The organism is Streptococcus sp. AM43-2AT (genome assembly GCF_003603405.1).
In the GTDB taxonomy this organism is placed as follows: domain Bacteria; phylum Bacillota; class Bacilli; order Lactobacillales; family Streptococcaceae; genus Streptococcus; species Streptococcus ilei.
In genome coordinates, this window is sequence record NZ_QTND01000001.1 from 747,854 (window position 1) to 805,524 (window position 57,671).

Annotated in this window: 52 protein-coding genes, 1 pseudogene and 1 riboswitch (1 of these 54 cut by a window edge); of the genes and pseudogenes, 9 read left to right on the forward strand and 44 right to left on the reverse strand. The window is 41.5% G+C overall.

Translation table 11 applies throughout. The features are described 5' to 3' along the window. From DW930_RS03675 to DW930_RS03705, 6 genes are all read right to left on the reverse strand, one after another. Positions 1–187 carry the 5' end (the start) of a hypothetical protein gene (locus tag DW930_RS03675; RefSeq protein WP_123159351.1) on the reverse strand. The gene continues 368 nt to the left of window position 1, outside the view, so the window shows 187 of its 555 coding nt (coding positions 1–187); its start codon is at positions 185–187; its stop codon lies off the left edge, out of view. Positions 188–347: 160 nt separating this feature from the next. Then, positions 348–899, reverse strand: coding sequence for a hypothetical protein (locus DW930_RS03680; RefSeq protein WP_123159352.1), 552 nt, complete (start codon positions 897–899; stop codon positions 348–350). A 364-nt stretch (positions 900–1,263) separates the two neighbouring features. Next, positions 1,264–2,553 carry a DUF1958 domain-containing protein gene (locus DW930_RS03690; RefSeq protein ID WP_123159353.1) on the reverse strand — a complete coding sequence of 430 codons (1,290 nt, stop codon included), beginning with the start codon at positions 2,551–2,553 and terminating at the stop codon, positions 1,264–1,266. An 80-nt stretch (positions 2,554–2,633) separates the two neighbouring features. Next, positions 2,634–3,797: an MFS transporter gene (locus DW930_RS03695; RefSeq protein WP_123159354.1), complete on the reverse strand. Its 1,164-nt coding sequence runs from the start codon at positions 3,795–3,797 to the stop codon at positions 2,634–2,636. A gap of 72 nt (positions 3,798–3,869) precedes the next feature. Beyond that, positions 3,870–5,204: a DUF1958 domain-containing protein gene (locus DW930_RS03700; protein ID WP_123159355.1), complete on the reverse strand. Its 1,335-nt coding sequence runs from the start codon at positions 5,202–5,204 to the stop codon at positions 3,870–3,872. A gap of 107 nt (positions 5,205–5,311) precedes the next feature. Then, on the reverse strand, positions 5,312–6,013 hold the full coding sequence (locus tag DW930_RS03705; RefSeq protein ID WP_123159356.1) for a glucosamine-6-phosphate deaminase: 702 nt from the start codon (positions 6,011–6,013) through the stop codon (positions 5,312–5,314). Between the two features lie 203 nt (positions 6,014–6,216). On the opposite strand from DW930_RS03705, the gene queA reads away from it, so the two are divergent. Next, positions 6,217–7,245: a tRNA preQ1(34) S-adenosylmethionine ribosyltransferase-isomerase QueA gene (queA, locus tag DW930_RS03710; protein WP_023022701.1), complete on the forward strand. Its 1,029-nt coding sequence runs from the start codon at positions 6,217–6,219 to the stop codon at positions 7,243–7,245. 12 nt (positions 7,246–7,257) lie between these two features. Then, on the forward strand, positions 7,258–7,728 hold the full coding sequence (locus DW930_RS03715; RefSeq protein WP_006596653.1) for an arginine repressor: 471 nt from the start codon (positions 7,258–7,260) through the stop codon (positions 7,726–7,728). A 53-nt stretch (positions 7,729–7,781) separates the two neighbouring features. On the opposite strand, the gene DW930_RS03720 is transcribed toward DW930_RS03715, so the two are convergent. From DW930_RS03720 to DW930_RS03790, 15 genes are all read right to left on the reverse strand, one after another. After that, positions 7,782–9,133, reverse strand: a protein-coding gene (locus tag DW930_RS03720) for an IS3 family transposase (protein WP_123159464.1) whose coding sequence is annotated in 2 segments (ribosomal slippage) — positions 7,782–8,692 and positions 8,692–9,133 — 1,353 coding nt in all. Because the reading frame shifts where the segments join, the coding sequence is not laid out codon by codon here. A gap of 86 nt (positions 9,134–9,219) precedes the next feature. Then, positions 9,220–10,560, reverse strand: a complete 1,341-nt coding sequence (locus DW930_RS03725; protein ID WP_117744031.1) for a dipeptidase — start codon at positions 10,558–10,560, stop codon at positions 9,220–9,222. Between the two features lie 17 nt (positions 10,561–10,577). Further along, positions 10,578–12,089: a YfcC family protein gene (locus tag DW930_RS03730; protein ID WP_117744030.1), complete on the reverse strand. Its 1,512-nt coding sequence runs from the start codon at positions 12,087–12,089 to the stop codon at positions 10,578–10,580. A gap of 203 nt (positions 12,090–12,292) precedes the next feature. Continuing rightward, positions 12,293–13,237 carry a carbamate kinase gene (gene arcC / locus DW930_RS03735; RefSeq protein WP_006596656.1) on the reverse strand — a complete coding sequence of 315 codons (945 nt, stop codon included), beginning with the start codon at positions 13,235–13,237 and terminating at the stop codon, positions 12,293–12,295. A gap of 85 nt (positions 13,238–13,322) precedes the next feature. Then, complete coding sequence (gene argF / locus DW930_RS03740; protein ID WP_006596657.1) at positions 13,323–14,339, reverse strand: ornithine carbamoyltransferase; 1,017 nt, start codon at positions 14,337–14,339, stop codon at positions 13,323–13,325. Between the two features lie 95 nt (positions 14,340–14,434). Then, on the reverse strand, positions 14,435–15,664 hold the full coding sequence (gene arcA / locus DW930_RS03745; RefSeq protein ID WP_049514063.1) for an arginine deiminase: 1,230 nt from the start codon (positions 15,662–15,664) through the stop codon (positions 14,435–14,437). Between the two features lie 266 nt (positions 15,665–15,930). Further along, complete coding sequence (locus tag DW930_RS03750) at positions 15,931–16,617, reverse strand: Crp/Fnr family transcriptional regulator (RefSeq protein WP_042361014.1); 687 nt, start codon at positions 16,615–16,617, stop codon at positions 15,931–15,933. A gap of 143 nt (positions 16,618–16,760) precedes the next feature. Next, positions 16,761–17,813 (reverse strand): serine hydrolase, encoded by a 1,053-nt coding sequence (locus DW930_RS03755; RefSeq protein WP_123159357.1) that lies wholly within the window; start codon positions 17,811–17,813, stop codon positions 16,761–16,763. Between the two features lie 142 nt (positions 17,814–17,955). Next, on the reverse strand, positions 17,956–19,428 hold the full coding sequence (locus DW930_RS03760) for a helicase HerA-like domain-containing protein (protein ID WP_023022682.1): 1,473 nt from the start codon (positions 19,426–19,428) through the stop codon (positions 17,956–17,958). 254 nt (positions 19,429–19,682) lie between these two features. After that, positions 19,683–20,288 carry a superoxide dismutase SodA gene (sodA, locus tag DW930_RS03765; protein ID WP_120702182.1) on the reverse strand — a complete coding sequence of 202 codons (606 nt, stop codon included), beginning with the start codon at positions 20,286–20,288 and terminating at the stop codon, positions 19,683–19,685. 71 nt (positions 20,289–20,359) lie between these two features. Beyond that, complete coding sequence (gene holA, locus DW930_RS03770) at positions 20,360–21,397, reverse strand: DNA polymerase III subunit delta (RefSeq protein ID WP_123159358.1); 1,038 nt, start codon at positions 21,395–21,397, stop codon at positions 20,360–20,362. After that, positions 21,375–22,040, reverse strand: a complete 666-nt coding sequence (locus tag DW930_RS03775; RefSeq protein WP_117744025.1) for a DUF805 domain-containing protein — start codon at positions 22,038–22,040, stop codon at positions 21,375–21,377. Before DW930_RS03775 ends, holA begins: the two co-directional genes overlap by 23 nt. 62 nt (positions 22,041–22,102) lie before the next feature. Beyond that, positions 22,103–24,343 (reverse strand): DNA internalization-related competence protein ComEC/Rec2, encoded by a 2,241-nt coding sequence (locus DW930_RS03780; RefSeq protein WP_123159359.1) that lies wholly within the window; start codon positions 24,341–24,343, stop codon positions 22,103–22,105. Further along, on the reverse strand, positions 24,327–25,004 hold the full coding sequence (locus tag DW930_RS03785; RefSeq protein ID WP_023026596.1) for a helix-hairpin-helix domain-containing protein: 678 nt from the start codon (positions 25,002–25,004) through the stop codon (positions 24,327–24,329). The genes DW930_RS03780 and DW930_RS03785 overlap by 17 nt, the downstream gene beginning before the upstream one ends. Positions 25,005–25,106: 102 nt before the next feature. Next, a complete protein-coding gene (locus DW930_RS03790) occupies positions 25,107–25,850 on the reverse strand; it encodes a 1-acyl-sn-glycerol-3-phosphate acyltransferase (RefSeq protein ID WP_023022671.1) in 744 nt (247 codons plus the stop codon). Positions 25,851–25,987: 137 nt separating this feature from the next. On the opposite strand from DW930_RS03790, the gene DW930_RS03795 reads away from it, so the two are divergent. The 3 genes from DW930_RS03795 (at position 25,988) to DW930_RS03805 (ending at position 29,444) form a co-directional block, all read left to right on the forward strand. Then, a complete protein-coding gene (locus DW930_RS03795) occupies positions 25,988–28,327 on the forward strand; it encodes a cation-translocating P-type ATPase (protein WP_123159360.1) in 2,340 nt (779 codons plus the stop codon). A 99-nt stretch (positions 28,328–28,426) separates the two neighbouring features. Continuing rightward, complete coding sequence (locus DW930_RS03800; protein WP_123159361.1) at positions 28,427–29,173, forward strand: tRNA1(Val) (adenine(37)-N6)-methyltransferase; 747 nt, start codon at positions 28,427–28,429, stop codon at positions 29,171–29,173. After that, the gene (locus DW930_RS03805; protein WP_023022665.1) at positions 29,163–29,444 is read left to right on the forward strand and encodes a GIY-YIG nuclease family protein; all 282 of its coding nucleotides are present in this window, start codon (positions 29,163–29,165) and stop codon (positions 29,442–29,444) included. The genes DW930_RS03800 and DW930_RS03805 overlap by 11 nt, the downstream gene beginning before the upstream one ends. Before the next feature lie 216 nt (positions 29,445–29,660). Here the strand turns inward: DW930_RS03805 and DW930_RS03810 are convergent, their stop codons facing one another. The 13 genes from DW930_RS03810 to DW930_RS03870 all read right to left on the reverse strand — a co-directional run bounded on the left by DW930_RS03810 (position 29,661) and on the right by DW930_RS03870 (position 41,811). Further along, entirely contained in the window at positions 29,661–30,299 is a 639-nt protein-coding gene (locus DW930_RS03810) for a GNAT family N-acetyltransferase (protein WP_123159362.1), read from the reverse strand. Positions 30,300–30,550: 251 nt separating this feature from the next. Then, positions 30,551–31,531, reverse strand: coding sequence for a tagatose-bisphosphate aldolase (lacD, locus tag DW930_RS03815; RefSeq protein ID WP_123159363.1), 981 nt, complete (start codon positions 31,529–31,531; stop codon positions 30,551–30,553). A 1-nt stretch (position 31,532) separates the two neighbouring features. Continuing rightward, entirely contained in the window at positions 31,533–32,462 is a 930-nt protein-coding gene (locus tag DW930_RS03820; protein WP_123159364.1) for a tagatose-6-phosphate kinase, read from the reverse strand. A gap of 11 nt (positions 32,463–32,473) precedes the next feature. Further along, a complete protein-coding gene (gene lacB / locus DW930_RS03825; protein ID WP_023026585.1) occupies positions 32,474–32,989 on the reverse strand; it encodes a galactose-6-phosphate isomerase subunit LacB in 516 nt (171 codons plus the stop codon). 16 nt (positions 32,990–33,005) lie between these two features. Further along, a complete protein-coding gene (lacA, locus tag DW930_RS03830; RefSeq protein WP_023026584.1) occupies positions 33,006–33,431 on the reverse strand; it encodes a galactose-6-phosphate isomerase subunit LacA in 426 nt (141 codons plus the stop codon). Between the two features lie 69 nt (positions 33,432–33,500). Continuing rightward, entirely contained in the window at positions 33,501–34,385 is an 885-nt protein-coding gene (locus DW930_RS03835) for an aldose 1-epimerase family protein (RefSeq protein ID WP_123159365.1), read from the reverse strand. Positions 34,386–34,488: 103 nt separating this feature from the next. Next, positions 34,489–35,964, reverse strand: coding sequence for a PTS galactitol transporter subunit IIC (locus tag DW930_RS03840; RefSeq protein ID WP_048715587.1), 1,476 nt, complete (start codon positions 35,962–35,964; stop codon positions 34,489–34,491). 96 nt (positions 35,965–36,060) lie between these two features. Further along, the gene (locus DW930_RS03845; protein ID WP_006596935.1) at positions 36,061–36,366 is read right to left on the reverse strand and encodes a PTS sugar transporter subunit IIB; all 306 of its coding nucleotides are present in this window, start codon (positions 36,364–36,366) and stop codon (positions 36,061–36,063) included. A gap of 39 nt (positions 36,367–36,405) precedes the next feature. After that, entirely contained in the window at positions 36,406–36,882 is a 477-nt protein-coding gene (locus DW930_RS03850) for a PTS sugar transporter subunit IIA (RefSeq protein WP_123159366.1), read from the reverse strand. A 207-nt stretch (positions 36,883–37,089) separates the two neighbouring features. Then, positions 37,090–37,836: a DeoR/GlpR family DNA-binding transcription regulator gene (locus tag DW930_RS03855; RefSeq protein ID WP_123159367.1), complete on the reverse strand. Its 747-nt coding sequence runs from the start codon at positions 37,834–37,836 to the stop codon at positions 37,090–37,092. A 325-nt stretch (positions 37,837–38,161) separates the two neighbouring features. Beyond that, positions 38,162–39,736 (reverse strand): DEAD/DEAH box helicase, encoded by a 1,575-nt coding sequence (locus tag DW930_RS03860; RefSeq protein ID WP_123159368.1) that lies wholly within the window; start codon positions 39,734–39,736, stop codon positions 38,162–38,164. 701 nt (positions 39,737–40,437) lie between these two features. After that, positions 40,438–41,346, reverse strand: a complete 909-nt coding sequence (locus tag DW930_RS03865) for a magnesium transporter CorA family protein (RefSeq protein WP_123159369.1) — start codon at positions 41,344–41,346, stop codon at positions 40,438–40,440. A gap of 84 nt (positions 41,347–41,430) precedes the next feature. After that, on the reverse strand, positions 41,431–41,811 hold the full coding sequence (locus tag DW930_RS03870; RefSeq protein WP_006596927.1) for a PH domain-containing protein: 381 nt from the start codon (positions 41,809–41,811) through the stop codon (positions 41,431–41,433). A 101-nt stretch (positions 41,812–41,912) separates the two neighbouring features. Beyond that, positions 41,913–42,037: riboswitch (TPP riboswitch) on the forward strand. Positions 42,038–42,118: 81 nt separating this feature from the next. On the opposite strand from DW930_RS03870, the gene thiT reads away from it, so the two are divergent. Then, a complete protein-coding gene (gene thiT, locus DW930_RS03875; protein WP_123159370.1) occupies positions 42,119–42,694 on the forward strand; it encodes an energy-coupled thiamine transporter ThiT in 576 nt (191 codons plus the stop codon). Between the two features lie 580 nt (positions 42,695–43,274). Here the strand turns inward: thiT and DW930_RS03880 are convergent. The 10 genes from DW930_RS03880 to pbp2b all read right to left on the reverse strand — a co-directional run bounded on the left by DW930_RS03880 (position 43,275) and on the right by pbp2b (position 55,375). Further along, positions 43,275–44,819, reverse strand: a complete 1,545-nt coding sequence (locus DW930_RS03880; RefSeq protein ID WP_123159371.1) for a peptide chain release factor 3 — start codon at positions 44,817–44,819, stop codon at positions 43,275–43,277. Positions 44,820–45,021: 202 nt separating this feature from the next. Next, the gene (locus tag DW930_RS03885) at positions 45,022–46,947 is read right to left on the reverse strand and encodes a DUF2207 domain-containing protein (RefSeq protein WP_123159372.1); all 1,926 of its coding nucleotides are present in this window, start codon (positions 46,945–46,947) and stop codon (positions 45,022–45,024) included. 60 nt (positions 46,948–47,007) lie between these two features. Next, a complete protein-coding gene (locus DW930_RS03890; RefSeq protein WP_023026563.1) occupies positions 47,008–47,688 on the reverse strand; it encodes a TIGR02206 family membrane protein in 681 nt (226 codons plus the stop codon). Positions 47,689–47,700: 12 nt separating this feature from the next. Continuing rightward, positions 47,701–48,390, reverse strand: coding sequence for a YwaF family protein (locus DW930_RS03895; protein WP_123159373.1), 690 nt, complete (start codon positions 48,388–48,390; stop codon positions 47,701–47,703). Positions 48,391–48,418: 28 nt separating this feature from the next. Next, positions 48,419–49,120: a YwaF family protein gene (locus DW930_RS03900; RefSeq protein ID WP_123159374.1), complete on the reverse strand. Its 702-nt coding sequence runs from the start codon at positions 49,118–49,120 to the stop codon at positions 48,419–48,421. 30 nt (positions 49,121–49,150) lie between these two features. Beyond that, on the reverse strand, positions 49,151–49,762 hold the full coding sequence (locus tag DW930_RS03905; RefSeq protein WP_023022628.1) for an NUDIX hydrolase: 612 nt from the start codon (positions 49,760–49,762) through the stop codon (positions 49,151–49,153). Beyond that, the gene (murF, locus tag DW930_RS03910; protein WP_123159375.1) at positions 49,752–51,122 is read right to left on the reverse strand and encodes a UDP-N-acetylmuramoyl-tripeptide--D-alanyl-D-alanine ligase; all 1,371 of its coding nucleotides are present in this window, start codon (positions 51,120–51,122) and stop codon (positions 49,752–49,754) included. The genes DW930_RS03905 and murF overlap by 11 nt, the downstream gene beginning before the upstream one ends. An 88-nt stretch (positions 51,123–51,210) precedes the next feature. Continuing rightward, a complete protein-coding gene (locus tag DW930_RS03915) occupies positions 51,211–52,257 on the reverse strand; it encodes a D-alanine--D-alanine ligase (protein ID WP_123159376.1) in 1,047 nt (348 codons plus the stop codon). A gap of 429 nt (positions 52,258–52,686) precedes the next feature. After that, entirely contained in the window at positions 52,687–53,283 is a 597-nt protein-coding gene (recR, locus tag DW930_RS03920; protein WP_006596694.1) for a recombination mediator RecR, read from the reverse strand. Positions 53,284–53,293: 10 nt separating this feature from the next. Continuing rightward, entirely contained in the window at positions 53,294–55,375 is a 2,082-nt protein-coding gene (pbp2b, locus tag DW930_RS03925; protein ID WP_123159377.1) for a penicillin-binding protein PBP2B, read from the reverse strand. Between the two features lie 316 nt (positions 55,376–55,691). Here pbp2b and DW930_RS03930 point away from each other — a divergent pair, with 316 nt between their 5' ends. The 3 genes and pseudogenes from DW930_RS03930 to DW930_RS10570 all read left to right on the forward strand — a co-directional run. Next, on the forward strand, positions 55,692–56,519 hold the full coding sequence (locus DW930_RS03930) for an exodeoxyribonuclease III (protein WP_123159378.1): 828 nt from the start codon (positions 55,692–55,694) through the stop codon (positions 56,517–56,519). Positions 56,520–56,530: 11 nt separating this feature from the next. After that, complete coding sequence (locus tag DW930_RS03935) at positions 56,531–56,917, forward strand: VOC family protein (RefSeq protein WP_123159379.1); 387 nt, start codon at positions 56,531–56,533, stop codon at positions 56,915–56,917. A gap of 169 nt (positions 56,918–57,086) precedes the next feature. Beyond that, positions 57,087–57,266 (forward strand): annotated as a pseudogene (locus DW930_RS10570) (helix-turn-helix transcriptional regulator); the annotation flags it as partial. Positions 57,267–57,671: the final 405 nt, after the last annotated feature.

A 57,671-nucleotide genomic window follows, 5' to 3' on the forward strand; every position in this document is an offset into this window, starting at 1 on the left:
TATACAAAACAAAAGGAGACTCTGAGGATCCTTTCAAGCTGGTCACTTTCTTGCCCTGAGAAGCGCTAGAAGACTGGGTTGTTTTCTGAACTGACTTTTCACTGGACAAGGTCCCTTCTTGATTCGAGCAGGCTACTAGCCCAAGCGCTCCCAATAAAGCAGTCATTGATAATAGTCTTTTTTTCATTCAATCTCTCCTTTTTATCATTCCACTACCATTCTAGCATCAAGCCAGGTTGCCGTCAATTCATACCTGTCCCTTGATTCTTTAAAAAAAGACCAGAGATCAGTCTATCTCCGGTCTATCGATTTAGCTTTTGACAAAAAGTCCAATGCTACCAATCTATTTATTCATCTGAATCGCTATCTTCATCGTCTGAGTCTTGGTCAACTGGTGACTCTGATGAGTCTTTGGCAGAGTCGCGAGCATCCTTCAACTGTTCAATAAAGGTTTCACGAAACTCTTTTGGAACTTCCGCATTATCATCCCCATAACGCTCAACAGCTTTATTGAAGGCTTCCTTAGTTTGTGCAAGAGTCTCCTTAAGCGTATCTGCTACTTGAGCAAATGACTCTTTGGCACTTTCAGGAAGAGATTCCATCGATTCAGTCATCAGGCGATTGGATTCATCCACGATTTTTGCGAAGCACTTTTTAAAATCACCAACTGTTTTTAATTTTTCAAGCTCTTCGTCTGATGGGAAGATATCATTTGTTGTTTGAGAGCTAGTATTAGAAGAAGTCTTTTCTGCCTTTGATGAGCTGGAAGATTTGCTTGTTACCTTTTCTGTCTTCTCAGTAGATGAAGAAGCTTCGGTTTTTACTTCTTGCTTACCTGAACAAGCCGCAAGCGAAGCAACTGCCAATAAAGCGGTAGTAGATAAAATCAATTTTTTCATTTGATAACTCCTTTAATATTGATTCGAGTCCATTTTACCATCAAATAATTTTACCGTCAAATCAATTACTAGTTCATAATAGTTTGTGAAATAATATCCGAATATGGAGGCCCCCACTGCTCTAGCACTACTTCTCTCCTACCTAAAACTGGTTGTTCAGTTGTTTCACTACAAGAAAAAGGCTGGGACAAAAGTCCTAGCCTCTCAATTGTCTTCGGATTGTCGAGCAAGACGCAGTGACGCAGTGGTTGAGTGGGCTCTACTACGCTGATTTCATCAGCTTTTACAGCCCTACTCAACTGTGCGGAGGTGGGACGACGAAATCGAATTCTAACGAATGACCGATTTCTGTCCCACTCTCTTTTTATTTTCTCTTATATCTTATGTTAAAGAAAATTCTTAGGAAAATGAAGGGAAGGAAGCAAAAAAGCCACATTGGATCCCAGCCTTTTTGACGCGTGCTAGTGGACTTCTGATGGGACGCCTGTACTGCGCTTACAGCCTGTGTTTGCTGAATAGACGGAGAAACAGTTTGCAAGCCATTTGCAATTTGTAGCTGGCCATTTTGAACACTGACCTCTGGATTGGTCCCTCTTTTCACCGTAGCATAGAAAGGTTTTTCTAAGTGATAGGTTTGCCCCTGAATGGTGTGATCCCCCGCCGGCAGCACCTCTTTGTATTCATAATCCTGATAGAGTCTTTCAATCAGGGCATTTCCAATGACGTGGCGCAGACTCTCCGCTATTTCCACATCGTAATGGCCAACTCCCATAATCACTTGAACAAATCGCTGGTTCCCACGGTTAACCGTCAAGGTGTAATTATAATCTGCAGTCGGACTAGATCCAGTCTTCAGACCATCCGCTCCCTTTAGAGAATACCTTCCACCTTCTAAGGAATAATTATAATTCTCATGCGTTTCTTCATAATCTGTACCTTTGAAGAGGGTAATCTTGGCATTTTTGGTGTAGTTAAGGATTTCAGGGAACTCATTGACCATGTGATAGGCCAAAATAGCCATATCTCTCGCTGTTGTTTGGTTAATGGCATTTTGATCATAGCGTGTCGGATTATAGTAGCCATCCAAGACTGCAGTTGGGGCACCATTAGGATTGTTCCACTTGGTATTGGTCATTCCAATTTCCTGGGCCCGCTGGTTCATCAAATCTAAGAATTTATCCGGATCTCCTCCAGACACCTTGTTGGCAATCATGATGGTAGCGGCACTTGAAGAAGGAACAAAAATCATATTTAGGAGGGTCGATACCTTGTATTTAGCACCCGCCACAATCGGACTATTGCTCAACTTCTGATTTTGAGAAATGATCACATCTGTATCTGTGGCGGTAATTAGGGTGTCATAATCCAGTTGCCCTTCTTGAATAGCTCTCAGAAGAACATAGACAGACATCAATTTAGCCATACTACCGGAGTCACGAGGTGCATCAATATTATCTCCATAAACAATCGCTCCTGTGTGAGCATCAACGACAATATCTGCCTTGGGACGGAAAAATTCATCCACCGATGTCCCTGATTTTTCTGTGATCGACATGATATCTTCTTGTTGGTAAAGATCATCCGCCTTTACTAGCAGTGGGGAACATAGGCAAGCAAGGGAAAGTGTCGCAAATAAGGCACGTTTAATCTTCATTCTCTCTCATTTCTTTCATCATCATCGTTCTCCATTATAGCATAAGTCCCCCTATTCAGAAACACTATTTCCTAATCTTTTTACTCCTTCATACTCCCAAAGAGACCCGGAGATTTTCCTTTTGGCATCTTTAAAAAGATACTGAGAAGAAGGACGAGGATCAGGACAAGCGCCAAGAAGTAACTCATCATTGAAAATCCTCCGTGATCCACAAAGAAAGCCGCTATCGGTTGCAATAAAATGGTACCAAGGTAGCGAACTCCCTGCATGAGAGCCATGGCTAAGACTAGATCTTTCTTATCCACCTGTTGGGAGATAAAACGTAAAGAGACCATGATCAACACCATCCCCGTCGTATGTTTGGCCAAAAGAGTGACTAGCACTTTTAAGAAGACAGGACTCGGAAGAGCATAGATGAAATACTGGAGTAGGAGAATCCCTATAGGAAGCAAAATTAGTAGACGCAAGGGCCAATGGTCCATAAAACGGTCCGAGAAAAAGATAAGAGGCGCTTCAACAACGACAGATATAGCCACAACCGTAGATGCGATTTGGACAGGGAGCCCACTATCCATCAAGAGAGCTGGAATATAGGTATGGCCAATATTGCCCACACCTGACACAATCCCCATCAAAAGTAAGAAAAAGAGATAGGGACCATTGTGGAGCAAAGGACGGATCGATACAGCTTCTTTCTGTACCCGATTGGTCTTGTCGATACGAATAGCTCCTAAGGTGAAGAAACTAAGAAGGAGTGTTACCAAAACACAATAGTAAACAGACTGGGGGCTAAGATGAGCATAGAGCCAACCAGCTAGCTGCGCTCCAGCCGCATATCCTAGAGTTCCCCAAACGCGAATTTTTCCAAAAGCATAGGGACTCTGGGTAGCAAAAACTTCCATCATAGGTGCCGTTCCATTTAGACACAGTAAAACCAAGCCATAAAAAATCGTCAACCAAAAGTAGTTAGGGGCCCAGATAAAACCACCCACCCCTGCCATGAGGACGACCAAGCTCAAAGTGGTGATTTTAACAATGCCAAATCGTTCATTGATATAACCAAATAAGGGCTGGGCAAGCATGGATAAGAAAAAGGCAGTTGATACCAAATTAGAGACCTGACTGGCTGAATACTGCCGGCCTATAAGATAGACAGAGATTAAAGTCGTAAAGAGAGCAGTCGACATGAAGTAAAAACTATATAAAAATAAATAAGCAAGATAGGAATTTCGAAATGCTTTCATAAGTTTCCTTTCAATTTTAAACAGAAGAGGCAATGACAAAACCCAACTGGATTTCAGTTGAGTTTTGATCATTTATTTTTTGTAGCGATTCTGAGCCTTGAGCGCACGTTTTTTGCGATGGGCCCTTTCTACATACAGAATCATAGCAAGTATACCAATTGGAACCAGAATAACCAGACTTTCAAGCGGGAAGCGGATGGATTTCTTTGTAGATGGTGCCACAGTACTTTGGGTATCTGATTGATCCACTGCTCCTTCTTTTACTGGAAGTCCATCAGAAATCTTTTCTGATAGGGTCATCAAGCCTGAATCCGCCTCTACCTGTCCATCTTTGACAACTAGTTTTGGATCCTCTTCTCCCTTTTTCACCGTAGCATAGAACGGTTGATCTAGCGTGTAGGTCTTTCCATCAATAGTCTGTACACCCTTGTCCAATAACTTTTTATAACTATAATCTGCAAAAGCTTTTTCGATCAAGGCATTGCCAAATGGATGTCGATAGTATTCACCATCCTGGTCAGACCAATCACCAACTCCCATTACGACGGAGATAATTCGTTGGTCCCCTCGTTTAGCGGTTGCGATGTAGTTAAAGGCACCACGAGGACTCGAACCTGTCTTCAGACCATCTACTCCTTCAAGAGCATATCTAGCTCCTGGCAAAGAATAGTTGTAGGTATCAAAGGTTTCCTCATAAGGAGTTCCTTGTTTAACGGTCACCTTAGCCTGATTGGTGTAGCTAAGGATATCGGGATATTCTTTCACGAAATGATAGACGAGAATAGCCAAGTCTCTTGCAGTTGTTTGGTTGGCTGCATCATTTGGATAGTTATAACTGGTATATAAACCTTGGAAGGTTGAAATGGCCGCACCACTAGGATTGTTCCAAACGGTATTGGTCATCCCCAATTCCTTGGACTTTTCGTTCATCCGCTGAATAAAGGCATCAGCATCATGGTTAGAAAGGAGATTGGCCAACATAATCGTCGCCACATTGGAGGATGGAACAGCAGTCATGGTAATCAATTCAGAGACCGTATAATCCACTCCTGCAACGATGTTATTGTTGGAAATCTCATAGATTTTTGACATAGATTGATCCGCAGCCGTTGCAGTGACAACCGTATCTTTAGTGATTTTCCCCTCTTTCATGGATTCGAAAAGCAGATACAGTGTCATGAGCTTACTCATACTTGCAGGATCCCGCACTTCATCAATATTGTCTCTCCACAAAACATCTCCGGTATTCGCATCGATGACGAGGGAAGACCTTGGTCGGTTATAGGCCTGCACATGATCATTGGGATACATTTTTTGCGCCATATCCACTAGCTCATCCGCTGCGATCGACAAGGGCTGGAGCAAAGATAAGACGACAATTCCTAAAACGAGCAACTTCTTCTTCAAAATATATTTTCCTCAAATATAGAATTTTATCTTATTGTACCATACTTCAAGCTATAAAAAAACCTATCTTCCAGGATAATTCAGATAGGTCTCTCTATTTTAACTGCTTACAGTAGGCTCAAGGCTGCTTGGTCTGCAATAATGACGACATCTGGGTGTCCTTGAAGAGCACTCGCTGGTAAACTCTCTGTTTTTGGACCATTGACCATTCCTGCGATTGCTTGAGCTTTTGATTCGCCATAGGCAAAGAGAATAATGGACTTAGCGGCGAGAATGTTTGCAATCCCCATTGAAATGGCTTGAGTCGGAACATCTTCAATTTTTTCAAAGAAGCGAGAGTTGGCTTCAATCGTTGATTGATCCAAATGGACCAAATGCGTTTGGCTGTCAAATGGTGTACCTGGTTCGTTAAAACCAATGTGGCCATTGCGACCAATCCCTAGAATTTGCAGATCTACTGGATTTTGGGCCAAAATTTCATTGTAATGAGCTGTTTCTTCTTCTGCAGTATCTTCATTTCCTTTTGGAAGATAGCTAACTTTAAAAGGTTTCTCATTGAATAAATTTTCCTGCATAAAGTAACGATAGGATTGAGGATCTTCACCCGTCAAGCCGACATACTCATCCAAGTTGACACTGACCATGTCTGAAAAATCCAAGTCACTTTCTCGAATCAATTTATAAAATTCAAGTGGACTGCTTCCAGTCGCAAGCCCCAGAGTTTTCGCACCTTGTTCTAACTTTTCTTTTAACAGGTCAAAAGCAACCTGTCCTCCTTCAATTTGATTAGCTACTTCAATAACTTTCATGATGAAACCTCCACTTATTTCTTATATTCATTATATGGTATAGACCAATTTTTGTCAAGCGCTTTCTTCATGCTAGACAAGGAATTTTTCACTTCTCTCCGTCAAAATTCAGCTAGTCATTTCCTTTGTTTCACTCTTATTTCATGATATAATGGGGAAGGTTAAATGTAAGAAATAGAAGAATTTAGAAACAAGGAGAGACCATGAATACAAACGACTTTGATTTCCACCTCCCTGAGGAGTTAATTGCGCAAACTCCTCTAGAAAAGCGCGATGCCTCCAAACTACTGATCCTCAATCGCCAAACAGGTCAGATGGAAGACCAGCATTTTGATGCCATTATCAATGAGTTAGAACCAGGGGATGCTTTGGTGATGAACAATACCCGTGTCCTTCCTGCTCGTCTCCATGGGGTCAAACCAGATACAGGGGGACATGTGGAGCTTCTCCTCTTAAAAAATATCGAGGGCGATCAATGGGAGGTTCTTGCTAAACCTGCCAAACGTCTTAAAGAGGGAGGAATTGTCAGTTTTGGAGATGGACGTCTCCAAGCGACTCTCATCAAGAAATTGGAACACGGAGGCTGTATCGTAGAGTTTTCTTATCAAGGGATTTTCCTTGAAGTCCTGGAAAGCCTAGGAGAAATGCCTCTACCACCATACATCCATGAAAAATTAGAAGATCAGGAACGCTACCAGACGGTCTATGCCAAAGAAAATGGATCTGCCGCCGCTCCAACTGCTGGCCTCCATTTTACACCTGAGCTGTTACAAAAAATTGAAGACAAAGGTGTTCATTTGGTTTATCTAACCCTCCATGTCGGACTTGGTACCTTCCGTCCAGTATCCGTTGATGATGTAGACCAGCATGAGATGCACTCTGAGTTTTATCAACTTTCTGAAGAAGCTGCCCAAACTCTTCGACAAGTTAAAGCGAGCGGTCACCGCATCGTAGCCGTTGGGACCACTTCTATCCGAACTTTAGAAACAATTGGAAATAAGTTTAATGGAGAGGTACAAGCAGACTCTGGTTGGACCAATATCTTTATCAAACCAGGCTATCAGTGGCAAGTTGTCGACGCCTTTTCAACCAACTTCCACCTACCAAAATCAACCTTAGTCATGCTCGTTTCTGCCTTCGCAGGTCGGGAATTTACTCTAGAAGCTTATCAGCACGCTATTGACCAAGGCTATCGTTTCTTTAGCTTTGGAGATGCTATGTTTATTAAATAAGGAGATTCCTTTATGAATAAGATTGAAAGTCGCCACCGCCTCATCCGGTCCATTATTTCAGAGAAAAAGATTCGGACCCAGCAGGAATTACAAGACAGCTTAGAAGCTAACGGTATCATCGTGACCCAATCAACCCTCTCAAGAGATGTCAAATCCTTGAATCTGGTAAAAATTAATGAGGGGGATACTTCTTACTATGCTATTAATAGTATCGCACCATCCCGCTGGGAAAACCGACTGCGTTTTTATATGGAGGATGCCCTCGTCATGCTTCGTCCCGTCCAAAACCAAGTGGTGGTGAAAACTCTCCCTGGACTGGCTCAGTCTTTCGGTGCTATCCTAGACGCCCTGGAATTACCACAAATTGTCGCAACCGTCTGCGGAGATGACGTCTGTCTCATCATCTGTGAAGACAATCAAGGTGCCTTGGACTGCTTTGAAAAATTGAAAGAATTTACTCCCCCCTTCTTCTTTAGCAAATAAAAAAAAAGCTTAGATGGTCTGATGTACTGACCCCAAAAAGTTAGACAATTAATTTATCCAAAGGATTTAGTTCTGTATTGCACAGGACTGAGTCCTTTTAGTTTTATCTTAATTCGTTTGTTGTTGTAATAATCAATATAGTCTACAATAGCTTGCTCCAATTGCTCAAGTGAGTGAAAGGTCTTCTCATAACCATAAAACATCTCAGACTTAAGAATGCCAAAGAAGGACTCCATCATGCCATTATCTGGACTGTTTCCTTTACGTGACATGGACGGTTGGATTCCTTTACCCTCTAAAAAATGATGATAATACTGATGTTGATACTGCCATCCTTGATCACTATGGAGAATAGTATTTGTGTAATGATCCTCACTGAAAGCCTGGTTTAACATAGCTTCCACTTGATCTAAGTTTGGTGAAGTTGAAAGATTATAGGCGATAATTTCGCTATTAAAGCCATCTAAAACTGGTGATAAGTAGAGCTTTTGATTACTTGCTGGAATGGCAAATTCTGTCACATCTGTATAGCACTTTTCCATTGGTTTGGTTGCTTCAAATTGGCGTTGAATAAGATTATCTGCTTTCTTACCAATCTCTCCTTGGTAAGAAGAATACTTCCGTTTACGACGAATTCGAGCACTTAAACCAAGGACCTTCATCAGGCGTTGGACTCTTTTGTGATTGACCATATAACCACGATTTCTCAATTCAAGAGTCATTCGGCGATAGCCATAATTTCCTCTGTGCTCAGTAAAAATGGATTGAATTTCAGCTTTAAGATCTTTATCTTTGTCAAGCCTATCCAGTTGCTTCAACTGATAGTAGTAAGTTGAGCGAGGTAAACGAGCCGCTTCAAGAAGTAAATCTAGTCGAAATCCTCCTGAAGCCATTTCTCTAATTGTCTCTGCCTTTCTCGTTGTAAGGCTTCGTCCCTGTCTTCTAGCTCTTTTAACTTTTTTAAGTAAGCCACCTCGGTACGTAAGCGTTCATTCTCTTCTTGGAGTCGCTCTAGTTCTGTCATTTCTTCCCAAGTTTTCTTACGTTTACGTCCCATTTTAGGTACTCTCCCTCTTGTTTTCTCAACAATAGTATACCCGTTTTTCTTGTATTGTGCCATCCAATTTGGAAGCATACCACGATTTGGGAGAGCATATTCGAGAGAAACTCTATCTTGAGACCAGTTTTCATGTAGAACTTTATCAATCATTTCTTGTTTTAATTCAGGAGAGTAGTATCTATTTTTTCCCTTTTTGACGAACTCTATTCCGTAACAATCAATCAATTTAATCATGTACCTAAGATTAGAATTGTTTATCCCAAATTTATTTGAAAGCTGCTCTAAGCTATATCCTTGTTTTCTAAGTTCATAGATCTGAATTTTATCTTTATAAGTCAATTTCATAATAAAAACACCCCAAAAGTTAGATTTTTTCTGTCTAACTTTTGGGGTGCAGTTCACTGACCATCTAAGCTTTTTTCAAATCTATATTAGACTTCTTTGCCTGCTAACCGTCGAATGGTCTCGGCATAAATTTCCATTGCACGATACAAATCATCCAGTTTGGCTCGTTCATTCGCCTGGTGCTCTGTTTGGAGAGCATCAGGGAAGAGGGCCCCATAAGCCACACAATTTTCCATGGTTCGAGCAAAGGTAGCTCCTCCTGAGGACATAGCTGGGGTTTGATCCCCCGTTTCTTCTTGGTAGACCTCCATCAGAGTACTCACCAACGGACTATCTAATGGAACGTACAGTGGAGCTACATAATCAAACTCTTCATACTGAAGTTGATAGCTAGCTGCCACCTCAGTTAATCGCTCTACTAAAGCATCCTTATCTGCTAAGACTGGAATCCGAATATCAATCCCGATCTCAGATCGCTCTTCATCAATAGAGAGGGTCGCAATATTGAAGGAAAGAGCACCACTTGGTTCATCTTTGATTTCACCAAAGAGAGCTGCTCCTGTCGCATCTTCCCCAACAGCATCTGCTATAAAGAGAAGAGCTGGATGAGGCTGGATCAAGGAAAGACTTTCCGCTAAGCCGACAATAGCATTGACACCCTCAGCCGCATCCTTGGAGTGTTTAGACAGTCCAAGAACGGTTACTGCTCCTGCTTCTTCTGTATAGTTCACACCACTTTGCTCGATCACTGGTAAGAGTTCCTCTAAGCGTTCCCCCTTATAAGTTGCCTTATCTGGTACCACGTTAAGGGCACGACCAGCTTGTAAGGGACGATCCTCCCATCCTGGTCCATGGAGCTTCACTTGAAGCAAGCCTTTTTCAGCATAAGTTAATGGGAAAGAGGAATCCGGAGCAAAGCCAAGATCTGCTTTTTCTTCTAGCTGATTGTAGCGGTTCATACAGCGCCAGAGAGTTTCCTCGTCCGTACCAAATATAAAGCGAATCCGTTTGGTAAATACAAGTCCTTGGTCGAGAAGACTCTTAACTGCGTAAAGGGCCGCAAGGGATGGCCCCTTGTCATCTTGTACTCCACGTCCGATCAACCATCCATCTTTCAGAGTCGCCTCAAAAGGTGGCGTCTGCCAATCTTCTAAATCACCGGCTGGAACAACATCCAAGTGACAAAGAACGGCCAGGAGTTCTTCCCCCTGACCGATCTCTGCATATCCATAGTATCCTTCAGGATCTAGATAGGTTTGAAAGCCCATTTCTTGAGCAATTTCTAACGTTTTCTCAAGGACATCTTGGATAGCTTGTCCAAACGGTGTTCCATTTTCGCCTTCGTTTAAAACCGAAGGATAAGAAATGATGGTTTGAAGAGAGGTTAAAAACTGCTCTTTTACATCGTCCTTTATTCTATTTTTCATGAAACACCTACTTTATTCTATTGTAAGAATGGAACCACAGTTCCTAGTAGAAGAAGGGCAATGGTAATCACTACAATCGCTACGACCAATTTACCCATGAATTTCCACCATGCACTCAATTCAACACGTCCAAGAGCAAGAGCTCCCATTACGATACCTGAAGTTGGTGCGATCAAGTTCAAGACACCAGATGCAGATTGGTAAGCTGTAACAATCAAGCTAGCTGGTACATTGACGAATTTACCAAGAGGTGCCATGATACCCATTGTCGCGCTGGCAAGACCAGATGATGATGGAATCAAGAATGACATTGGCAAGTAGAAAATGTAAGTCAAGACAATGAACAATTGAGATGAAAGACCTTTAAGTCCTTCTTCACCCCAGTGAAGAATTGTTGCAGTGATCATACCGTCGTTCATGATGACTTGGATACCACGTGCTACTGCTACGATAATAGCAACACTCAAGAGGTCAGCTGCACCATTCATGAAGGATGAAATGATTTGTTCTTCTTTCAAGCCATAAATGATACCAACAAGGATTCCCATGAAGGCAAAGAGCATAGCTGTTTGAGGGAAATACCAAGTACCAAGAGCATCTGTGTTACCGATCAATTGACCAAGGTAAGGAACTTTATGGAGAGACTCGTTAAAGCTGTCAAAGAATGTAATACCCAAATCTTTGAATGGGATAAATCCAGCAACCATGATGACGAATGTTGAAATGAAGACGAGCAAGACACGTTTTTGTTTCTTGTTCATTTGTGAAGGAATTTCTTCGCCACTATCAACGTTGAAGTGTTTCAAATCTTCTTCACGAGTAGCATAGGTGAGAGATTTGGTTGGGTCTTTTTGAATTCTATCAGCGTAACGGTATACATAGTAGGTGCTAAGGGCTGTCATGACAATCCAGAAGATTAAACGAAGCAAGAGACCTGAAGCACTTGAGATACCTGCAGTATCAGATGCGATAACTGTCGCAAATGGGTTCAAGGTAGATGCCAAACATCCAATCTGTGAACCAAGCAAGATAATGGCTACCCCTGTCAAGCTGTCAAAACCAACAGACATCATAACAGGTACAAGAAGTGGATAGAAGGCCATGGTTTCCTCACCCATACCATAAGTTGTCCCACCAAGGGCAAACAATGGCATTAAGATCAAGATCAACATTTTTTCGCGGCCTTTGTATTTACGAACGATAGAAGCAATCCCTACATCAAGGGTACCTGTTTCGTTCACAACACCAAGGAAACCACCGACCATCAAGATAAAGAAGGCTACGTCAATGGCTGCACTGGTTGGTGCTTTACCAAGCATGGCATTGATTGGGGCCATCAAGACGTCCCAAATCCCTTGAGGATTTTGTTTCACAGCTTCATAACTACCTGCGATGATGGCACCACCATCGTCAACTTTGTATTGACCAGCTGGAATAATCCAAGTTAACACTGCCATAATGGCAATGATGATTAACAATACGGTATAAGATGAAGGCATCTTAAACCCTTTTTTCGCTTTTTCACTCATTTGCTTATCCTCCTAACGCAACAAAGTTTGAGTGACTCTTTCAAAAGGTTTATCTTTTAGAAAGCGCTTACCTATATGTTTATTTTATCATATTTAAGATTAAAAAACTAGTTTTTCCTAATCTTTTTTAGAAAAAACAAGGGGAGAATCTTTATACAAAATCCTGTAAAAATAAGATTTACTCCCCTCCTCATGTGCATGAATTAGTCTTTAACGATAATTGTTCCGCTTTCAGACTCAATCAAAGCGCCAAGGTTTTCAAGTGAAGTGATGACTGCTTTTCCTTCTGGACGACCATTTACAAAGGCGATCGCAGCTTCTACTTTAGGAAGCATGCTTCCTGGTGCAAATTGGTCTTGTTTGATGTACTCTTCCAATTGAGCGACATTGACATGTTCCAATTTTTCTTGATCTGGTTTGTTATAGTTCACAAAGACATAGTCTACACCTGTCAAAACGATGAAGAGGTCTGCTTCTACCAATTCAGCCAAACGTTGGGATGCAAAGTCTTTATCGATAACAGCTTCAACACCAGTCAAGCTGCCATCAGCTTCTTTCACAACTGGAATACCGCCACCACCGGCTGCAACCACTACTTGGCCTGCATTAAACAAGGTACGGATGGTATTAATTTCTTTGATATCTACTGGTTTTGGTGAAGCAACAACTTTACGCCAGCCACGACCAGCATCTTCTTTGAAAGTTGCACCTGATTTTTCAGCTTCTGCTTTTGCTTCTTCTTCAGAGTAGAATGGGCCAATTGGTTTGCTGAGGTTAACAAAAGCTGGGTCGTTCTTATCCACAACGACTTGTGTCACAACTGAAGCCACATCTTTTTCGATGCCTTCTTCAAGAAGGGCGTTTTGAAGAGCATTTTGAAGCCAGAAGCCAATACTTCCTTCAGTCATTGCAACCAATGAATCCAATGGGAACGCTGGGTTCTTTTCAGAATCTGCAGCCAAGTGTTGAAGCAAGAGGTTTCCTACTTGAGGACCATTTCCGTGAGTGACAATCAAGTCATCCCCATTTTTAATCAATTTTACTAAGTGTTTTGCTGTTTCTACAAGTGCTTCTTGTTGAGCTTTTGCAGAAGGATCAGATGAGAGAATGGCATTTCCTCCCAAAGCAACGACGATTTTTCTTGACATAGGTTTTCCCTTTCTATAAAAAATAGGGGCAGGACTAAAGCTAGCAGTCCAGCCCCTATAGCTGTTGGTATACGGTTATAAAGTCTTAAACTTTTGGAATGTACAAGTTACCAAGAGTAGCTGCCATAACCGCTTTGATTGTGTGCATACGGTTTTCAGCTTGGTCAAAGTGGCGAGCATATTTGCTACGGAACACTTCGTCAGTAACTTCCATTTCTTCAACGCCGAATTTTTCAGCAACATCTTTACCATAAACAGTGTTTGTGTCGTGGAAAGCTGGCAAGCAGTGCAAGAAGATCAAGTCTTCGTTATCAGCTTTCTTAACCAATTCCATGTTTACTTGGTAAGGTTTCAAAAGGGCAACGCGTTCTGCAAATTTGTCTTCTTCACCCATAGATACCCAAACGTCAGTGTAAAGTACATCTGCACCTTTCACAGCTTCGTCAGCATCTTCAGTGATCAAGATATGAGCGCCACTTTCTTTTGCGAATCCTTCTGCCAATTCAACAATTTCTTGTTCTGGGAAGAGTTCTTTTGGTGAGAAGATGTGTACGTTCACACCAAGGATAGCACCTGTTACAAGAAGGCTGTTTGCAACGTTGTTACGTCCGTCACCACAGTATACAAGTGTCAAACCTTCCAAACGTCCAAAGTTTTCTTGAACAGTCAAGTAGTCAGCAAGCATTTGAGTTGGGTGCCATTCGTCAGTCAAACCATTCCATACTGGAACACCTGAGAATTCAGCCAATTCTTCAACCATGCGTTGGCTGAAACCACGGAATTCAATACCATCAAACATACGTCCAAGAACTTTTGCAGTATCTTCTGTAGATTCTTTTTTACCAAGTTGGATGTCGTTTGCACCAAGGTATTCTGGGTGAGCACCAAGGTCGATGGCTGCAGTAGTGAAGGCTGCACGAGTACGAGTTGAAGTTTTTTCAAACAAAAGCGCAATGTTTTTACCAGCTAGATAGCGGTGGTCAATGTTGCGTTTTTTAAGGTCTTTCAAGTGAGCTGAAAGTCCGATAAGGTATTCTAACTCTGCACGTGTAAAGTCTTTTTCTGCTAAAAAGCTACGTCCTTGGAATACTGAAGTTGTCATTAATTATCTCCTTTAATTATGCATGATAAGATCCTGTCAATCAGTTTAGAGGGCTCAGTTTAGACACTGAGCCCGTCTAACCTGTAGAAGGATGATTAGATTTCTTCACGTTCGAATGGCATTGACATACAACGAGGTCCACCACGACCGCGAACCAATTCACTTCCGCGGATCTTGATCAAACGAAGTCCGTATTCTTCTAATTTCTTGTTGGTAACAGTGTTACGGTCGTATACTACTACCACACCTGGTGCGATTGTAAGAGTATTTGATCCGTCGTTCCATTGTTCACGCGCAGCAGCAACGACGTTGCCATCTCCACATGGAATCAATGTAACTTTTTCAACACCAAGGTTTTCAGCAAGCAATTCAGCCAAATCACCTTTTTCTTCAACGATCTTCAATTGTTCGTTTTCATAAGTTACAGAGAAGACGCGAAGGTTACCTTGGATTTCTGGGTGGATTGTGAATTTATCGTAGTCCACCATTGTGAATACTGTATCCAAGTGCATGAATTTACGGTTGTTAGCAAATTCGAAGGCCAATACTTTCTTGAAGCCAACGTTCTTCTTGAAGATGTTTACCAACAATTTTTCGATTGATGCAGCATCAGTACGTTGTGAGATACCAACTGCCAATACATCTTTAGAAAGTACCAACTCATCTCCACCTTCGATACGAGTATCTTCTTCACGGTTGTAGACAAGTTCAACTTTTCCACCGTAAACTGGGTGGTATTTGAAGATGTATTTACCATACAAAGTTTCACGGTTACGTGTATCTGCGTACATGTGGTTCAATGATACTGCATTACCAATTGTCGCAAATGGGTCACGTGTGAAGTACAAGTTTGGCATTGGGTCGATAGCAAATGGATAGTCAGATTCAACAAGGTCTGTCAATCCTTTTGCTTCTTCAGGAATTTCTGGAAGTTCAGCTTTTTGAACCCCTGCCATTGTTTTTTCAACCAATTCTTGGTTGTCTTCAATGCTGTGAAGCAATTCACGGATCGCAATTTTTGTTTGGCGTCCACGAATGTTCGCTTCTTCAAGGTATTCTTCGATGAACTGATCGCGAATTTCTGGAGAAGTCAATGACTCAGCAGCCAACTGTTCAAGGTAAAGTACTTCGATTCCTTCGTTACGAAGTGCTTCAGCAAATGCGTCGTGTTCTTTTTGAGCATCTTCCAAGAATGGAATATCATCAAAAAGAAGACGTTCAAGATAGTCAGGCATCAAGTTTTCCAACTCTTTACCTGGACGGTGCAAACAAACTTTTTTCAGTTTTCCAATTTCTGAGAAAACATGAATTGGGTGTGTAGACATCTATAGTCCTCCTTTTTCTTGCGGTTTAGCTTAGCTAATCCCGTTTACAGGTTTTATTTTATCACCAATTGGTACCGCTTTCACAATCAATCTTCCATTACGAATGCCAAGAATCTGACATTTTTTTAAATATCACCCTTGTTTTATGAAAAATGAACCGCTTTCTTTGAATATTTTGCTAAATATATTCTTTTTGCGAGTAAATATTTTTTTATTTGATTTTTGAAACTTTTTAACGTTTTTGACAGAAAATAAAAGAAGCCCTATTAGGCTTCTTCAAAACTATCTAAAAAGAATGGAAGATCTAGAAAGGTTAATTTCTTATGCTTGTACTCGATTCTCTCCTCTTCTAGGAGCTTCTTTAACACTTGATTAACGGTTTCTCTCGTCGTAGCAGCTAATCTAGCCAACTCCTTCATACTCATTGGAAAAGGAATAGTTGGCCCAGACTTTTGATAATCCTTACAGAGTAGAGCTAGGGATTGGATCACACGATCACTGGCACTAGCTGCCACCACATTGCGAAGCCGCAACTCCTGGAATTCCAGAATTTTTGAAAGTTTTCTCGTTATAAAGAGAACTTGTTCCATACTGGACTGAACAATTTCCTCATAAAGCTGAACAGGGATACTGAAATATTTTACCGTTGTCATGGAAGTGGCTGTATAGTGATAAGTTGAATCTGTAAACATACCACCGTATGGGAAGACAGCTCCTTCTTTGATGTAATCCATATACGAGAAGGTGTCAGAAGAGTCAAACTCCTCAATCCGGACATAGCCTTCCACCACTAAAAAGATACGATCGCGTTTATCACCAGCAAAAAATAGGATTTGTCCCTTTGGTATTTCTCTATAATGAAGCTCTACAGCTAATTTATCAAATTTTTCAACTGGAATTTCAGAGAAAGCTGGATGGGATCGAATCAACTGATAATCTTCTTTTGTAATCATTTCTATTCTTTCTTTAGGTTCTTTAGTTATTATATCATATTTATTCACTGACCTCAAAGAATGTCACCAAGATTTTAACCATTAAACCATATTTTGCATAGAAAAAACCTTCCCAAAACTATCTTGGGAAAGGTTCTAATTCCTTAATTGACATTTACACGGTGCCATTCATTGATCACATAGCAGAGTTGACCAAGTAAATGAAGACCGTAACCACTGATCTCCGTACTTTCTGGGGTTGTCCCCCCTAGACCAGCTGTAAAAATTGAGATAAGATAAGGAGTTTGTTCGTAAACAATAGCTTCGACATTGAGGGCTTCCGCTACATAACCAGGTTTTTGCTGAATGACTAAATCTGGTAAATACCGTTTGTAGTATTCATTTGGAAAGGACTCTCCGATTAATTCTAGCAAGGTCCCATACTTTTCTTTGTGGTTCCAAAGATAGTCCAAGACTTGAATATAGTAATCAGATGTCGTTTTGTTTTCAGGACTAATAGTTTTTATTTCTGCACGGGATTTTCCATATTTTTCATACTTCCCATAGACATTGTCCATGCCACCAAAGCGGTCGGCCAAGGCATATGCCGGCGTATTTTCTGAATAGACAAGAGAATAACGTTGCATATCTGGAATCGTCATAGCTCCACCAAAGGCAGCTACATAATTATCATGCTCTCCAAGGTACTCGTAGTAAGTATTGGTAATATCAAATTCATCCGTTAAGTTTAATTTCCCTGCATCGACTTCATCCACGACTAACATATTTAGGGGCAGTTTATAAGTACTTCCCGCTGTCATTGGCTGTAACTCATTCATCGAAAATTGTTGACCTGTCGCAGGATTTTTATAGGTAAAGGTAATTTGGGAAGGATCAATACCATATTCAGCCATGTAGTCTTGTACAACTTCTACCAAGCCTTTATTGGCATAATCATAGACAAGACCCAAATTCTCCATGGTTTCACGATCTTGATCCATGACGGCTTGTTTCTCCTCAGGAGTTTTGACACGAGGAGGTTGGAGGGGTTGCTTCTCTTGCTTGGACCCAGCTGGTTGAGCCGTCGTTCCCTCTTGAGCAAGAGGCGAAGCTGGAGCCTGATGAAGATGAAGGTAAGTTAATGCTCCAACTCCTCCTATACATAGTAAAATTCCCAATACAATCATGATCGATCGAACATTAAATATTTTTTTCATATGAAGTTAATTATAAAAGATTCTCTTTAAAATAACAAGGTATTTCTGAATCAGAAAACGATTTCTTCTGGAAGAAACTTTTTTAGCAATCCCGACTGAATCCTTCCTCCTGTTCCTATGAATCTGTCCCCTTTTGACTGTCTTACTTGCGCTTAAAAGATCCCATAATCAATTTAGCAACTTCACGCGCAATGGTACGGAACAAGGAACTGATAAAGGAATCCTTGGCCTTTTCTATACTAGATTTTCGTGGACGGCCCGGACTCCGTTTTTGGCTAGCCTTCTCTTCTGCAACTCTTGTCTTTTCTTCCGCTTCCCTCTCCTTTTCCTTCTCTTCTCTAGCAGATTTTTCAGTCAATTTTTCATAAGCTGATTCATTGTCTACTCGAACAGCATATTTTTGATGGAAAGGAGAGCTGGTAATCAAGGCCAACTGTTCACTCTCGTTTAACAAATCAAAACTGGATTGTGGAGACAAAATATAGGAGCGCTCAACCACACTTGGTTGCCCCTTTTCATTTAGGAAGGAGACTAGAGCTTCCCCTGTTCCCAACTCCGTCAAGACAGTTTCCGTATCAAACTCTGGGTTTGGTCGGAAACTTTGAGCAGCAACTTTGATAGCCTTCATTTCCTTTGGCGTATAGGCACGCAAAGCATGTTGGACCCGATTCCCAAGCTGTGCCAATACAGACTCAGGCAGATCTTGAGGATTCTGTGTAATAAAGTAGATCCCCACTCCTTTAGACCGGATGAGTCGAACGACTTGCTCAACTTTTTCAAGGAAGAGCTTGCTCGCATCATTAAACAAAAGGTGGGCTTCATCAAAGAAGAAGACAAATTTTGGTTTTTCTAAATCTCCAACTTCTGGCAAGGTTTCGAACAGACGAGATAACATCCAGATAAGGAAGGTAGAATAGAGTTTAGGAGAGTTGAAGAGACGAGTCGCTGATAGAATGTTAATGTAACCTCGTCCACTGCTATCCAATTGCATAAAATCTTGAAGATCCAAGGCTGGCTCTCCGAAGAATTGATCTGCTCCCTCTTGCTCTAGCACTAACAAGCTTCGTTGAATAGCCCCTACTGATTGTTTACTGATATTTCCATACTGAGCGGAATAATCTGAGGCATGGTCATACACTTCCTTCAAAAGACTCTGCAAATCTTTCAAATCAATCAAAGACCAATTTTTTTCTTTGGCCAATTTAAAGACAATGGCCAAAATCCCTGTTTGCGTTTCGTTGAGGTCCAATAAGCGAGCTAGTAAAAGAGACCCCATTCCTTCAATCGTTGCACGGACTGGATGGCCTGCTTGACCAAAGACATCCCATAAACGAACTGGAAAAGCTTGAGGTTCAAAAGGATCTGTAATACCTAGTAGCTTATAGCGCTCTTCCATCTTTGGCGTCCATTGTCCAGCTTTTGCAAGACCTGAAAGATCTCCCTTGATGTCTGCTAGAAACACCGGAATCCCTTGCTGACTTAATTTTTCAGTTATCACTTTTAAGGTCACGGTTTTCCCTGTACCAGTAGCTCCTGCAATTAAACCGTGGCGGTTGAGCATTTTTAGATAAAGTGGCGTATCCACTGCTCCTTTTGTAATCGTAATACTTGTCATTTTCATTCTCCCTTTTGTTAAGGCACAGTTTTTTCAGAAAAAGTGACAAGGCTTCTTCCTTATGTAGGAAGCCTTTCTCCTCATTTTCACATACTCCTCTAGTGTATCATTTTCAAGTATAAACGCAAGAAATATCCCTTCCAAAAATGGGAGATTCATTTGAATCTAATTCGACCAATTTGAAAAATAAAAAGCCTGAATCGAGAGGCACCATTAAGCTACCTTTTGATTCAAACTTTTTTTATTATGAAAGCTTATTTAGCTGCTGCGTAAAGCTCATCAACTTTGTTCCAGTTAATTACTGAGAAGAAAGCTTTGATGTAATCAGGACGTACATTGCGGTATTTCACGTAGTAGGCATGTTCCCAAACATCCAAGCCCAAGATTGGTTTCTTCCCTTCTGAGATTGGTGTATCTTGGTTTGCTGTTGAAGTCACTTCAAGCTTCCCTTCTTTGTTAACAACCAACCATGCCCATCCAGAACCGAAGCGTGTTGTAGCCGCTGCAGTAAAGGCTGCTTGGAATTCTTCAAATGAACCGAAAGCTGCATCGATTGCTGCTGCAAGTTCTGCTGAAGGAGCTGTTTTTTCAGGAGTCATCAATTCCCAGAAAAGAGCGTGGTTCAAGTGTCCACCACCGTTGTTGATAAGCGCTTGGCGGATATCAGCTGGGATAGATTCTACATCTGCAAGCAAAGCTTCAAGGTCTTCACCGATTTCAGGGTGTTTTTCAAGAGCTACATTAGCGTTATTTACATATGCTTGGTGGTGTTTGTCATGGTGCAAGTGCATTGTTTCAGCATCAATATATGGTTCTAATGCATCGTAAGCGTATGGAAGGTCTGGTAAAATAATTGCCATGGAAAATACCTCTTTTTCTTTATGTATATAAAAATGATAACGCAATCATCTAATTTATTCAACTATTCTGCTTACACCGATGGATTAGCCAGCTTTAGTAAAGCTAAATCAAATAAATAATCTTTCTCATAAGTTCCCGATTTCATTTGAAAATCGGTATCAATCAAAAGACAAATAGCCTGCTCCAAATAAGAAAGAGAAATTCCTCTACTATCCCTTAGGGCAAATTTGACTTGGTAGGGGTTCACTTTTCGGCCGGTCAGCTCTGATAGGTCTGAAACGATTTGGGATTCTGTCCGTCCCTCCTGCTTCAACAGTTTGACCTGTGTGTAGACGCGGAACTGACTCAACAAAATGGCCAAGAGTTTGATTTCATCTTCGCCTTGTAACCGCAGGTCCTTGACCAAACTACGAGCGGGATCAATTTGTTTCTTTAAGATCATCTGGATCAGATCAAACAGATTATCCTGTAGGGTCTTCGGAATAGCCTCTTCAATATCTGAGATGGTAATGCTCGAAGCTCCCTTGTACGTTTTAAGAAACTCCAAGTTTTTCTGAATCTCACTAAAATCAAAGCCAGATTTAATCAAAAGTTGTTCGAATGCTGGTGAATCAATCGCTAGCCCTAGTGACTTAATCTCTTCCGTGAAATGGGCACGCAACTCTTGTTCCTTTAATTCAGTTGCCTCCAGCACCTGGGCATCCCGTTTTAAAAGCTTGACAATCCTTCGTTTGCTATCCAGTTTTCCTTCCGCAAAAACAATTAAGCGAGTCGTTTCTAAAGGCGCCGATAAGTAACCTTCAAAGGACTGCAATTCATCATCCGTCAGGTATCTTTTTTTCGCGGTCGTCACATCGACAAAATGATCCAAAATCACTATTTTTTCATCTGCAAAAAATGGGAGGCTGACCAAGTCAAGCTCAACTTCTGAATAAGCTGTTTCCTTCATGTCAAAATAAGAATAGTTTAAATCAGATGAATCGTAGCCTACTTTCTTTAAAAGTTGCTCTTTCATCCACTCAAACTGACCAATGTCGTCCCCTGAAAGAACCAGGATAGGAGGAAGGTTCTTGGCACTAATTTTTTTAATTGTTTGTAAAGCCTGCATGTTCTGAAGGTACCTCATTCCACTCTCTAAAATGATACTGAGTCTGTTCCGATTCCATTTTCTTTTCTAGTGGCGCTTTCTCTAGTGGAGTTGGTGGAGCCGAAACAATCTGGGGAATAGCTGAAAAACTGTTGGGCTCCATCAAATGGAAAGGAATACTTGGCGAAGAGACCTCGGGACTCGTCGAAGCAAATCCTTGAGAAACAATTTGGTCCGGTTGTGCAAGTCTAGCAGTTGGAAGGATCAAGAGACAAGCCAAGCATAGCAAACCTGCAAGAGATAAGACTAGAAAAATCGAAATAGGAGATAAAAGGTAGATCAAGATAGGACCTAGAAATAGGAAAATCAAAGCCCAATGAAGACCTGCATCTCTTAAGCGCCGAACGACTACTGCTTGTTGAGGAACAAAAATAAGATAGAGATAGAGGAGAAAAAAGATGCTTAACCAATCCGAAACGTCCATCCCAATCAAAGGAATCACCTCTTCCTCTGATTTCGAATTTGAAAAGAACAAGACCAATTGGTAAATCCAAAAAGGACTTGTAAACAATAAGTGCCAGACTTGGCTTATCCAAAATTCTTTTCTATCTGATCTTCTAGAAAAATCAGCATATTGCATCCAGAACAACTGTAATGATTTCATACTTGTAACCTCATTTCCTTGACTTTATCATAGCAATTTTCAAGCTAGAAATCAAACAGCTTTTATCGAACGGTTTCAATCTTCCACTGATTCCATCCTCTAAAACGAATCGCTCCTTGCTGATCTGTCCGAAAAACCATCATCTGCAACTCTTTAAATCGCTCCAAGGTTTCCTGATGAGGATGCTGGTAACGATTTTTTTCTCCCGCAGATATCAAGGCAATTTTTGCTTGGATTTGCCTTAAGAAGGCTGGGTGAGAAGAGCCCTTAGAACCATGGTGGCCTGCTTTTAATACATCCACGCGTAGTTGAGGATAGCGGGCTAACAAGGTCTTTTCCCCCTCTTCTTCTAAATCTCCTGTAAAAAGGAAGGTCCAACCATAAAACCGGCCATAGAGAACAAGGGAATCGTTATTACTCCCATCTCCTACTTCTACCGGATAGAGAACTTCTGCACTCCCATCAAAGATTGACAGTTGATCACCAGCCTCCAGCGTCTTTACAGGTAGGTTTAACCGTTTGAGCAAACGGACAAAGGAGTCTTTTTTTAAGCTTCCCTTGGAAATGTTGATTTCCTTAATGCTAACCTTAGCCGCAAGGACTTCCAAATCTCCCATATGATCTGTGTCAGTATGCGTGAGAACCATATGGTCAATCTGGTCAATCCCTCTACTCTTGAGATAAGGAAGCAAGGTCCGTTCTGCATTGCTAGTAGACCTCCGATTCCTCCATGCTTCCTTTTGGCCAAAGTCCACTTTTCCACCTGTATCAATTAGGATCGTCTTCCCTCGCCAATCACGTAGCAAAATACTATCACCTTGGCCAATATCAATGATGGTAATCTCATTTTCTAAAGGATGCTTCACAATGGCGAATACGGAGCAGACTAAGAGTAGAAAAAGATATCTCCACTTCTTAACCTTTCGCATCTCATAGAGGCAAGCCAATAAGAATAACAGCAAGAGGAAGAAAGAAATACTTGGTTGTCCAAAAACCAAAGATTGACCGGTAAATCCCGCTATATACTCCATACTTTTTTCCATCCAGATGAAGAAAGGATTCCAGAAGGTCAATGGATAGAGAAATGAGAGGAGAAAAACCACACTCAGTCCTGGTAACAAAAGAACATCAAATAAGAGAGAAAAAACAAAGGTTAGAGGAAGAGACCAGGGCTGGTATTCTCCAAAGAAAAAAATCAAAAAAGGAAGAACACCTAGTGTTAACACCAGACTCTCCTTGACGACTTTTCGTATTCCTGACTTCTCCTCCTCGGAAGAGGTTAGCGTCAATATAAAAGCGTAGGCACAAGATAAGAGTCCTCCAGCAGTCAATAATGAAGAAGGCAGAAAAAGGAGCAACAAGAGGAGGGTCATCCCCATATTCTCCATTCCTTTGAGACCTTGCTGGGCTAGGAGCTTCTGTATAAGGCTTCGAACGACCGAAACCGAAAAGCCCGTCATCCCAGCATAAAGAAGCGAAAACGGATAGAGGAGGATTGCAACTTTTTCCTGCTCCAATCCCAAGCGAAGAAAGAATCGTCGAAAAGTATCTAAGAAGAAAGCGACCTGCATGCCCGACAAGGCGAACAGATGGATAATCCCCAAGTTCGAATACAGCTGACTCATTTCTTCGAACTCCACATCTAAAAAACCAAAAAGCAAGCCCGTCATATAGTGACTCATGGGTTGGGGGAAATGCTGGTGAACCCACACAAGAGCCTTCCGCCTCCAACTAGACAGGAGGCCTATTAAATCTCTAGGTTCAGCAGGTCTCTTTTCAAGGATCTGGCTGATTTTCAAAAGATGATAGATCCCTTGTGTTTTCAGATAAGCCTGGTAATCAAAGCCCATGAAATTTCGCTGTTTTGTCGGGGTCTCTAATTCTCCTTTTATTCTTAATTCTAGCCCATGATCCAAGTGTTTAAAATAGGCTTGTTCTTCTTTTGTCTGAAGCTGATAGAAAACCTGAAAAGTACGACTACCTGACTGAGCACGAAAGGATAAGGCATCTCCATTCACCTTGATGGTATCTGGTAAGAGCTGAATAACCCTTGGAACCTCTTGATCCCGCGCTTCCTGCTTACCATGTTCGATTCGAAAAGCAAAACAAAGTGTAGCAAACAAGAGAAGCCCTACTAGGATTAGAAATTGTTTGCCATTGTAGCGTCTACTAAACAAGATGAAGAAGGCCAGAAGGAAGATTGGAGCGAGCAAGTGACCTGTATACATCCAATAATAAAGAGCCAAGACGGGAAGAGTCAGATGAAATGGATGAATATTGATGCTTCTAATCCACTGTAACATGCTCTTTTAACTTTTCTAACATCTTTTGGCCAATCCCAGAAACATTTTTCAATTCATCAACAGATTGAAATTTTCCTTTTTCCTCTCGATAAGCAATGATATCCTGAGCTCGTTTTTGACCAATCCCAGAAATAGTCTGTAATTCTGCTTCTGTGGCTGTATTGAGATTAACCTTGCCATCCTTTTGCTGGTTTTCACCACCTGTGGTCCCAGCAGAAGCAGACGCTACAGGCGCCACTTCTTCTCCATTCTTAGCAACATAGACAATAGACTCATCCTCTAATTTTTGAGCCAAGTTGACAGATTGGCTATTGGCTTCGTCTGTCATCCCTCCTGCTTTTTGCACTGCATCATAGACCCGACTCCCCACCGGAAGCTCATAGACTCCCGCTTGTCTGACAGCCCCCTTCACATCCACCATGATTTTCTCATGCGAGGAGTCGGTCTTTTCCTCACTTCTCTCCTGAGAGCTCGAAGTAAAGCTTGAATCTCCCTTAGGAGAACTCTCTTGCTCCACCATTTCTAACTGAGAAATGACCGTTTCCGGTGCTTGTGGGGTTGGCTTAGGCCAAAAGAGAAACACTCCTCCCACCACTAGCCCCACAGCAACCAAGCCTAAAAACAGTTTATATTCCTTGATCTTCTCAATCCATGTCTCCATAAATACCCCTTTTATTTTTATTATTCGTAAAAAATCAAACAAATAAAAAAAAAATGTCAAAAATCACATGATTTTTGACATTCTTTTTATCTAGAGAGCTGTCTAGTCTTTCCGATGCTTATCTGGATCCCAAACGAAACTTGCGATATAACTAAACAAGAGGGTCAGTAAAGCGACAACCAAGACAAATGGCAACAATAAAAACTTCAAGAAACGGATGAGGATAAGAGGTTTCCGGTCATTGCGGAGTGCCTGAGATTCCGCATCTAAGCGATCAAACTCAGCCTGAATACGTCTTGCAACTTCTTCCACTCCCTCATCATTCATTTTTGCAATATCAGAGATATCAATAGGGTGCCCAAAGTTCATGTCAACCCGTTCACAGCTAGCTAGTCCTTTCAAGGTCATTGGACCAGTATAAGTTACAGGCATAATACGAACCTTGGCCATTTTGGCAATCACGGCAACTCCACCCTTCACATCCTGAGAATGGCGGCTTCCACTTGGAAACATAATCAAGGAACGCTTGCTTTTCTTGAGCATATTGACTGGATATTTGATAGCAGCTGCACCTGGATTTTCACGGTCAATTGGGAAGGCTCCACACATGCGAATCCACCAACCAAAAATTCGATTGGCAAAGAGCTCTTTCTTGGCCATAAAGATAAATTGCTTAGGCTTGGTAGCAAAGGCCATATAGACCGGATCCCACCAAGTCCGGTGAGGAGCGACAAGTATATAATTTTCTTCTTGACTTGGGATCAGTTCCTTATGATGATAATGAGCATTTCCATTCAGAACCCATAAAATAAAGGTCACTAACCCACGTAAATAGGTATAAAACATGCTTTCTCCTTTGATAATTCTCTTGTTTAACCATTATACCTTATCCTTTTGTTCCCCGCAAATCTTTTCAAAAAGTGTGTGACTCAACAAATTGACTACATCTAGTCTTTTTCTTAAAAAAATGATATCATGTTTCTATGGAAATGAATGAATTAAAGGGATTAACCTATGAAGAGGTCCGCAAAAAAATACAGCGTGGCCAAACCAACGAATTTAAAGCGAACACCAGTACCAGTACCTGGCAAATCATCAAGCGTAACGTCTTCACCTTGTTTAATGCTCTGAACTTTGTGATTGCTCTCGCTTTGGTTGCGGTACAAGCCTGGAGTAACCTGGTCTTTTTTGCAGTCATCTGCTTTAATGCCTTATCTGGAATTGCCACAGAGCTCCGTGCTAAACGGATGATTGATAAATTGAATTTGATGAGTAAGGAGCTCGTTACTGTCATCCGAGCAGGGGAAGAAGAAAGCATTGATCCTGAGGAAATTGTCCTTGGCGATGTGATTAAGCTTTCGGCAGGTGACCAAATTCCGAGTGACGCCATCGTTCAAATCGGGATTGCAGAAGCCAACGAAGCTATGCTGACAGGAGAAAGTGACTTGGTGCTCAAGGGAGAGGGAGATGAACTGCTATCCGGAAGCTTCTTGGTAAGTGGCCAAGTCTACGCTCGTGTCAATCGTGTGGGGGCCAATAACTATGCTAATAAATTGATGGTCGAGGCGAAAACTCTCAAACCCATCAATTCGCGCATTCTCTATAATCTCGCAAAAATCTCTAGTTTCACTGGTAAGATTATTATCCCATTTGGTATCGCCCTCTTCTGTGAAGCCTTTTTTATCAAGTTGCTTCCAATGAAAGATTCTGTGGTGACTTCTTCTACTGCCCTCCTGGGCATGTTGCCAAAAGGGATTGCCCTTCTGACAGTAACATCTCTCTTAACAGCCGTGATCAAATTAGGGATGCGCAAGGTCTTGGTTCAAGAGATGTATTCAGTCGAAACACTGGCTCGTGTGGATACTCTTTGTTTGGATAAGACGGGAACCATCACCCAAGGAAAAATGACCGTCAAAGGCATTCACTCCCTGTCTGAACACTTTTCTGAAGAAACCATCGAAGTCATTCTCGCTGCATATATGCAAAATTCTGAGGATAACAACCCGACTGCCCAAGCTATCCGTAAGGCATATGGGGAGCTAGAACATGCCTATACAGCAGAATCAATCATTCCATTTTCAAGCGATCGAAAATGGGGAGCTATGACCCTGTCTAACTTGGGAACGATTTATTTGGGTGCCCCAGAGATGCTTCTCAAAGAAAATCCTCCAGCAGTATTGGAAGCCCAAGCCCATGGATCACGGGTCTTGATTTTAGCTCGTAGTGTTGAAGTCATTGATATGCATGATTTGACTTTACCAAGTGATGTAGAAGCTATCGCTGTGATTGAAATCTTAGATCCAATCCGTGAAGGGGCTGCTGAAACCTTAGATTATCTTCGCTCACAAGATGTGGATTTAAAAATCATTTCAGGAGATAATCCTGTTACCGTTTCCTATATTGCCAAAGAAGCCGGTTTTGATAGCTACGATAATTATGTGGACTGTTCAAAAATCGATGATGCTGAGCTAGTTGATCTAGCGGAGAATACTGCTATTTTCGGTCGGGTATCTCCTCACCAAAAGAAACTCTTGATTCAAACCCTCAAGGCCTCTGGTCGTACCACTGCTATGACAGGAGATGGGGTCAATGATATCCTAGCCTTACGAGAAGCTGACTGCTCCATCGTGATGGCCGAAGGAGATCCTGCAACACGTCAAATTGCCAATCTGGTCTTGTTAAACTCAGACTTCAATGATGTTCCAGAAATTCTCTTTGAAGGTCGTCGGGTCGTTAATAATATTGGCCGAATCGCACCCATCTTCTTTATTAAGACCATTTACTCCTTCATCCTGGCCATTATCTGTATCGCAAGTGCCCTGTTCTTTGATGTGAACTACTTGTTGATTTTCCCATTTATTCCAATTCAGATTACGCTGATCGATCAGTTTGTCGAAGGATTCCCACCATTTGTCTTGACCTTTGAACGAAATATTAAGCCAGTGGAAAAACACTTCCTCAAACGTTCCTTGCATCTGGCCTTGCCAAATGCCTTGATGGTTGTCTTTAGTGTCCTGTTTGTTCGCTTATGGGGAGCTCATCATGGCTGGTCTAGCCAAGATATGTCTACCATCTCCTACTACTTATTAGGATCTATTGGTTTCTTGTCCGTTATTCGGGCTTGCTTACCACTCAATATCTGGCGCGGACTCTTAATCATCTTCTCTGTCTGTGGTTTCTACCTTTCTGCCTTTTACTTGAAAGGTCTGATTGAAATTGGAACATTGACAGCTGTGACCTTCCCAGTCTACCTTGCCTTGATGTCCCTCTTTACAGGGATCTTCATCTTGGCTACGATTTATCAAAAATATGAATTTGATTAAAAAACTCTTTGATAAGGATAGAACAAAAGTTCTATCTTTATTTTTTCGTTATCCCTTTCCTAGCTTTTCCCCGTCCTCTTTTCGTGCTATAATAGAGCCATGAACGATTTCGAATTAAAAGACGGTGAACGCATCAACCAATTATTTTCTAGTGATGTGAAAATTATTCAGAACAGAGAGGTTTTTAGCTATTCTATTGATAGTGTCCTCTTGTCGCGCTTTCCTAAACTGCCCAATCGCGGTCTGATTGTCGATCTTTGTGCCGGCAATGGTGCTGTCGGACTCTTTGCTAGCACGCGCACGAAAGCAACCATCGTTGGAGTAGAAATACAGGAAAGACTAGCGGATATGGCGGAACGTTCTATCCAATTAAACGGTCTGTCTGACCGTATGTCCATGATTACAGATGATCTAAAAAACTTGCCCCACCATTTCCCCGGTAGTAAGATTGACATTATCCTATGTAATCCTCCCTACTTTAAAGTGGACGAGCATTCCAATTTAAATGAAAGCCCTCATTATTTGCTAGCCCGCCACGAGATTACCACCAATCTGGACCAAATTTGTCAAGTGGCCCAACGGACCCTCAAATCCAATGGTCGACTCGTCATGGTGCATCGTCCGGATCGCTTCTTAGATATCATTGAAACCATGAAACGCTTCAATCTGGCTCCCAAACGGATTCAATTTGTCTATCCTAAGGTCCATAAAGATGCCAACATGCTCCTCATTGAGGCTATTAAAGATGGATCGCGGGATGGTCTAAAAATTCTTCCCCCATTGTTCATCCATGAGGAGGATGGAAGCTATACGCCGGAAATTCATGAGATTTATTATGGAAACTAAAGCCTATATGTATGTTGTCCAGTGTGCGGATGGAACCCTCTATACTGGCTACACGACCGATATCGAGCGCCGCATCAAAGCTCACAATGCAGGAAAAGGAGCTAAATATACACGCCCAAGACTTCCTGTAACCTTGATTTACCAGGAGTCTTTTCCTGACAAAAGGACGGCTATGTCTGCTGAAGCCCTGTTTAAACATAAGACAAGAGAAGAAAAGCTAACCTATATCAAGCAACATAAAAAGAAGCAAAATTCAAATGATAGGACCTGAATAACAAGTCTAAATGTAAGAAAAAGAGAGTGGGACAGAAATCGGTAATTCGTTAGAATTCGATTTCGTCGTCCCACCTCCGCACAGTTGAGTAGGGCTGTAAAAGCTGATGAAATCAGCCTAGTAGAGCCCACTCAACCACTGCGTCTTGCTCGACTATCCAAAGACAATTGAGAGGCTAGGACTTTTGTCCCAGCCTCCTTTTTTAAAAATAATCTAGGATTCGTCATCAAGGTTTTTTAAAAAAGCCCAATTCCCAACAGACTGCTTTCCATAGTCGAGAACCATAGAGTCTAATAGGACGAATTCATTCTTCTTATAGAAAAAGACATTTTGCTGAGTACTGGTGATCAAGCCTAGACGCTTACAACCTTTGGCCTTTACGTAAGGTTCAATCCCGTTTTGGAGGAAATGACTGCCAACACCTTGTCCCTGAACAGTTGGGCTCACAGCAAACATCATTAAATACCAGTCAAAGTTTCCGGACTTTTTCAAATGCTGTTCTGAACGTTCTACGAGATCTAGGTATTTCAGCAAATTTAATGGTGTGATATAACGGAATAACTTAAAAATCCCATTTAGTAGATAAGAGATCATTGAGAAATCTTTTTGTTGCAACAGCCCCACCGCTATGATTTCTCCGTCTCGTTCAGCAACTAAGCAAGTTTCCTCTTTGATGTACAGCTTGACTAATAAGGTATGCAATAGTTCAATAAAGGCCGGAAAGTATTCAGGCTTTTTTAAATCTTCTTTAATGACGGTTAAAAATGGATAATTCATAAAAGCATCAGCGCAGACTTTTCCAATTAGCTTGTACTCATCTAGCCTTGCTTCTCTATATACGATCCTTTCCATACGCCAACTCCTTCATTCTAATAAGTCCATTATACTGTAAAATACTCTTTTTTTCGATTGCAATATGAAATTATCACATAAATCCTTACAAATCAGAAGCCATTTGAATAGTGAATGAAAGCTTAATCAGATTTATGAACATTGGGAACCAATTTTTGATGAATGACGGAACTACTCCTGCATAGAAACAAAAAAATAGTCCTTCTAGATTTTTCTAGAAAGACTATTTGATACGTTAGGAACTAAGAAAATTAAATACGCTCTTTCCAAGAAGTTGCGACTTGGTCTAAGACTTGGTTGAGCTCTTCAATGTTGCGACGACCTTCTGTACGGAGCCATTCACGAGCTGCTGCTTCGCCATTCTTGATGTAGGCCTCTACAGATCCAGCCCAAGTTGCACGACCACAAAGGACTCCGTTAAAGTTCGCGCCTGCTTCATGCGCAAAGACGAGGGTTTCTTGGAAAAGTTTGGCAGAAACACCTGCACTCAAGTAGATGTATGGAAGGTTGGTTGCTTCTTCTTGTTCTTTAAAGAAGGCTGCCGCTTCTTCACGGCTATGAACGATTTCTCCATCGCCAAAGCCTTCAACGTATTTGACGTTGACTGGCACTTCTACCTTCAAGACATCGATGTTAAAGCGTGGGTCTGAGAAGACTTTCATAGCTTCGATGACCTTACGAGGTTTTACTTTCGCATATTCTACAGATCCGGCATCCGCGATTTTTTCATCATAAGCCAAGATTTCAAGGAAGAATGGAATTTCTTCTGCAGCACATTCTGAACCGATGCGTTCGATGTAGGCTTGTTTTTCTTGGTTAAGTTCTTCTGCACTATCCACATCATAGTAGAGCAAGAATTTCACTGCATCTGCACCCTGTTCTTTGATGCGTTTAGCTGACCAAAGGTTAAGGCAGTCTGGCAGACGCTTGGTGCTAGAAGTGTCGTAGCCAGTTTTTTCATAAGCCAACAAGAGACCTGCTTCTGCATCCAAGACCTTAGTAGCAGGAAGTCCATACTCAGGATCCAAGAGCATAGAAGATGCGAATGGTGTCAATTCTTCAGCCACCAAGACCTTCAATTCTTCCATTTGAGCCACTGTTGGTTCTGTATCTTGGTACTGAGCCATGAGGCGTTTCAAGGCACCACGTTGGTCAAAGGCCAAGGCTGAAATCACACCCTCTTTGGTGCTCAATTTTTCTAAATAGTTGCGTTTTTGTTCTGTTAATACCATCTTATACCTCTTTTACAATTATATTCTGATACAAATCATCGTAGTGGGCCATATTGACATGCCCTGTCATCTTTTCTTGGGCATTTAGCATCCCTAAGACCATAGCATGGGTCAAGAGGGCCGCGTCATCTTTTCCGCTACTGAGGGCAGCAGAGATCCCAGCCACGGTTGAATCTCCAGATCCCACTGGATTGACCACTTCTATTTTTGGAATATCGACCTTATAGAAGCTGTCCCCATGTTTGGCAAAGGCACCATCTCCACCTAAGGAGACGATAATCCATTCGATTCCTTCAAATAGCGAATCTTTGAGGACTACTTTCAAATCCTCAAAATCAGCAGAAACATCACGTCCCAATAGTTGAGAGAGTTCTTCGCGATTGGGTTTAATCACCGTTGGTTTGAATGGTGAGTGAAGGACCGCTTCTAAAGATTTGCCTGATGAATCAAGTACAACCTTGCGTCCTGCTTCTTTTGCAATCTCAATTAGGCTCGCATAATAGTCCACTGGTAGCCCTGTAGGAAGACTCCCCGAAATAGCAATCACATCCGCTGTCGGCATGAGGAGTTTGAAATGATGAAGGAATCCTAAAGCTTCCGTCCGGATAATTTCTGGACCCGCTTCTAAGATTTCTGTTTGATTTCCTTCATGCAAGATGGCGATACAGTTCCGCGTATCTCCCAGGATATCATAGAAGAAGGATTGGACATCTCGTGGAAGATGGGTCTTGATGAATTGACCATTGGTCCCCCCAACAAAACCTGTTGCTCCAACTGTTTCACCGCTCTCAGCTAGGACACGGGTGACATTTAACCCTTTCCCACCAGCCGTCTTAGAAACTTCCGACACACGATTCACAGTATCCAACTTTAATTCTTCCAAGGGATAAGAAATATCAATGGAAGGATTCAAGGTGACAGTTAAGATCATATCCTCACCTCTTAGTCGTGGTATTCACCACGATCCCATTTTTCAAGGAATTCTGTAAAGAAGTCTGCATCCTCTTGGTGATCATTATGGGTTTCCAAATGTTGAATCTTGGCAATCAATTTCTTGTTTTCTTCACTTGGTTTGTATTCTGCATGAATGAAAGCTTCAATGATATCACACATGAGCAACTCACCGGTTACTTTCCCACCAAAACCAATCACGTTGGCATTCAACTCTTCTTTGGCATAAAGAGCAGTTGTCATGTCGCGAACCAAGGCTGAACGGATTCCAGGAACCTTGTTAACAGCGTTGTTAATTCCAACACCAGTACCACAGATACATACTCCAAGATCTGCTTGACCACTAGCGACTGCTTCTCCGACTTTTTTCCCAAAAATTGGGTAGTGGGTACGTGCATGGTCATAGGTTCCGAAGTCAAGGACTTCATAACCTTTTGATTTCAAAAATTCAGAAACAGCCATTTTTTCATTTGTGACAATATGGTCACATCCAATTGCAATTTTCATTCGTTTACTCCTCCCCTTAGCACATCTTGTTGAGCATATCGACACGGATTTGGTGGCGACCGCCGTCATACTTACCGTTTACAAAACCTTTGGCGATATTTTTGGCCAATTGGTCACCCACGATTTGAGCACCCATGGTGATCATGCGAGAATTGTTGTGGCCACGAGTCATGTAGGCAGAACGCTCATCTGAAACTTCTGCCGCAACCATTCCTTTAATTTTAGTAGCGACCATGAATGGACCAGCACCATAGGCATCAATGACGATACCAAGATTGTCTTCTGCTTGTTTGACTTCCTTAGCGACAGCCAAAGTCACATCGACAAAGTCTTGCCCTTCTTCTGTCACATCCACTACTTGGAAACCTTCTGCTTCCAAATATTCTTTGACTACTTCTTTTAAGCGGATACCTGCTGCATCCGCACCAATAATAACTGACATATTATGCTCCTTCTTTTAATTCATTTTTCAATCAAATACAGAAACTTCTATATTCAACAACATTATTTTCTATAAAATTTCGATTTCAAAACTAAGTTCTGCTTCTTGACCTGCTGGCAAAAGTCGAACTTGCTTTTTATATTCCAAATAATCACTCTCTTCAAGGGAAGTGGATAAACCAGACCAAGGCTCTAAAGCGATAAAAGGTCCTTTATTTGGTGTTGTCCAGATAATCAAGTTTGAAAAATCTGGAAAATGAAGGCTTACTCCTTTTTCGTGCTTTTTAGAGCGGAGGATCACCCTTCTTGATTGTAAGCAATCTAAGGTGATGGCATCCTTTTGGAAGAGATCGTAATCGAGATTTAGGATTTTCTCTTGCTGTAAGAAAGGTGTCCGATCAAAGACGTTTAGCAAGCCTGTCTCTGGATAGGATTTAGGAATACTACAGGTCTCTTCTTGTTCGAATTCCAGGTAGTAATCTTCAAATCCTTCATCCGCCAGTAACGGACAGTTAAATCCTGGATGGCCACCAACGAAAAAGGGCATGACTCCTTCCTCACCAAGATGGTGAACCCGATAGGTTACTTGAATCTTCTTACCAAGTAATTGATAAGAAATTTCTAATCTGAAATGATAGGGATATTGCTGATACATTTCTTCCGTATCTTCTATCCCAAAAGTCACCCGATCTTCTGTTTGCTCTACCAGCTCAAAGTTTTTCTTGCGAACCAGCCCGTGGCGAGGGATCTTCCCAACACCTTGAGGGCGATACAAGGTCGTATCATTTCGAACCGAACCACAGATAGGAAAGAGAACTGGGGCTTGGCCACTCCAATACTGAGCATCACCCTGCCAAAGATATTCGATACCTTCCTGATCCTTGATAGAGGTCAGCTCACCACCTAACTCCTTGAAACAAACTTCCAGATCATTATTTTTTAAAGCTATCCTCATATTTCACTCCTTAGCATGTTATTTTAGAGAAAAAACTAGGCTACCCCTCCATGTCTGGAAAATTGATACCCTAGTTTTATCAAGTTACATATTTAGGAGCGGATTATTTTGCATTTGCTGCGTATTCTTCGTTACGTTTGATCATTTGTTTTCTGTACCATGCAAAGATTCCAACGTAGAATGCTAAGAAGGCAACAACACCAATAATCAATTTAATATCACCAGTTGTTGCATTACCGATTGTCCAACCAAGCAATTTTTCAACAGGTCCTTCAAGAGTTGAGTGAGTGATCAATTGAGCTTTGTCAACTCCTTCTGGAAAGGCTTTTACACTTTTCGCCAATTCAGTAGCGAATGGTGCGATAAGAGTACCTGAAAGAAGGAAGAGTGGCAACAAGAGTGTTCCAAACACGATCATACGGATCAATTTACCACGTGTTACAACCAACAAAGCTGGAGTCACACCCATAGCGATGATCCCTGCAAGTGGCAAGATACCATTTCCGACTTTAGAAAGAAGCACTGCTTCGATCAACATGATTGGTGCAAGTACGTTTGCACAAGCCCAGATTTCTGCACGACCAGCGATAAATGGCCAGTCCAAACCGATATTGAATTTACGTCCTTGAAGACGTTTAGTAGCAACGTTTGTAATACCTTGTGACAATGGTTCTACCGCTGCGATGAACCAAGAACCGATCAATGAGAACAATTCCAAGCAGACACCGGCAGTCAAACCAAGGCTGATCCAACCTTTAATAACCAATTCCCAAGTTTTAGCATCAGCTACATCAGCAACTGGATGTGGAGTACCCATGATACCGATGACGATACCAAGAAGGAAACCGATGAAGAATTTAGATCCCCAGAAACCAATTTTCTTGTTCAATTTAGCTGCGTCAAAGTCGTATTTGTCAAGACCTGGGAAGAATTTGTCAAAGATTTTATCCAAAACCATGATGATTGGGTTCATCATGTAGTTCATGTGAGTTGAAGTCATAGGTGATGAACTTGGTGCATTCAACAAATCGTCAAATGTTGGTTTCATCAAGTCTGAGTTGATGATTTTCATAATCCCTACAAGAACAACTGCAAGAGTGGCAACTAAGAGGGAAACTCCTGCGCTAACTCCATTTTTATCCGCATACCATTTAATCAAAAGACCTGTGATAGACAAGTGCCAGATATCAAAGATATCGACATCAAGTGTATCTGTTTTCTTCATTGCAAGCATGACAATGTTGACAACCAACATAACTAGCAAGAAGTAAAGTGTCCAGGCAGACCCCCAAGTGATGGTCGCAAGTGGTGCCCAACCAACGTCTGTGATATTCAATTGAATACCAGTGTTCTCAACGAATTTTGCAAGAGACGCTGAGAAAGCTCCATTCAACATACCGATGATTGCACCGATACCTGTAAGGGCGATGGCAAGTTTAATACCACCTTCAAGCGCTTTGGAGAATTTCACTCCAAACAAAAGTGCCAATAGAGTTAGGACGATCAACATGATGATCGGTGCACCCATATCTAGAATGGGTTTGAAAAACTTATTGGCAAAATCGATAATGCCATTCATAATAAATCCTCCCGATTTATATTTTTATATTTTACAAAATTAAGAATGTCAGCAATTCCAGGCATAGGAACCGCTTACAAAATACAGATAAACGAATTAGCTTAAACCGTGTTCTTTGATGGTTGCTTCGATATTGTCATATACCGGAGCGCTCATAGCTGGAATACGGAATAAGATTGGACCAGCTTCAACTACTGGAATACCAGGATCAAAGCCTAAATCTGTTGCAGCGATTGGTGTAAAGATATCATAACCTTTAATCAAATCTTCATTCACATCTTTTACCATTACCGCATCACATTGTACATCATATCCACGGTTTGAAAGCTCTTCTTCTAGAGCGCTTTTGATTTGGTGGCTTGAGTTAACCCCTGCACCACAGGCAGCTAAAATTTTAATCATTTGAATGACCTCCATTATAAATATTTTTTGTTGTTACTATTAAGCAATCGCTTCGGTGATATAGCGATATAAGTCTTCTTCATTTTCCAATTTCGACATGTTTTCAAGATTTCCGTTTGTTGTAAAGAAATCCATCAAATGCGCCAAAATGTTTGTTTGGCTGGAACTAGAATTGTTAATGATGAAGAATAAAAGCGAAACTTCTACTTCCTTATCAGGCGCGATCATATTGTGGAAAGTTACCGGATTTTTTAATCGAACGACTACAATATTCTCTGTCAGGTTATGGATGATATCCGTATGAGGAATAGCTACATTCGGAAGATCCTTCCCTAGAAATTCCATATCTAAACCAGTAGGGAACGATTTTTCTCTTTCTTTCAATGCAGCTCGATAAGAATCTGTCACAATCTGACGCTCTTCCAATAAAGTTGCAATCTGCTCAAACAATTCTTCTTGATCTGCAACATCTAGGCAAAAGACTAATTCTCGATTAAACAGTTGATTTAATCCCATCTTTTCACCCCTTCCACTTTTTACCTTTTTTAATTTATACGATAAGTATATCACTATATGAATACGCTGTCAATTACAATATGTAATTTTTTGTTCTTTTTTGTTTATTTTTTATAAATTTGTTTGTAGTTCATGCTATATGAGAAAAAAAGAAAAAGACCAGAACATGCTTAAGTTCTGGTCTTTTAGCTGTTTCTGTACGAAGCTTTACAAAATTTTTGTATAAGAATTGTATTTCTCACGCACCTTTTTAGAGATTGAATGATCCGAAATCACCGCATCTAAGTCATCTAAACGGTAAAAAGCATAGAAAGAATAGCTATCAAACTTAGTGTTATCTGCGACTACATACTTTTCAATGGCATTGTTGAGAATAATTTTATTGCCATTTCCTTCCTCTTCGTTTGCGGTCATTGCTGTATGACCATCAATCCCATTTACCCCGATAAAGGCTTTCGAAACTTTTATTTCCTTTAAGAGCTTATTGGCAAACTGTCCTACAAAGGTCTGTGTCTTGACCCTATAGCGTCCGCCAACTAAAATGATGTCACAATTGGGCTGGTCTTTTAATTTTTCAAAAATAGGCAAGGAATTAGTGACAATACTAACATGTTTCCCATCAAGATAATCGCCAATAAAATCTGTAGTAGTCCCTGCTCCAATAAAAATTGTATCGCCTTCATCAATCAAAGCCGCACATTTTTGAGCAATCTCCCTTTTCTCTTCCACGTTCAACATGTTCTTTTCTGTATGGGAGACTTCTGTTAGACTATCCTTGATTTTTCGATGGGCCCCTCCATGTACACGTACCAACAAGCCTTGTTCTTCTAAGTCCATCAAATCCCGGCGAATTGTCATATCGGTTACACCCAAGAGATCGCTTAGATCCTTAACAGAGACCACTTCATTTTTATCCAACTCTTGTAAGATTGCTACATGTCTACTCTCTTTCATATGATGTCCTACTTTCCTGATTATGCTTTCATTATACTATAAAAGTGAACAATTTCAATAAGAAACAAACATTTCACTCTAATTTTTCTATATTAACCACTTATTTTGTTGATCGTTTTTGTGTAATGATCATTTTTTTGTTCTTTTTTTAAAAAAAAGTAGATTTTTTTTAGCAAACCTGTTGACAGAGCTAAATAAAAGTTGTATTCTTAATATGTTAACAGAATTGATAGCGCTACCACATTGTGATAGCAAACGTTTTGTTTACGAATTTCGGTCTCCTTATAAATATACAAGGGTAAACGTCTGTTTACCCTTGTATTTTTTATTTATCTCCTTTGTTCCGAATCACAAAGCCTGTTTTCTTCTCACTTGAAGTATTGCGTGGTTTTCTATTGTCCTTACGGTAACGCTTCTCTTTATCAAAACGATCCTTTGAGCGTCCACCTTTACGATAATCATCACGACGACCATTGCTACGGCGATCACGATCTCGACGGTCATCCCCACGACGGCCACCGCGACCAGACTTGCCTTTTCCGCCAAATCCACCACCAGATGGTTTAAATGGCAATGGTTTTTCACGCGCAATTTCAACTTCTGGAAGACTATCTGGATCCTGAACTGTCAAGCTAAGGATGTACATAGCCAATTCTTCTGGGCTGAATACTGAGGCCAATTGACGAGCATCCTTGCCAAACTTCTCAAAGTTGCTACGAATCTCCTCATTAGCAAAATCACGTTCAATTTTCTTAAGAGCTACTTGCTTCTTAGCTTGGAAGGCTTCTTCTGCACTTGCTGGCTTGAGGCCTTTCATGCGTTTCTTAGTCAAGTTCTCAATGATTTGGAGATAACCCATTTCATTAGGTGAAACGAAGGTAATTGACTGACCTGACTTACCTGCACGCCCTGTACGACCAATCCGGTGAACATAACTCTCAGGGTCTTGAGGAATATCATAGTTATAGACATGGGTCACACCTGAGATATCCAAACCACGAGCAGCAACGTCTGTTGCAACGAGGACATCGAGGTTGCCATTTTTAAAATCACGAAGGACACGAAGACGTTTGTTTTGGTCCAAATCTCCATGAATCCCTTCTGCACGGAAACCACGGATTTTCAGCCCACGAGTTAACTCGTCTACACGACGTTTGGTACGACCAAAAACGATTGACAACTCAGGTTGATCAACATCCATAAGACGTGTCATGGTGTCAAATTTTTCTTGTTCTTTAACTCGGATATAATATTGGTCAACCAATTCTGTTGTCAATTCCTTAGCAGCAATCTTGACATGCTCAGGTTCTTTCATGAACTGAACACCGATACGTTTGATGGCATCAGGCATGGTTGCTGAAAAGAGTAGAGTTTGACGATTTTCTGGGACACGTGAGATGATGGCTTCGATGTCTTCCAGGAATCCCATATTAAGCATTTCGTCTGCTTCATCAAGGATGAGAGTTTCAATATCTTGTAATTTCAAGGCCTTGCGTTTGATCAAGTCTAGAAGACGACCTGGTGTTCCTACAACGATGTGAGCCCCTGATTTAAGAGCTTTGATTTGTTTTTCAATACTTGAACCACCGTATACTGAACGGACTTTCACACCCTTACTACGACCAAAGCGGAAGAGTTCTTCCTGGCTTTGAACAGCCAGTTCACGAGTTGGGGCGATGACCAAAGCTTGGATAGTTGCTTCTTCTGTACGAATTTTTTCAAGGGTTGGCAAGCCAAAGGCTGCTGTTTTCCCTGTACCAGTCTGTGCTTGACCGATTACATCTTTACCTTCAAGAGCCAAAGGAATGGTTTGCTCTTGGATAGGACTTGCTTCTACAAATCCTGCTTTTTCAATTTCTGCTAACAAATCAGCAGAAAGATTAAATTCATTAAATTTCACGTTATTCTTCTTTCTAAAGATGGTGCGAAGCCATCCTATAGCGCTTAGTTTATACTTTTCTTGTCATGACGTACTTTCAACTTTTATGAAAGATCGTGTTGCTTCTTTTCCACGAAAGAAAAGTACTGCTTTCTTTGCAACTTATCTAGTATACCACAGACCTGGGTTAAAAGATAGTAAAACGAAACAGATTAAAAGTTTTTTTATTGCGTAACCCCTTTCAAAAAAGTTCTTTCCATCTTTGATTTATTAGTATGCCTCCTTTTTCATTTCCTTTTTAATTTGCAATAATATAAAAGACTGTGAAGTCTCTTCTTTACTTTGAACCATCTCAAAAAAACAGCCTTATAATAGGCTTTCTAAAATTTTTTCTCACAAAAAATCCACTTTTATTTTTGGATTGTCTTCTTGATTTTTAAAATAAAAGTATGTATAATGAATTTAGTATTTAGGATATTTCAGAATGATTAAAATGCTTCGTTCATTTAACTGATTCAATGATTCTATCCAATTATAAATTGTTTATAATCCACTCAGTACTTTTAAATCTACTCCTACTATTTCCAAGAAGATTATGTACAGTCGATCACTTGTATCAAAACTGCCTCTTCTTCTTAGGGGAGGCAGAGTTAAAAATGAAGGATTTTCTGAAATAGCCAAGATACGAAAGAGGTAAGGAATTTCTTCCCTACCTCTCTTTTTTATCGTTTATGGGCAATCCAGCGCAAAATACGCGACAAGATGATCCAGAGTACAAAGCTTGCAATGGAGATATACAGCCATGCATTAGGATCGTTAGTAAACGGCAATGGAACGTTCATTCCAAAGAAACCAGTGACAACTGCTAAGACCGCTAACAGAGCTTCTAAGATGGTCAAGGTGGTCAAATTGTCATTCAGATTGTTATTTAGGATGTTATTGTAGGAGCTAGATAGCTGTTGCAAGACTTGACTGTTCAACTCCGTCATATATACCAACTGTCTGGCCTCGATCATGGCATCATCAAACTGTTCTTTTTCAACATCATCAAATTGGCGGTAGATGAGGTGAGCCTTGATATGTTCCAAGAGCATGCGATTTTGCTTGGCAGCGGATGCCAGATAGACCATACCTGTTTCAACGTCAGAAAGAGCATAAAGGTTCTTACTAGTTGTCGTTTTTCGTAAGAGACGAGTGATTTCATCCTTGTGCTTATCTAGACGCTCAATAATCGGATAATAAGCATTACTAATCATCTCAAGCCCTGCAAATAAAAGCTTAAAGGTCGATAAACTCTCGTGATTATCGACATAGCGTTCCATTTGTGCAATAATATAGGCGTTGTCTCGGTTACTAATAGTCACAAGACGTGGCCCCTGGACAATGAAGGTCATCGGAATGGTTTCATAATATTCCTTTTCCTTTTCCATGTCCAAGACATTATAGATAAAGGTTACGGTCCCATTCTCACGGTTGTAATCCATATGGGCACGTTCATTTTTATCCAATGCATATTCAATGGTTTCTTGATCAATACCATACTTTTGGTACAACTGGGAGGTTTCCGCAATCAAGTCAGAATCAATATTAATCCAACTCCGGCCATCTCCTAACTTTTTTTCAACGAACATTTCGTTTCCTCTTTACCTTATCTGCCAGTGCTCCTACCGATCATCCGGAATCGCTAGATGAAGACTGTTTAAATTTATTTTTTATCAACGCAAAACAGCTGCTGCCAAGGCCTGCTGGATTTCGATGACACTATTATCGCTCTTAAATTGAAGTGTTTCTGATGGTTCTACAGCTGATGAAACCCAAATTTTTAATTCAGCATCCAAATCAAAATGACCAGATGTTTCTACTGAAAAACGCGAAATAGAACGATAAGGAAGGGATTTATATGATGTCTTCTTCCCTGTCATTCCTTGCTTGTCCACCAAAATCAGACGGTACTCAGTAAAGACAATCAAGTCACGAATCAAACTAAAAGCCAGAGTTACCTGCTCACCTGGAACTAGGATATCCCCTAAATCTTTTTCAACCTTATCGACGTCTTTTTGAGAAGCATTGCCCATCAAACCTGCAAAAATACCCATGATTATTTCCTCCACAACTTGTGCATTTTCTATCTTAATAACTATACCATATTTTTTGCGAGTTAAAAAGTTGCGGGAACGTTTTTTTGATAGTATAATGAAAGAGTCACAAGAGGAGCAGCTGCTGAGATTGGCTAGATGGAATACCCAAAGTGTTCGTTACTGGCCTAAACTCTTACCACCTGATCAGGTTAGGACCTGCGTAGGGATGTGTCTCAAAACAGAATGAAATAGAGAACTTCTATGACGTCGTTTTGGTGTGGCAACAAATGAGCCAATCAAAACGATTGGTATAGGAGGTTTTTTTATGTCGAAAACTACGGTTCGACCAATGATTGAGGTTGCTCTTTTAGCGACCATTGCTTATATTTTGGATTTGGTTACTCAACCGATGTCCTTAGGTCCTTGGATTTCTCTATCTTTTAAGATGGTTCCCATCTTTCTCCTCAGTTTCCGCTGGGGCGTGAAGGCTGGTGCCATGGGTGGATTCATCTGGGGTTTGCTGCAAGTCGTAACTGGGGAAGCAGCTGGTGGTTGGTTGACTCCAATCCAAGGTTTCTTAGAATACTTTGTAGCCTTCAGCTTGATTGGACTGAGTGGAATTGTCAAACCTACGCTTGACAAGGCTATCAGAGATAAGAAACGACTACAGACGCTTACTTATATCACAGTCGGAGTCATCTTGGGTGGTTTTGCACGTTACACAATTCACTATATTGCAGGTGTCATCTTCTGGGGAAGCTATGCTCCAGCTGGCCAAAGTGCCTACCTGTACTCACTGATTGTGAATAGCTCGTCCTTCTTAGGCGAGACCATTGCCAGCCTAATTGTCTTCTTTATCTTACAAGAATTTTTGGGAAGACTCCTCATTACAGAACAATAAAAAGCCAGCTCACTTGAGCTGGTTTTTTATTAAAGAAAAAATATTCTTAGAAACTTTCCTTAAGTGAGTACGGACGTCAGCGAACTTCTACGAAGTTCCATGACTTAGTTTTGAACCTAAGGTTTCAAAACTCCCGAGTGCTTGAAACAACATTGTTTCAAGCATTTTTCTCACAGCGGAAAGTTTCAGTACTGGCTTTAATGACTATAAAAATATGGAATTATTTTTATTTATTGAAAAATCACTTGATTTTTTATGTAAAATGGAAGTTTGTCTTCATCCCAAAACCAGCTCAAGTGAGCTGTTTTTTCAATTTATATATTTTATTCGCCAAACGTAGTTAGTAAGGCAGTTAGCTAGTTCGCTTCCTTTCTGTTACGACGGAAAAATCCACGAATCGATATCATTCGTGGACTTTTCCTAGTGAAGTGTTTAGGTAAAGCAATTTTTACACTACGACACGAAGTTTGGCAAATCGATTCCATTTGCCAAACGTAGTTAGTGAGGCAGTTAGCTAGTTCGCCAAATAGCGACTAGCGTTCAACAATTAGGAACTTTAGTTCCAATTGTTGGTACTGAGTTACATTTTTTCTTCCAACTCCACGTCTGGATACTTGTCTGCAAACCAACGGAGAGCAAAGTCGTTTTCAAAGAGGAAAACAGGTTGGTCAAAGCGGTCTTTGGCCAGGATGTTTCGGCTTGAAGACATGCGTTCATCTAGATCTTCTGGTTTGATCCAGCGAACGGTCTTTTTACCCATTGGGCTCATGACCACTTCGGCATTGTACTCATTTTCCATCCGGTGTTTGAAGACTTCAAACTGCAATTGACCAACAGCTCCCAGCATGTATTCGCCTGTTTGGTAGTTGGTATAGAGCTGGATGGCTCCTTCTTGCACCAATTGCTCAATCCCTTTGTGGAAGGATTTTTGCTTCATGACATTCTTGGCAGATACCTTCATGAAGATTTCAGGGGTAAAGGTTGGCAGTGGTTCAAATTCGAACTTGTTTTTTCCAACAGTCAGCGTATCCCCAACCTGATACGTACCGGTATCGTAAACCCCAATGATGTCTCCTGCTACGGCATTGGTGACATTCTCACGGCTTTCTGCCATAAACTGGGTTACATTAGATAGCTTAGCACTCTTACCAGTACGAGGCAGATTGACACTCATCCCCCGCTCAAATTCGCCAGACACGATCCGAACAAAAGCAATCCGGTCTCGGTGACGAGGGTCCATATTGGCTTGGATTTTAAAGACAAATCCTGAAAAGTCCTTGTCATAAGGATCGACAATTTCTCCATCTGTCTTCTTGTGTCCGTGTGGCTCTGGAGCAAACTTGAGGAAGGTTTCCAAGAAAGTCTGCACACCAAAGTTGGTAAGAGCGGAACCGAAGAAGACAGGAGTTAATTCACCTGCTAAAATTGCTTCTTCTGAAAATTCATTTCCTGCTTCTTGCAAAAGTTCGATATCATCTTTTACTTGTTCGTAGAATGGGTTGTTGGCAAAGAGTTTGTCCCCATCTTCTAGACTGGCAAAGCGTTCATCCCCTTTGTAAAGTTCCAAACGTTGGTTATAGAGGTCATAGAGTCCTTCAAAGGCTTTCCCCATCCCGATTGGCCAATTCATCGGGTAACTAGCGATGCCCAATACTTCTTCCAATTCTTGTAAGAGATCTAGTGGTTCACGACCATCACGGTCCAGTTTATTCATAAAAGTGAAGACTGGAATCCCACGGTGTTTGACAACCTCAAACAATTTCTTAGTTTGGGCCTCAATCCCCTTGGCAGAGTCCACTACCATGACCGCAGCATCCACCGCCATCAGGGTCCGATAAGTATCTTCTGAAAAGTCCTCGTGCCCTGGGGTATCAAGGATGTTGACCCGTTTTCCATCATAGTCAAACTGCATGACAGATGAGGTTACTGAAATCCCACGTTGCTTCTCGATATCCATCCAGTCAGACTTGGCAAAGTTTCCTGTTTTCTTTCCTTTAACAGTACCAGCTTCCCGAATCTCTCCCCCAAAGTAGAGCAACTGCTCAGTAATGGTTGTCTTCCCCGCGTCCGGGTGAGAGATAATGGCAAAGGTACGGCGTTTTTTAATTTCGTCAGTTATTGTCATTCTTTCTTCCTCAGTTATTTTTTTAAAAGCATATTTTTTAGTAAGCAGGATCCTTCTACATTGGTTCTCTCCTTTTACCTTAACTAACCTATTATAGCGGAAATAGAGCCTTTTTTCAATCATCAGTGTATTTATAAATTAAAAGCCTGAGGGAGAACTACAATGGTTCTACATCCCAGACTTCATTCAATCACAAGGGCTATTAGAAGGCTCCAAATCCTCCACCACCACCGCCATCAGAAAATCCACCGCCGTCAAAGCCACCACTGCCATCTGAGGAGTTAATAGAGAAGCTTGAAACACTATAGGAATCATCTGCATAGCTCATTAAGGTAGAGCCATCTAAATAGGTATTTGGAGAAGAAGTTAGCCAAAGAACAGTGTCCCAGTCTTCATATGGCACGGAAATCTGATGATTTTGGAGTACCTGACTCACTTTTTTAGCTTGGCCATACAAGGTCGCATAGACTAAGATACGATTCCATAGGACAACACTCTCAAGTTCTGCTTGGTTGAAATTTGGAATACTTTCAATCATATTTCGAAAGGCCATCCATTCAAATTGTGAATCCAAGTTCTCTAAGGATTGTAGATGATCTTCACGAAGTTTCATAACAATATAAAATGGAATGAATAACAAAATCAAACATAAAATAGTCCAAAAATAGAATGAAGATAGGTATGAACCAAATCCAAAAGATAAGAAACACATGCTCACAAACAAGATCAGTAAGATCCAAAAATGTAAGGCACAGCCTGTTTTTGAAAAAGCTTCTTCTTTTTCAGATAAGTCTCTAAAATAAGAGGGCAAACCTAATTTCGTAATTTCCTTTTCAACACCTTTTGACAATTGCTGGGCATCCCTTTTTAAAAGTGATTGAATGTCACTTCCGACCTTTCGAATACGATCTCTTTGTGTGTCTGTTTTAGCAGCTCGAAAATCCTTTTTTAGGGCTGCTTGATTAATTTTATATTTCGAGAACACCTCACTGATCCTGATTTCAGTTTCTTGATCAAAGATCATTTCAATAAACTTCAATTCAAAATCAGCCAAGCCTTCATGGTGAAGACAGATCAAGGTCCCTCCACTTTCATCTCTCGTCAAACGAAGATTTCCTCGATCAATGAGATCCAAAATACTTGCTTGGATGAGATGATTAAATTTTAGTTGACCTTTCTCTCTAGACATGACCATCTGTTCAAAATCAAGTTGATACAAGGCCTTGGCTAGGACAAAGGGTGGCAAATTCTGTGGAGGTTCGTATAATCGTACTCCCTTTGCAATCCGACGAGTTCTGGTACTGATCATATAGCGGATCCATGGAATGAAAGCTAGAACAAATAAAAGAATTGCTACAATTGGAATGACTCTGAGAAACAGTGTCTTGTAGATGACTGTTTTTTGTTGAATGGATTTTTCTTTTTTAAGAAATTTATCCTTTCCCTTTTCCTTTTTAATCTCATTAGATTGGCCTCGACGTAGAGCTTCTGTCATGGGCCAGTATGCGTGGAGCTCCAATTTTCCATTCTTTGGGAAGTTCCATAACTGAATGTGATAGCCAGTCTCAGTCCGTTCAATCTGGGCTGGTGGATTAAAATAACCGGTATGAGCATACAAGTCTCCCTGCTTGGCATCCAAGCCATCCACATAAAAATCTAATTTTTCTACGTCCTCATCCCCATCTGAAATAGGGAACCAATTGAGCTCGGCGATATCGGAATACAGTTCTAGAATATGATCAATCTTCCATACAACCTTGATGGTAACTTTGCCACCAACAATCCTCGAATTGTAGATTTTTAATAAACGTCCATTTCCGAGATCCGATTCTTCTACACGGATCTCTCGTTTTTCCCCATCCACATAGGCTTCCACTTGAGGATTTTCATGGATTTTAAATCCTTTGGGAAGGGGATCTACACTCCCTAAAGTTACATACTGCCCATTATAGCCTGTTGAAAAAATGTAGGTAATCTCTTGCGTAAATGTCGCCTGGCTATCTTCCTGCAAGTGGAGGTGTCCCACATAGGATTCTATCGAATAGCGAACTTCATCATCTGCCTGAGCCGGACTAACCGTACAAAAAAAGGCACACAATATACCAATGACTAGTAAAAACCTCTTCATTTCAAACTCCTATTAACTAAAAGAAGGCTGAGACTGATGGTCCCACCCTCCTTTTTCTTTTTATCGAAGAACTCTTTCTCTTGCAGGCTTACGACTGAAAAATACATTAAAGAGAAGCAAGGCTGCTGCTAAGATGCTAGAGACCACGACGTAATTCACCAAGAGGCTGTCCCCTTTGATAATCGGTGGCCGGGCCATGAGTCCATAATTCCCTCCAGTGACTTGGTTGACGCCGACTAGAAATAGATCCAAAACGAAAGTATAGAGAACAATCTCTCGATTTTTTAAGAGGCTCGAATCATAGCATCTCAAGAGATAAATCAAAGAATTAACCAAAAGACAGTAATGCCCGAGGAGGAAAGAAAAGCTCGTAATATGAGGGAAGGTGTAGGGATCAAAGACTGGATAGCCCAAGGCAAAGATCGCTCCACTCACTCCCATCAAGGCAAAGAACTGCTTGCTCTTCCATCGGTCTGGCAACAGCAAGACAGCAAACATAGCCAAACGACAATGGTACAAGGGTAAACTATTGGACCAGGGAAGCTGAAAAGCAAAATACCAGATATAGAGACAGATCAATTGAAATATTTGTAGGTTTCGAAAGATCTTCCGAAATTGTTCATTTTGGTAGTAACGTAATGAAGCCCATACTGCCATTACGATTAAAAGAACCATGACCCCATACCAAAGGAGCGGTATAACAGGTGGTACAGTGGATTCAGTTGTAAAAAAATGATGCATAAGGTCTCCTTATTAAACGGATTCAGATGTTCTTTTTCTTTTCTTACTGGACTTAATAAGATGATTGATCAGGATGAGGGTCCCTGTCATCAGGATAGTCACGATCAAGTAATTGAGCACGAGCCCATGATCGCCAATTACAGGAGGACGACGCATAAAGCCGTAATTTCCACCCGTTACGAGATTAGCAAGCTGAATAATAGCGTTGACACCAAAGGTCATCTGACAGATTTTCCAAGCATCTCCTTCTTCTACTTGGTAGAATTGGACCAGATAGATCAAGCAATTGGCCAAGAGGGCCCAGTGGCCAAAAACATTGTTGATCGAGGATACGTGAGGAAAAGGATAGGGATAAAAGACGGGATGAACCAAGGCCATGATGGACCCAAAGACACCAACAAGAGCAAAATATTGCTTGAAGCTTCCCTTAGGAGCCAAAAGAATCATCCACATAGCCATCCGGCTATGATAGAAGGGCAAGCTCTCTGAAAAAGACAAATGTGCTGCAATATACCAAGAGTTGATTATCAGCAACTGAATCAATTGCCCCCAATACCAAAAGTTTTGATAGCCTTTGGAAGAAGCAAATCGAATAGACAGATAGCCTACCACCATCAATGAGACCGGCAACAAAAAGTACCAAGCTCCCAATTGAGGAGGGGCCGTTGGTTGACTGGTGAAAAATAAATCCCAAAGTGGCATGATTTCCTAACCTCAGCTCATCAATTTTCTATTCTGAACGTGAAACGACCGTCTCTTCAACCATCTTGTATTTGTACTTATAACGCTGGTTGACCAAGCAAATTCCAGCTACCATCACCAAGCTAACCAAAAGGTAGTTCAAGAGAGCACCATGGTCCCCAATGATGGGTGGACGCCGTAAGAAGCCGTAATCCCCTTTCGTCAAAAGGTTGACCAAGAAAATCAAGGCATTCATGCCAAAGGTAATCTTGAAAATTCTCAAACTGTCTTGTTTTTCAGATTGATAATAATCTTGCAGATAAATCAAGCTATTGGCAAGCAAGGCCCAGTGGCTAAAAATTAGATTCAGAACGGTGATATGAGGGAAAGGGAAGGGATCAAAGGCTGGGTAAACCAAGGCCGCAATCGATCCTAGAACTCCCAAGAGAGCAAAATATTGCTTGATATAGGTCCCTCTAGGTGCAAAAAGAATCACTAGCATGGCCAAGCGGCAATGATAGAATGGCAAATTATCCGTCAACGGCATGTGGGCAAGAATATACCAAGCATTAATGGTCAAGACTTGAATCAACTGTGCCCAATACCAAAAGCGTTGGTAGCTTTTGGACTGTGCATATCTAATGGAAAAGTAGCCAACCACCAACAAAGAAGTTGGCAGAATGAAATACCAGAGCCCAAATTCAGGTGGGGCTGATTTTTGGTTTGTAAACAATAAATCCCAAAGTGTCATTTTCATATTCCTTTAATTTATAGATCGTTTTTAATCACAATACAAATCTCGTTTCCCATCATAGACCTCCCAAAGGAAGTTCAATTGTTCTTCTGTATTGCGCTTGGTAGAAAGAGCAGGTATTTTTTCTCTCTCAAAAAAGGCAAGGTCGGAAATTTCCTGGTTCTTTTCAAAATTTCCATCTAATAATTCACATTCAAATACCAATTTCACATATTGGCGACTTTGCAATTGGTAGCGATTGGTATCAAATACTGCCAACAATCTGATTACACGCGCAGAATAGCCCGTTTCTTCTTGGATTTCCTTTAAAATGTTTTCCGTCGGAGAATAGCCAACCTCACCAAAGCCACCCGGCAAGGCCCAGGTCTCTTCTCCCTGACCTTTCACCAGACAAAGTTTTCCATCTTTGACAATCCATGCCCTAACATCAATCAAGGGAGTGTCGTAATGGTCTGTCGGGCGAAACAAATCCGATAATTCTTGTGGATTCAAATCAGTCGCTTCTCTCACAAGATCCTGTAAAATGGCACGAATATCCTGATAGCGCTCTTGATCAAATGGATCTTTTGAGAACGCTAAGCCTGTATTAGTGATTGAAATCAAGCGCTGAATGTTCTTTAGCACATTATTACTCGCCATTCTCCAACTCCTCTACCAATTTGGCTAGATTCATGGAATTGCTTCCCTTGATGAGGATTTGGTCCTGCTCTTTTAAGCTTTCCTTGACTTGTTTGACCATGTCCTCAAACTGATCTTCCTCAGCGGTCTTTTTGAAATAATAGACATGTCCGAGTGGGAACATCTGACTCGCTAACTGAGCCAAGCCCGCAATGTCTTGGCCATAGAAAATAACCGTATCCAAGACATCCGGTGAAAGACTAAGAATCATTTGGTTGTGGAGATCAATGGATTGCTCCCCTAGTTCTTTCATATCCGCCAAGACTGCCAACTTTCGGCCATCTGGATTGGCAGGAATAGTCGAGAAGGTTTCTAAAATTAGGCGCATAGCCGTCGGATTGGCATTGTAGACATCGGATAAGATATCCGCTCCATTACTTGCCTTCTTCCATTCTGTGCGGTTCTTCGTAAGCTCTAGGCCTTTAAAACTTGCACGGATGGCCTCTTCGCTGACTCCTTCTTTTAGGGCAACATAGGAAGCAATCATAGCATTGGTCGCATTGTATTTGCCTGTTACAGGAAGATCAATGGCTTCTTCTAAAAAATTCGTTTCAAAGGTCAAGCTGTCCTTGCGTTCGTCCAACTTGGTAATGCGGATATCTGCTCCTTCCCCAAATCGCACAAGTTCTTGTTGGCTCGGCAAAAATTCCTCTACAATGGGATCGGCTGGCACTAGAAGTAAGCCACCAGCTGGCATGCCGTCCGCAATTTGCAACTTCCCTTTAGCGATTTCTTTGCGATCTTTGAAAAACTCCAGGTGAGCTTCCCCAATGAGGGTCACGATGGCTGCTTTTGGATGGGCAATTTCTGAGAGGAGATGGATATCTCCCAGATGGTCCTGTCCCATTTCAAGGACAAGCTTCTCTGTCCCTTCTGGCATATGGAGAACCGTGTAAGGGAGACCAATCTCATTATTGTAGTTCCCTTGTGTTTTATAGGTTTTATAAGTAGTAGACAGCAGTTGAGCCAACATATCTTTGGTCGTTGTCTTACCGTTTGAACCGGTGACAGCCAAGACATCTACTTGACTTTTCTCCAAAACATATTGGGCTAATTTTTGAAAGGCCGCTAGAACATCATCTACCAATAAATAAGGATGGCCTTCTACTTCTTTTTCAGACAAGGTCGCTACAGCCCCATTTCCAAAGGCGGTTTCAATAAAATCATGCCCATCACGCGCTCCCTTGAGAGGGACAAAGAGATCCCCCGGACCAATGAGACGACTATCAAATTCTGGCTTCTGTAAAACAAAATCTTCAAATTGACTGACATCATTGCGGGCACCAAGGACACGAGCCACTTCGTGCAAGGTTACATTCATGGTATTCTCCTCTAAAAAGTGGGAGCAGGAAGAAAAGCGACTCCTCTATGAGTTGACTTCATCTCCCACTCCCGCTAGGAACAGTTTCTTACAGTAAGTGCGCTTCACGCTTTTCAAAGGTTTCTTTGGCTAATTCTACCAAGCGCTCGATCAAATCAGGATAGGCCAAGCCCATGTTATCCCAAAGTAGAGGGTACATCGACCATTGGGTAAAGCCGGGCATGGTATTGAGCTCGTTCAAGTAGATGCCTCCATCCTCTGTGTAGAAGAAATCACAACGGGAGAGACCTTTACCACCAATGGCACGAAAAGCCAATTCGGCATTCTGACGCATGGTCGCAGCAACTTCTGCTGGGATTTCCGCTGGAATCGCCATCGTAATTTTATTATCGATGTATTTGGCTTCGTAGTCATAGAAGGCTACATCTTTGACCACTTCACCAGGGAGGGTACTTTTCACATCGTAGTTGCCTAATAGTCCCACTTCGATTTCGCGCGCTACGACACCTTGCTCAACTAGAACACGGCTATCGTATTTAAAGGCCAATTCCAAAGACTGACGAAGTTCTGCCTGGTTCTCTGCTTTTGAAATCCCGACACTAGAGCCCATATTAGAAGGCTTGGTAAAGACCGGATAGGTCAATTCTTTTTCAATCAAAGCTAGTTTAGCTTCTAGATCATCTCCTTCAAGGACAGCCACATAAGGAACTTGTGGAATCCCTGCAGATTCTAGGACCCGTTTGGTGGTAATCTTATCCATCGCCACACTAGAAGAAAGGATATCACATCCCACATATGGAAGTTTCAAGACTTCTAGGAAACCTTGAACCGATCCATCTTCTCCCATCGGTCCATGAAGGACTGGAAAGACAACCGCCCCTTCTTGGTAGATACTGCTCGGAGATACTTTAGCTTCCCAATCAATGGTCTCGTTGGTCATCAAGCGTTCTGTTTCAGCAGGCTTCTCTTCAAAGGTTTGGGTCTTGATGAAGTCTCCCGTCTGAGTAATGAAATAGGTCTCAACAGAATACTTGTCATAATTAATCGCCCGCATGACGCTTTCAGCTGAAAGTACAGACACTTCGCGCTCTGCGCTACGGCCACCATAAAGAAGTACAATTTTTTCTTTTGCCATTGTTTGGTCCTAATCCTTTGTTTAATTTTGTGCTTCATAATCGACTTATCAAAAGCACTCCTCACATACGAGTTCGTCCCTCTAGTATACCACACTTTAAAAAGAAAGAAAACGAGAGAGAATACCTAAAAAACAAAAAGAGAGTGGGACAGAAATCGGTAATTCGTTAGAATTCGATTTCGTCGTCCCACCTCCGCACAGCTTCAACAGTCTGGGAGACTGTTGAAGGTTGCAGATAATGGAAACTTTGTTTCCCTCATTAGGTCATATTTGGAGCTTAAAAAGCGAACAAAGACTTAGGATACTTGCTTCGCAAGTTCTATCCACCACCTCAAAGCAGTGCTTTGAGCACTCAACCACTGCGTCTTGCTCGACAATCAAAAAACAATTGAGAGGCTAGGACTTTTGTCCCAGCCTCTCTGTAACCGCTTATAACTCGGTTCGATTTTCGATAGCCCGAAGAAGGGTCACTTCATCCGCATACTCGATATCGGCCCCGACGGCTAATCCACGTGCCAGACGGGTCACTTTGATACCAGCTGGTTTGAGGACGCGTGAGATATACATAGAAGTTGCTTCCCCATCTGCTGTTGCATTGGTCGCCACAATCACTTCTTGGACCTCATGATCCATTAATCGTGTGATCAAGGACTTGAGGTTAATATCATCCGGTCCGACACCATTCATAGGCGAAATCAAGCCATGAAGGACATGGTAGCGACCGTGGTACTCCTGAATATTTTCCATGGCTGACACATCTCGACTATCTTCCACTACTAAGATGGTCGATGGGTCGCGAGTCTCGTCTCGACAAATGGCACACTCTTCTTCATCTGTTAAGTTTCCACAGATGGAACAATAGCTTAATTCCCGCTTTGCTGACAAGAGATTCTTTGCAAACTCATTGACATCATCATCACTCATTCCGATGGTATAAAAGGCCAGACGAGTTGCTGTCTTGATCCCAATACCAGGGAGCTTCGAATAACTTTCAATTAATTTTGCGATAGGTGTTGGATAGAGCATAGCTTCCTTTCTAATTCATAGGATGTTTTTGCTGGTAGAGATTGATAATCTCTCTGGTAATACTGTGACTGACTGTCGCTTGGAGATTGGTATTATGTGGGAAGACCACTGCCACAGCAATCTGAGGATTTTCAGATGGAGCATAGGCGATGACATTGGTATTTACAGCAGGGGTCCCACCATTTACAAATGTTTCTGCAGTCCCAGTTTTCGCACTGATTGGTACCGCCGCACCTTCTCCGATGGTTTTACCAGTCGAAAAGCCACTGGTTCCATATACTACCTGATAAAAACCTTGTTTGATGATGGCTAGGTTTTCAGGTGATATAGCCACTTGGTTGAGTTCTTTTGTTGCAATCTCTTCTTTTAGAGGACCCAAACCTCCCTTCGCATCATTCTCATAGATTCCTTGAACCAGGTGTGGAGCCACGCGTTTCCCATCGTTGGCAATGGTTGCCACATATTGAGCCAACTGCATAGGCGTATAGTTATCAAACTGACCAAAAGCGTCTGTTAAGTAATTGCCAATCGAATACTCTTTGGGAACATAGCCCGTCGATTCATTTGGAAGGTCAATCCCTGTTTCTGACCCCAGACCATAAGAGGCAAAAGTCGAACGCAATTTGTTCATAGCAGGATCCAATTGGTCTGTCTTTAAGGTCATATTGGGCTGATAGGGTTGCCCCATCAAATCAAGAGCAATCTGCACCATATAGGTGTTGGAAGAATATTCTAACGCTTGCACCGCATTGATTTCTCGGCTTCCAAACTGGGTGAACCAAGAAGTGATGGGAGCTGAACCAGAAAATGAGATTGGTTGATCCAATAAGACTTGATTCCCAGAAATCACCCCATTTTCCCATCCTGCTGTCAAGGTAGCCGCTTTAACAACCGAACCTGGGACAAAGACATTGGTCACCGTCCCTAAAGCATCAGGAGTAAGATCTTGAGAACCGGCTTCATGCTTCATCCCTGCCATGGCAAGGATTTTACCCGTTTTTGGATCCAAGGCAACAGCATAGACTCCTTCTGAGTAGGTCGCATTGCCAGCAGCTAATTCTGCCTGGAAGGACTTCTTCAAGATGTCTTCCACTCCTCTTTGGAAATCCAAATCAATCGAAAGCTTGATATTATTTCCCTTGCTTCCTTTTGAGAGGGTTTCGATCTTTTCGACATTGCCATTCTTGTCCAAATGGATCTCTTTTTCAACCCGTTCTCCTTGGAGGACAGACTCATATTGTTTTTCTAAATAAGAAGTTCCGACGCGATCATTTAAGGCGTAGCCTTTTTCCAAATAATCATCGGCTTCTTCAGCTGGTAGACCGGCTTGCTCTGTCGACACACTACCGACAATAGAAGCCAAAGGACTATCGACTACTTTTCGATCCCAACTCGTGATCACTTCAAATCCTGGAAATTCTTTTAAATGATCTTTGACTGTCGTCACCTGCTCATCGGACATCGGATCCGTCACAATCGTAGCACTGGCGAAGTTTTCGACTGCATTCATTTGGCTAAAGAGATAGATGGCCTTTTTTTCTTCATCCGTATAGCCTAATTTAGCTGGGTCAATACTGTCCACCGCATACTGGTAGATTTTTGCTTCTGGAAGTGGGTTACCATCCGTATCGATGCGTTCCTCCTTAGGCAGTTTGTCCACTACTTCTTTGTAGACTTCTGTGTTTGCGAGATAAAAGTCAATTTCTTGACGCTTGGTGACTTGAGGATTTGACACGCTTACGTAATTTAGGAGAAGCTGTGCTGTTTGACGCATCTCTTCCGCAGTAAATTTATTGCTACGTGTAAAGGACAAGACCTTCTTATCGACATTCTCTACCAGTGGCTGACCAGAAGCGTCATAAATCTGCCCCCGGATACTTCCTCTTGTTAAATGTTTTTTGGTAGCTTTTGCTAATTTTTGTGTATAAAAGCCTTGATGAGTAATCTGCATATACCCTAGTCGAGCAATTAAAATCAAAAAGAGGGTACAGACTAGACTGAATAACAAATAAAGTCGTCTAGTAATCCACCGATTATCAAATTTTCTCACCTTTGCATTCGCTTTTTTTGAACGTTTAGATTTTCGAGCCATACCTCTCCTTTCATCTGGATTCTCAGCCCTAGCCCCTATCAAGGCAACCTAAAAATAGGATAACTTTAAAGGGAACCTGAGGAATATTTCTATTTTAAACTCAACTTCCATTATAGCACATTTCATCCAGACGCGAGTCGCTAGACCGGATAAAAAAATAGCCATTGTGAACTCCATGGCAACTATTCTTTTAGCAATATGAACAATATAAACAATTTTCTACCAAAAGCGGATCCTTCCTCAAATCACAAGAGACAGGAGACTGGATATTTTTTGGTATAATAGAAGCATCGACAAAGTTAGTAAAGGAAACGATATGAAACTAATCTCATGGAATATTGACTCATTGAATGCCGCCTTGACGAGTGACTCTGCGCGCGCGAAGCTCTCGCAAGACGTCCTCCAAACCTTGGTAGCCGAGGATGCGGATATCATTGCCATCCAGGAAACAAAATTATCTGCCAAAGGACCAACGAAAAAACACTTAGAGGTCTTAGAAGAACTTTTCCCTGGATATGAAAACACTTGGCGGTCATCTGTAGAACCCGCTCGTAAAGGATATGCAGGAACCATGTTCCTCTACAAAAAAGAATTGACACCAACAGTAAGCTTCCCAGAAATCGGTGCTCCTTCTACTATGGACCTCGAAGGTCGCATTATTACTCTTGAATTTGATGACTTCTTTGTGACCCAGGTCTATACTCCGAATGCTGGAGATGGGCTCAAACGTTTGGAAGAACGTCAAATCTGGGATGCCAAATACGCAGACTACTTGGCGGAACTAGATCAACAAAAGCCAGTTCTGGCAACTGGAGACTACAACGTAGCTCACAAGGAAATCGACTTGGCCAATCCAGCCAGCAACCGTCGTTCCCCAGGCTTTACCGATGAAGAACGTGCAGGCTTCACCAACTTGTTAGCCAAAGGGTTCACTGATACCTTCCGCCACTTGCACGGGGATCTTCCAGAGCAATACACCTGGTGGGCGCAACGTAGCAAGACTTCAAAAATCAACAATACAGGGTGGAGAATTGACTACTGGCTCACTTCTAACCGACTTGCGGATAAGGTGACCAAATCAGCTATGATTGACTCCGGTGCCCGTCAAGACCATACACCGATTGTCATGGAGATTGAGCTCTAAGGAGAACGCTAATGGACTATCAAGCTATCATTCCTGAATTTGTAGTATCTGACATCGAAAAGTCACACCACTTCTACTGCGACTTGCTGGGATTCTCTGTCGAATACGAGCGTCCAGAGGAGAAATTTCTCTTCCTCTCGCTTGAAGACTGCCAACTTATGCTAGAAGAAGGCAGTACAGAAGAATTAGCCCAATTGACTTATCCTTTCGGACGCGGTGTCAATATTTCCTTTGGCATCAAGGATGTCCCTCAGCTCCACAAAAAACTGCTGGAAGCTGAATATCCTATCCATCGTCCGCTGACAAAAAGAAAATTTCGAGTGGGGGATAGCTTCATTTATCCCCATGAATTTGCGATTTTGGATCCGGATGGTTATTTTTTAAGATTTAGTGAATAAGAAAAAGGAGGCTGCTGGCCCCTTTTTCAATAGGAAAATATGAATTGACAGACCTGAAATCCAGTGACAAAAATCTTTGCGAAAGCCTATGAAATCAACATGTCAAAGAACTTTGATAGCCGTTTTTTGTATAAATGAGTAGAATGAAATCAGGAAGCGAGGAGATCTTATGCAAGTTGGAAAACAAATCCAGCATTATCGTAAAGAGAAAAATTTATCTCAAGACGATTTAGCTGAAATCATCTTTGTCAGCCGTCAATCCATTTCCAACTGGGAACGCGGCGCTACCTACCCTGATATTCAAAATCTGCTCTTATTAAGCAAGGTCTTTGAAGTGTCATTGGACAAACTAGTCAAAGGAGATTTGGAAACCATGAAACAGATTATTCATGACCAAGAATTTATCCGCTATCAAAAAGATGAAGTGGTCTTTAGCTTACTGCTAATTGGCAGTCCTATCATCAGTATTCCCCTAATTCTTTATTTAGAGGGGTACGGTATCACAATTAGTTGCTTGATTCTTGCTGTCGCTTTATTCTATGCCCTACGCATTGAGAAATTCAAGAAAAAGCATAATCTTCGTACTTATCGCCAGATTGTCGCCTATGAACAAGGACGCAGTCTGAGCGAGATTGAAGAAGCGGAAGAAAGGGGTAAAGCTCCCTACCAAAGAATCATCCTTCCTATTCTATTTTGCCTTGGAGTTGGCGCTATTACTCTACTGATTTCTTGGCTCTTACTTTCTTCCCTATCA

What these genes read in the sequence shown, in the direction of transcription:
- DW930_RS03725 (WP_117744031.1), bottom strand. Translation starts at nt 10,560, where the DNA reads ATGAAAAATAGAATAAAGGACGATGTAAAAGAGCAGTTTTTAACCTCT.
- lacB (WP_023026585.1), bottom strand. Translation starts at nt 32,989, where the DNA reads ATGAAAATTGCAATTGGATGTGACCATATTGTCACAAATGAAAAAATG.
- pbp2b (WP_123159377.1), bottom strand. Translation starts at nt 55,375, where the DNA reads ATGGCTCGAAAATCTAAACGTTCAAAAAAAGCGAATGCAAAGGTGAGA.
- DW930_RS03850 (WP_123159366.1), bottom strand. Translation starts at nt 36,882, where the DNA reads ATGGGATTAAATCAACTGTTTAATCGAGAATTAGTCTTTTGCCTAGAT.
- DW930_RS03905 (WP_023022628.1), bottom strand. Translation starts at nt 49,762, where the DNA reads ATGGCGAGTAATAATGTGCTAAAGAACATTCAGCGCTTGATTTCAATC.
- DW930_RS03835 (WP_123159365.1), bottom strand. Translation starts at nt 34,385, where the DNA reads ATGAGGATAGCTTTAAAAAATAATGATCTGGAAGTTTGTTTCAAGGAG.
- DW930_RS03755 (WP_123159357.1), bottom strand. Translation starts at nt 17,813, where the DNA reads ATGAAAAAAATATTTAATGTTCGATCGATCATGATTGTATTGGGAATT.
- DW930_RS03800 (WP_123159361.1), top strand. Translation starts at nt 28,427, where the DNA reads ATGAACGATTTCGAATTAAAAGACGGTGAACGCATCAACCAATTATTT.
- DW930_RS03930 (WP_123159378.1), top strand. Translation starts at nt 55,692, where the DNA reads ATGAAACTAATCTCATGGAATATTGACTCATTGAATGCCGCCTTGACG.
- DW930_RS03855 (WP_123159367.1), bottom strand. Translation starts at nt 37,836, where the DNA reads ATGAAAGAGAGTAGACATGTAGCAATCTTACAAGAGTTGGATAAAAAT.
- lacD (WP_123159363.1), bottom strand. Translation starts at nt 31,531, where the DNA reads ATGGTATTAACAGAACAAAAACGCAACTATTTAGAAAAATTGAGCACC.
- DW930_RS03750 (WP_042361014.1), bottom strand. Translation starts at nt 16,617, where the DNA reads ATGATTACAAAAGAAGATTATCAGTTGATTCGATCCCATCCAGCTTTC.
- DW930_RS03935 (WP_123159379.1), top strand. Translation starts at nt 56,531, where the DNA reads ATGGACTATCAAGCTATCATTCCTGAATTTGTAGTATCTGACATCGAA.
- DW930_RS03865 (WP_123159369.1), bottom strand. Translation starts at nt 41,346, where the DNA reads ATGTTCGTTGAAAAAAAGTTAGGAGATGGCCGGAGTTGGATTAATATT.
- DW930_RS03805 (WP_023022665.1), top strand. Translation starts at nt 29,163, where the DNA reads ATGGAAACTAAAGCCTATATGTATGTTGTCCAGTGTGCGGATGGAACC.
- DW930_RS03785 (WP_023026596.1), bottom strand. Translation starts at nt 25,004, where the DNA reads ATGGAGACATGGATTGAGAAGATCAAGGAATATAAACTGTTTTTAGGC.
- DW930_RS03775 (WP_117744025.1), bottom strand. Translation starts at nt 22,040, where the DNA reads ATGAAATCATTACAGTTGTTCTGGATGCAATATGCTGATTTTTCTAGA.
- arcA (WP_049514063.1), bottom strand. Translation starts at nt 15,664, where the DNA reads ATGTCTACACACCCAATTCATGTTTTCTCAGAAATTGGAAAACTGAAA.
- DW930_RS03715 (WP_006596653.1), top strand. Translation starts at nt 7,258, where the DNA reads ATGAATAAGATTGAAAGTCGCCACCGCCTCATCCGGTCCATTATTTCA.
- arcC (WP_006596656.1), bottom strand. Translation starts at nt 13,237, where the DNA reads ATGTCAAGAAAAATCGTCGTTGCTTTGGGAGGAAATGCCATTCTCTCA.
- recR (WP_006596694.1), bottom strand. Translation starts at nt 53,283, where the DNA reads ATGCTCTATCCAACACCTATCGCAAAATTAATTGAAAGTTATTCGAAG.
- DW930_RS03890 (WP_023026563.1), bottom strand. Translation starts at nt 47,688, where the DNA reads ATGCATCATTTTTTTACAACTGAATCCACTGTACCACCTGTTATACCG.
- DW930_RS03915 (WP_123159376.1), bottom strand. Translation starts at nt 52,257, where the DNA reads ATGGCAAAAGAAAAAATTGTACTTCTTTATGGTGGCCGTAGCGCAGAG.
- DW930_RS03900 (WP_123159374.1), bottom strand. Translation starts at nt 49,120, where the DNA reads ATGACACTTTGGGATTTATTGTTTACAAACCAAAAATCAGCCCCACCT.
- lacA (WP_023026584.1), bottom strand. Translation starts at nt 33,431, where the DNA reads ATGTCAGTTATTATTGGTGCGGATGCAGCAGGTATCCGCTTAAAAGAA.
- murF (WP_123159375.1), bottom strand. Translation starts at nt 51,122, where the DNA reads ATGAATGTAACCTTGCACGAAGTGGCTCGTGTCCTTGGTGCCCGCAAT.
- DW930_RS03870 (WP_006596927.1), bottom strand. Translation starts at nt 41,811, where the DNA reads ATGGGTATTTTTGCAGGTTTGATGGGCAATGCTTCTCAAAAAGACGTC.
- DW930_RS03695 (WP_123159354.1), bottom strand. Translation starts at nt 3,797, where the DNA reads ATGAAAGCATTTCGAAATTCCTATCTTGCTTATTTATTTTTATATAGT.
- DW930_RS03690 (WP_123159353.1), bottom strand. Translation starts at nt 2,553, where the DNA reads ATGAAGATTAAACGTGCCTTATTTGCGACACTTTCCCTTGCTTGCCTA.
- DW930_RS03840 (WP_048715587.1), bottom strand. Translation starts at nt 35,964, where the DNA reads ATGAATGGCATTATCGATTTTGCCAATAAGTTTTTCAAACCCATTCTA.
- DW930_RS03810 (WP_123159362.1), bottom strand. Translation starts at nt 30,299, where the DNA reads ATGGAAAGGATCGTATATAGAGAAGCAAGGCTAGATGAGTACAAGCTA.
- DW930_RS03760 (WP_023022682.1), bottom strand. Translation starts at nt 19,428, where the DNA reads ATGACAAGTATTACGATTACAAAAGGAGCAGTGGATACGCCACTTTAT.
- DW930_RS03820 (WP_123159364.1), bottom strand. Translation starts at nt 32,462, where the DNA reads ATGATCTTAACTGTCACCTTGAATCCTTCCATTGATATTTCTTATCCC.
- sodA (WP_120702182.1), bottom strand. Translation starts at nt 20,288, where the DNA reads ATGGCAATTATTTTACCAGACCTTCCATACGCTTACGATGCATTAGAA.
- DW930_RS03895 (WP_123159373.1), bottom strand. Translation starts at nt 48,390, where the DNA reads ATGCCACTTTGGGATTTATTTTTCACCAGTCAACCAACGGCCCCTCCT.
- argF (WP_006596657.1), bottom strand. Translation starts at nt 14,339, where the DNA reads ATGACAACTTCAGTATTCCAAGGACGTAGCTTTTTAGCAGAAAAAGAC.
- DW930_RS03705 (WP_123159356.1), bottom strand. Translation starts at nt 6,013, where the DNA reads ATGAAAGTTATTGAAGTAGCTAATCAAATTGAAGGAGGACAGGTTGCT.
- DW930_RS03880 (WP_123159371.1), bottom strand. Translation starts at nt 44,819, where the DNA reads ATGACAATAACTGACGAAATTAAAAAACGCCGTACCTTTGCCATTATC.
- DW930_RS03845 (WP_006596935.1), bottom strand. Translation starts at nt 36,366, where the DNA reads ATGATTAAAATTTTAGCTGCCTGTGGTGCAGGGGTTAACTCAAGCCAC.
- DW930_RS03730 (WP_117744030.1), bottom strand. Translation starts at nt 12,089, where the DNA reads ATGAGTGAAAAAGCGAAAAAAGGGTTTAAGATGCCTTCATCTTATACC.
- DW930_RS03780 (WP_123159359.1), bottom strand. Translation starts at nt 24,343, where the DNA reads ATGTTACAGTGGATTAGAAGCATCAATATTCATCCATTTCATCTGACT.
- holA (WP_123159358.1), bottom strand. Translation starts at nt 21,397, where the DNA reads ATGCAGGCTTTACAAACAATTAAAAAAATTAGTGCCAAGAACCTTCCT.
- DW930_RS03795 (WP_123159360.1), top strand. Translation starts at nt 25,988, where the DNA reads ATGGAAATGAATGAATTAAAGGGATTAACCTATGAAGAGGTCCGCAAA.
- DW930_RS03790 (WP_023022671.1), bottom strand. Translation starts at nt 25,850, where the DNA reads ATGTTTTATACCTATTTACGTGGGTTAGTGACCTTTATTTTATGGGTT.
- DW930_RS03680 (WP_123159352.1), bottom strand. Translation starts at nt 899, where the DNA reads ATGAAAAAATTGATTTTATCTACTACCGCTTTATTGGCAGTTGCTTCG.
- DW930_RS03885 (WP_123159372.1), bottom strand. Translation starts at nt 46,947, where the DNA reads ATGAAGAGGTTTTTACTAGTCATTGGTATATTGTGTGCCTTTTTTTGT.
- thiT (WP_123159370.1), top strand. Translation starts at nt 42,119, where the DNA reads ATGTCGAAAACTACGGTTCGACCAATGATTGAGGTTGCTCTTTTAGCG.
- queA (WP_023022701.1), top strand. Translation starts at nt 6,217, where the DNA reads ATGAATACAAACGACTTTGATTTCCACCTCCCTGAGGAGTTAATTGCG.